This window comes from uncultured Algibacter sp. (assembly GCF_947495675.1).
Classification (GTDB): domain Bacteria; phylum Bacteroidota; class Bacteroidia; order Flavobacteriales; family Flavobacteriaceae; genus Algibacter_B.
In genome coordinates, this window is sequence record NZ_CANLZX010000019.1 from 1 (window position 1) to 57,671 (window position 57,671).

General features: G+C 29.8%; 64 protein-coding genes, 1 other RNA gene and 1 pseudogene (1 of these 66 running past the window's edge). 35 read left to right on the forward strand and 31 right to left on the reverse strand.

The genetic code is table 11. The features are described from left to right. Positions 1–183: 183 nt before the first annotated feature. The 9 genes from raiA to Q0842_RS13060 all read right to left on the reverse strand — a co-directional run bounded on the left by raiA (position 184) and on the right by Q0842_RS13060 (position 8,460). Positions 184–486 carry a ribosome-associated translation inhibitor RaiA gene (gene raiA / locus Q0842_RS13020; protein WP_298498810.1) on the reverse strand — a complete coding sequence of 101 codons (303 nt, stop codon included), beginning with the start codon at positions 484–486 and terminating at the stop codon, positions 184–186. Between the two features lie 36 nt (positions 487–522). After that, a complete protein-coding gene (locus Q0842_RS13025) occupies positions 523–1,413 on the reverse strand; it encodes a tyrosine-type recombinase/integrase (protein ID WP_298498812.1) in 891 nt (296 codons plus the stop codon). A 149-nt stretch (positions 1,414–1,562) separates the two neighbouring features. After that, positions 1,563–1,757: a 30S ribosomal protein S21 gene (gene rpsU, locus Q0842_RS13030; RefSeq protein ID WP_298498815.1), complete on the reverse strand. Its 195-nt coding sequence runs from the start codon at positions 1,755–1,757 to the stop codon at positions 1,563–1,565. A 327-nt stretch (positions 1,758–2,084) separates the two neighbouring features. Then, entirely contained in the window at positions 2,085–3,251 is a 1,167-nt protein-coding gene (locus tag Q0842_RS13035; RefSeq protein ID WP_298498818.1) for an acyl-CoA dehydrogenase family protein, read from the reverse strand. Next, the gene (locus tag Q0842_RS13040) at positions 3,244–4,140 is read right to left on the reverse strand and encodes a helix-hairpin-helix domain-containing protein (RefSeq protein ID WP_298498822.1); all 897 of its coding nucleotides are present in this window, start codon (positions 4,138–4,140) and stop codon (positions 3,244–3,246) included. The genes Q0842_RS13035 and Q0842_RS13040 overlap by 8 nt, the downstream gene beginning before the upstream one ends. Before the next feature lie 7 nt (positions 4,141–4,147). Continuing rightward, the gene (locus tag Q0842_RS13045; protein WP_298498825.1) at positions 4,148–5,752 is read right to left on the reverse strand and encodes a sodium:alanine symporter family protein; all 1,605 of its coding nucleotides are present in this window, start codon (positions 5,750–5,752) and stop codon (positions 4,148–4,150) included. 107 nt (positions 5,753–5,859) lie between these two features. Continuing rightward, the gene (locus Q0842_RS13050; RefSeq protein ID WP_298498828.1) at positions 5,860–6,879 is read right to left on the reverse strand and encodes a TrkA family potassium uptake protein; all 1,020 of its coding nucleotides are present in this window, start codon (positions 6,877–6,879) and stop codon (positions 5,860–5,862) included. Beyond that, positions 6,876–7,103 carry a PspC domain-containing protein gene (locus Q0842_RS13055; RefSeq protein ID WP_298498831.1) on the reverse strand — a complete coding sequence of 76 codons (228 nt, stop codon included), beginning with the start codon at positions 7,101–7,103 and terminating at the stop codon, positions 6,876–6,878. Before Q0842_RS13055 ends, Q0842_RS13050 begins: the two co-directional genes overlap by 4 nt. An 85-nt stretch (positions 7,104–7,188) precedes the next feature. Further along, a complete protein-coding gene (locus Q0842_RS13060; protein WP_298498834.1) occupies positions 7,189–8,460 on the reverse strand; it encodes a DUF2851 family protein in 1,272 nt (423 codons plus the stop codon). A gap of 104 nt (positions 8,461–8,564) precedes the next feature. On the opposite strand from Q0842_RS13060, the gene Q0842_RS13065 reads away from it, so the two are divergent. From Q0842_RS13065 to Q0842_RS13085, 5 genes are all read left to right on the forward strand, one after another. Further along, positions 8,565–9,110 (forward strand): RNA polymerase sigma factor, encoded by a 546-nt coding sequence (locus Q0842_RS13065; protein WP_298498837.1) that lies wholly within the window; start codon positions 8,565–8,567, stop codon positions 9,108–9,110. Positions 9,111–9,162: 52 nt separating this feature from the next. Further along, the gene (locus tag Q0842_RS13070) at positions 9,163–9,663 is read left to right on the forward strand and encodes a hypothetical protein (RefSeq protein ID WP_298498840.1); all 501 of its coding nucleotides are present in this window, start codon (positions 9,163–9,165) and stop codon (positions 9,661–9,663) included. 69 nt (positions 9,664–9,732) lie between these two features. Further along, positions 9,733–10,290, forward strand: coding sequence for a hypothetical protein (locus tag Q0842_RS13075; protein ID WP_298498843.1), 558 nt, complete (start codon positions 9,733–9,735; stop codon positions 10,288–10,290). A 12-nt stretch (positions 10,291–10,302) separates the two neighbouring features. After that, positions 10,303–11,202 (forward strand): hypothetical protein, encoded by a 900-nt coding sequence (locus tag Q0842_RS13080; protein ID WP_298498846.1) that lies wholly within the window; start codon positions 10,303–10,305, stop codon positions 11,200–11,202. Between the two features lie 164 nt (positions 11,203–11,366). Then, on the forward strand, positions 11,367–11,762 hold the full coding sequence (locus Q0842_RS13085; RefSeq protein WP_298498849.1) for a DUF2721 domain-containing protein: 396 nt from the start codon (positions 11,367–11,369) through the stop codon (positions 11,760–11,762). Here the strand turns inward: Q0842_RS13085 and Q0842_RS13090 are convergent. Together Q0842_RS13090 and Q0842_RS13095 are read right to left on the reverse strand one after the other, a co-directional pair. Then, on the reverse strand, positions 11,759–12,598 hold the full coding sequence (locus Q0842_RS13090) for a sterol desaturase family protein (RefSeq protein WP_298498852.1): 840 nt from the start codon (positions 12,596–12,598) through the stop codon (positions 11,759–11,761). The two genes, Q0842_RS13085 and Q0842_RS13090, sit on opposite strands and share 4 nt — an antisense overlap. A gap of 24 nt (positions 12,599–12,622) precedes the next feature. Then, positions 12,623–13,114 carry a YkgJ family cysteine cluster protein gene (locus Q0842_RS13095; RefSeq protein ID WP_298498855.1) on the reverse strand — a complete coding sequence of 164 codons (492 nt, stop codon included), beginning with the start codon at positions 13,112–13,114 and terminating at the stop codon, positions 12,623–12,625. Between the two features lie 103 nt (positions 13,115–13,217). Between Q0842_RS13095 and Q0842_RS13100 the strand changes: the two genes are divergently transcribed. Then, positions 13,218–13,916 (forward strand): methyltransferase domain-containing protein, encoded by a 699-nt coding sequence (locus Q0842_RS13100; RefSeq protein WP_298498858.1) that lies wholly within the window; start codon positions 13,218–13,220, stop codon positions 13,914–13,916. Here Q0842_RS13100 and Q0842_RS13105 read toward each other — a convergent pair. The 3 genes from Q0842_RS13105 to Q0842_RS13115 all read right to left on the reverse strand — a co-directional run bounded on the left by Q0842_RS13105 (position 13,892) and on the right by Q0842_RS13115 (position 19,374). Continuing rightward, entirely contained in the window at positions 13,892–14,539 is a 648-nt protein-coding gene (locus Q0842_RS13105; RefSeq protein WP_298498860.1) for a hypothetical protein, read from the reverse strand. The genes Q0842_RS13100 and Q0842_RS13105 overlap by 25 nt on opposite strands. A gap of 13 nt (positions 14,540–14,552) precedes the next feature. Next, the gene (locus Q0842_RS13110) at positions 14,553–16,277 is read right to left on the reverse strand and encodes a TonB-dependent receptor (protein WP_298498862.1); all 1,725 of its coding nucleotides are present in this window, start codon (positions 16,275–16,277) and stop codon (positions 14,553–14,555) included. A 76-nt stretch (positions 16,278–16,353) separates the two neighbouring features. After that, the gene (locus Q0842_RS13115) at positions 16,354–19,374 is read right to left on the reverse strand and encodes a tetratricopeptide repeat protein (RefSeq protein WP_298498864.1); all 3,021 of its coding nucleotides are present in this window, start codon (positions 19,372–19,374) and stop codon (positions 16,354–16,356) included. 470 nt (positions 19,375–19,844) lie between these two features. Between Q0842_RS13115 and Q0842_RS13120 the strand changes: the two genes are divergently transcribed. Genes Q0842_RS13120 through Q0842_RS13135 form a run of 4 tightly spaced genes read left to right on the forward strand, consistent with a single transcriptional unit; the run spans position 19,845 to position 23,059 of the window. Next, entirely contained in the window at positions 19,845–20,528 is a 684-nt protein-coding gene (locus Q0842_RS13120) for an ATP-binding cassette domain-containing protein (protein WP_298498868.1), read from the forward strand. A 1-nt stretch (position 20,529) separates the two neighbouring features. Then, positions 20,530–21,270, forward strand: coding sequence for a methyltransferase domain-containing protein (locus Q0842_RS13125; protein ID WP_298498870.1), 741 nt, complete (start codon positions 20,530–20,532; stop codon positions 21,268–21,270). Then, positions 21,270–22,121, forward strand: coding sequence for a glycosyltransferase family 2 protein (locus tag Q0842_RS13130; protein ID WP_298498873.1), 852 nt, complete (start codon positions 21,270–21,272; stop codon positions 22,119–22,121). Before Q0842_RS13125 ends, Q0842_RS13130 begins: the two co-directional genes overlap by 1 nt. Further along, positions 22,121–23,059 (forward strand): glycosyltransferase family 2 protein, encoded by a 939-nt coding sequence (locus tag Q0842_RS13135; protein ID WP_298498875.1) that lies wholly within the window; start codon positions 22,121–22,123, stop codon positions 23,057–23,059. Before Q0842_RS13130 ends, Q0842_RS13135 begins: the two co-directional genes overlap by 1 nt. 38 nt (positions 23,060–23,097) lie before the next feature. Here the strand turns inward: Q0842_RS13135 and Q0842_RS13140 are convergent, their stop codons facing one another. From Q0842_RS13140 to typA, 6 genes are all read right to left on the reverse strand, one after another. Then, positions 23,098–24,165, reverse strand: coding sequence for a glycosyltransferase (locus Q0842_RS13140; RefSeq protein WP_298498878.1), 1,068 nt, complete (start codon positions 24,163–24,165; stop codon positions 23,098–23,100). 21 nt (positions 24,166–24,186) lie between these two features. Further along, a complete protein-coding gene (locus tag Q0842_RS13145; RefSeq protein WP_298498881.1) occupies positions 24,187–25,548 on the reverse strand; it encodes a sulfatase-like hydrolase/transferase in 1,362 nt (453 codons plus the stop codon). Between the two features lie 248 nt (positions 25,549–25,796). Further along, the gene (locus tag Q0842_RS13150) at positions 25,797–27,107 is read right to left on the reverse strand and encodes an O-antigen translocase (RefSeq protein ID WP_298498884.1); all 1,311 of its coding nucleotides are present in this window, start codon (positions 27,105–27,107) and stop codon (positions 25,797–25,799) included. A 32-nt stretch (positions 27,108–27,139) separates the two neighbouring features. Beyond that, positions 27,140–28,441: an O-antigen translocase gene (locus Q0842_RS13155; protein WP_298498886.1), complete on the reverse strand. Its 1,302-nt coding sequence runs from the start codon at positions 28,439–28,441 to the stop codon at positions 27,140–27,142. A gap of 179 nt (positions 28,442–28,620) precedes the next feature. After that, positions 28,621–28,854, reverse strand: coding sequence for a uroporphyrinogen decarboxylase (locus Q0842_RS13160; RefSeq protein WP_298498888.1), 234 nt, complete (start codon positions 28,852–28,854; stop codon positions 28,621–28,623). A gap of 1 nt (position 28,855) precedes the next feature. After that, positions 28,856–30,655: a translational GTPase TypA gene (gene typA / locus Q0842_RS13165; protein ID WP_298498891.1), complete on the reverse strand. Its 1,800-nt coding sequence runs from the start codon at positions 30,653–30,655 to the stop codon at positions 28,856–28,858. 177 nt (positions 30,656–30,832) lie between these two features. Between typA and Q0842_RS13170 the strand changes: the two genes are divergently transcribed. Both Q0842_RS13170 and kdsA read left to right on the forward strand, forming a co-directional pair. Beyond that, positions 30,833–31,192 (forward strand): hypothetical protein, encoded by a 360-nt coding sequence (locus Q0842_RS13170; protein WP_298498893.1) that lies wholly within the window; start codon positions 30,833–30,835, stop codon positions 31,190–31,192. Between the two features lie 181 nt (positions 31,193–31,373). Then, positions 31,374–32,192: a 3-deoxy-8-phosphooctulonate synthase gene (gene kdsA / locus Q0842_RS13175; protein ID WP_298498896.1), complete on the forward strand. Its 819-nt coding sequence runs from the start codon at positions 31,374–31,376 to the stop codon at positions 32,190–32,192. A 1-nt stretch (position 32,193) separates the two neighbouring features. Here the strand turns inward: kdsA and Q0842_RS13180 are convergent, their stop codons facing one another. Then, a complete protein-coding gene (locus Q0842_RS13180) occupies positions 32,194–32,562 on the reverse strand; it encodes a DUF1801 domain-containing protein (RefSeq protein ID WP_298498899.1) in 369 nt (122 codons plus the stop codon). A gap of 91 nt (positions 32,563–32,653) precedes the next feature. Here Q0842_RS13180 and Q0842_RS13185 point away from each other — a divergent pair, with 91 nt between their 5' ends. The 6 genes from Q0842_RS13185 to Q0842_RS13210 all read left to right on the forward strand — a co-directional run bounded on the left by Q0842_RS13185 (position 32,654) and on the right by Q0842_RS13210 (position 36,555). Continuing rightward, positions 32,654–33,265 (forward strand): hypothetical protein, encoded by a 612-nt coding sequence (locus Q0842_RS13185; RefSeq protein WP_298498902.1) that lies wholly within the window; start codon positions 32,654–32,656, stop codon positions 33,263–33,265. Between the two features lie 73 nt (positions 33,266–33,338). Beyond that, complete coding sequence (locus tag Q0842_RS13190; protein WP_092851608.1) at positions 33,339–33,632, forward strand: transcriptional regulator; 294 nt, start codon at positions 33,339–33,341, stop codon at positions 33,630–33,632. 54 nt (positions 33,633–33,686) lie between these two features. Then, on the forward strand, positions 33,687–35,057 hold the full coding sequence (gene creD / locus Q0842_RS13195) for a cell envelope integrity protein CreD (protein ID WP_298498907.1): 1,371 nt from the start codon (positions 33,687–33,689) through the stop codon (positions 35,055–35,057). Positions 35,058–35,240: 183 nt separating this feature from the next. Further along, positions 35,241–35,528, forward strand: a complete 288-nt coding sequence (locus Q0842_RS13200) for a hypothetical protein (RefSeq protein WP_298498910.1) — start codon at positions 35,241–35,243, stop codon at positions 35,526–35,528. Beyond that, the gene (locus Q0842_RS13205) at positions 35,525–35,902 is read left to right on the forward strand and encodes a DUF2809 domain-containing protein (RefSeq protein ID WP_298498913.1); all 378 of its coding nucleotides are present in this window, start codon (positions 35,525–35,527) and stop codon (positions 35,900–35,902) included. Before Q0842_RS13200 ends, Q0842_RS13205 begins: the two co-directional genes overlap by 4 nt. An 83-nt stretch (positions 35,903–35,985) precedes the next feature. Further along, positions 35,986–36,555 (forward strand): DUF1361 domain-containing protein, encoded by a 570-nt coding sequence (locus tag Q0842_RS13210; protein WP_298498916.1) that lies wholly within the window; start codon positions 35,986–35,988, stop codon positions 36,553–36,555. On the opposite strand, the gene Q0842_RS13215 is transcribed toward Q0842_RS13210, so the two are convergent. Continuing rightward, positions 36,534–37,742 (reverse strand): NAD(P)-dependent oxidoreductase, encoded by a 1,209-nt coding sequence (locus Q0842_RS13215; RefSeq protein WP_298498919.1) that lies wholly within the window; start codon positions 37,740–37,742, stop codon positions 36,534–36,536. The genes Q0842_RS13210 and Q0842_RS13215 overlap by 22 nt on opposite strands. 231 nt (positions 37,743–37,973) lie before the next feature. Between Q0842_RS13215 and ssrA the strand changes: the two genes are divergently transcribed. The 5 genes from ssrA (at position 37,974) to Q0842_RS13240 (ending at position 41,732) form a co-directional block, all read left to right on the forward strand. Then, positions 37,974–38,368: a transfer-messenger RNA gene (gene ssrA, locus Q0842_RS13220) on the forward strand. A 161-nt stretch (positions 38,369–38,529) separates the two neighbouring features. Beyond that, positions 38,530–38,892, forward strand: a complete 363-nt coding sequence (locus Q0842_RS13225; protein WP_298498922.1) for a fructose 1,6-bisphosphatase — start codon at positions 38,530–38,532, stop codon at positions 38,890–38,892. A gap of 14 nt (positions 38,893–38,906) precedes the next feature. Beyond that, positions 38,907–39,725: a cell envelope biogenesis protein OmpA gene (locus Q0842_RS13230; RefSeq protein WP_298498925.1), complete on the forward strand. Its 819-nt coding sequence runs from the start codon at positions 38,907–38,909 to the stop codon at positions 39,723–39,725. Then, the gene (locus tag Q0842_RS13235) at positions 39,712–40,200 is read left to right on the forward strand and encodes a Rab family GTPase (protein WP_298498928.1); all 489 of its coding nucleotides are present in this window, start codon (positions 39,712–39,714) and stop codon (positions 40,198–40,200) included. Before Q0842_RS13230 ends, Q0842_RS13235 begins: the two co-directional genes overlap by 14 nt. 5 nt (positions 40,201–40,205) lie before the next feature. Next, entirely contained in the window at positions 40,206–41,732 is a 1,527-nt protein-coding gene (locus Q0842_RS13240) for an ATP-binding protein (protein WP_298498931.1), read from the forward strand. Between the two features lie 188 nt (positions 41,733–41,920). On the opposite strand, the gene Q0842_RS13245 is transcribed toward Q0842_RS13240, so the two are convergent. The 5 genes from Q0842_RS13245 to Q0842_RS13265 all read right to left on the reverse strand — a co-directional run bounded on the left by Q0842_RS13245 (position 41,921) and on the right by Q0842_RS13265 (position 44,408). Then, positions 41,921–42,190: a hypothetical protein gene (locus tag Q0842_RS13245; RefSeq protein WP_298498934.1), complete on the reverse strand. Its 270-nt coding sequence runs from the start codon at positions 42,188–42,190 to the stop codon at positions 41,921–41,923. 216 nt (positions 42,191–42,406) lie between these two features. Continuing rightward, the gene (locus Q0842_RS13250; protein ID WP_298498937.1) at positions 42,407–42,802 is read right to left on the reverse strand and encodes a rhodanese-like domain-containing protein; all 396 of its coding nucleotides are present in this window, start codon (positions 42,800–42,802) and stop codon (positions 42,407–42,409) included. A 12-nt stretch (positions 42,803–42,814) separates the two neighbouring features. Further along, positions 42,815–43,129 (reverse strand): rhodanese-like domain-containing protein, encoded by a 315-nt coding sequence (locus Q0842_RS13255; RefSeq protein ID WP_298498940.1) that lies wholly within the window; start codon positions 43,127–43,129, stop codon positions 42,815–42,817. 106 nt (positions 43,130–43,235) lie between these two features. After that, complete coding sequence (locus Q0842_RS13260) at positions 43,236–43,853, reverse strand: thioredoxin family protein (protein WP_298498943.1); 618 nt, start codon at positions 43,851–43,853, stop codon at positions 43,236–43,238. A gap of 9 nt (positions 43,854–43,862) precedes the next feature. Next, the gene (locus Q0842_RS13265) at positions 43,863–44,408 is read right to left on the reverse strand and encodes a TlpA disulfide reductase family protein (protein ID WP_298498946.1); all 546 of its coding nucleotides are present in this window, start codon (positions 44,406–44,408) and stop codon (positions 43,863–43,865) included. A 264-nt stretch (positions 44,409–44,672) separates the two neighbouring features. Between Q0842_RS13265 and Q0842_RS13270 the strand changes: the two genes are divergently transcribed. From Q0842_RS13270 to Q0842_RS13310, 10 genes and pseudogenes are all read left to right on the forward strand, one after another. Then, a complete protein-coding gene (locus tag Q0842_RS13270) occupies positions 44,673–46,079 on the forward strand; it encodes an anthranilate synthase component I family protein (protein ID WP_298498949.1) in 1,407 nt (468 codons plus the stop codon). 1 nt (position 46,080) lies between these two features. Beyond that, on the forward strand, positions 46,081–46,647 hold the full coding sequence (locus tag Q0842_RS13275) for an aminodeoxychorismate/anthranilate synthase component II (RefSeq protein ID WP_298498951.1): 567 nt from the start codon (positions 46,081–46,083) through the stop codon (positions 46,645–46,647). Between the two features lie 12 nt (positions 46,648–46,659). Further along, positions 46,660–47,652: an anthranilate phosphoribosyltransferase gene (trpD, locus tag Q0842_RS13280; protein WP_298498954.1), complete on the forward strand. Its 993-nt coding sequence runs from the start codon at positions 46,660–46,662 to the stop codon at positions 47,650–47,652. Further along, positions 47,652–48,437: an indole-3-glycerol phosphate synthase TrpC gene (trpC, locus tag Q0842_RS13285; protein ID WP_298498957.1), complete on the forward strand. Its 786-nt coding sequence runs from the start codon at positions 47,652–47,654 to the stop codon at positions 48,435–48,437. The genes trpD and trpC overlap by 1 nt, the downstream gene beginning before the upstream one ends. 17 nt (positions 48,438–48,454) lie before the next feature. Continuing rightward, positions 48,455–49,057: pseudogene (locus Q0842_RS16390) on the forward strand (phosphoribosylanthranilate isomerase); the annotation flags it as partial. A 51-nt stretch (positions 49,058–49,108) separates the two neighbouring features. After that, positions 49,109–50,290 carry a tryptophan synthase subunit beta gene (gene trpB / locus Q0842_RS16395; protein WP_366941127.1) on the forward strand — a complete coding sequence of 394 codons (1,182 nt, stop codon included), beginning with the start codon at positions 49,109–49,111 and terminating at the stop codon, positions 50,288–50,290. A gap of 104 nt (positions 50,291–50,394) precedes the next feature. After that, entirely contained in the window at positions 50,395–51,159 is a 765-nt protein-coding gene (gene trpA / locus Q0842_RS13295; RefSeq protein WP_298498965.1) for a tryptophan synthase subunit alpha, read from the forward strand. A gap of 4 nt (positions 51,160–51,163) precedes the next feature. Next, positions 51,164–51,379, forward strand: coding sequence for a hypothetical protein (locus tag Q0842_RS13300; protein WP_298498968.1), 216 nt, complete (start codon positions 51,164–51,166; stop codon positions 51,377–51,379). Continuing rightward, positions 51,379–51,828, forward strand: a complete 450-nt coding sequence (locus tag Q0842_RS13305; RefSeq protein ID WP_298498971.1) for a tRNA (cytidine(34)-2'-O)-methyltransferase — start codon at positions 51,379–51,381, stop codon at positions 51,826–51,828. Before Q0842_RS13300 ends, Q0842_RS13305 begins: the two co-directional genes overlap by 1 nt. A gap of 42 nt (positions 51,829–51,870) precedes the next feature. Next, the gene (locus Q0842_RS13310) at positions 51,871–52,821 is read left to right on the forward strand and encodes a TIM barrel protein (RefSeq protein ID WP_298498975.1); all 951 of its coding nucleotides are present in this window, start codon (positions 51,871–51,873) and stop codon (positions 52,819–52,821) included. A 1-nt stretch (position 52,822) separates the two neighbouring features. On the opposite strand, the gene Q0842_RS13315 is transcribed toward Q0842_RS13310, so the two are convergent. Genes Q0842_RS13315 through Q0842_RS13325 form a run of 3 tightly spaced genes read right to left on the reverse strand, consistent with a single transcriptional unit; the run spans position 52,823 to position 54,543 of the window. Beyond that, positions 52,823–53,047, reverse strand: coding sequence for a VF530 family protein (locus Q0842_RS13315; protein WP_298498978.1), 225 nt, complete (start codon positions 53,045–53,047; stop codon positions 52,823–52,825). Then, positions 53,047–53,262 (reverse strand): DUF6500 family protein, encoded by a 216-nt coding sequence (locus Q0842_RS13320; RefSeq protein WP_298498981.1) that lies wholly within the window; start codon positions 53,260–53,262, stop codon positions 53,047–53,049. Before Q0842_RS13320 ends, Q0842_RS13315 begins: the two co-directional genes overlap by 1 nt. Positions 53,263–53,268: 6 nt before the next feature. Further along, positions 53,269–54,543 carry a DEAD/DEAH box helicase gene (locus Q0842_RS13325; protein ID WP_298498984.1) on the reverse strand — a complete coding sequence of 425 codons (1,275 nt, stop codon included), beginning with the start codon at positions 54,541–54,543 and terminating at the stop codon, positions 53,269–53,271. 201 nt (positions 54,544–54,744) lie between these two features. On the opposite strand from Q0842_RS13325, the gene Q0842_RS13330 reads away from it, so the two are divergent. Then, positions 54,745–56,688 carry a hypothetical protein gene (locus Q0842_RS13330; RefSeq protein WP_298498987.1) on the forward strand — a complete coding sequence of 648 codons (1,944 nt, stop codon included), beginning with the start codon at positions 54,745–54,747 and terminating at the stop codon, positions 56,686–56,688. 82 nt (positions 56,689–56,770) lie between these two features. Here Q0842_RS13330 and Q0842_RS13335 read toward each other — a convergent pair whose 3' ends face one another. Beyond that, positions 56,771–57,451 carry a uracil-DNA glycosylase family protein gene (locus tag Q0842_RS13335; protein WP_298498990.1) on the reverse strand — a complete coding sequence of 227 codons (681 nt, stop codon included), beginning with the start codon at positions 57,449–57,451 and terminating at the stop codon, positions 56,771–56,773. 100 nt (positions 57,452–57,551) lie between these two features. Between Q0842_RS13335 and Q0842_RS13340 the strand changes: the two genes are divergently transcribed. Beyond that, positions 57,552–57,671, forward strand: the 5' portion of a protein-coding gene (locus tag Q0842_RS13340; protein WP_298498993.1) for a 30S ribosomal protein THX. It continues 15 nt past the right edge of the window; only the first 120 of its 135 coding nucleotides appear in the window; its start codon is at positions 57,552–57,554; its stop codon lies off the right edge, out of view.

Sequence of the window (57,671 nt, forward strand, 5' to 3'; positions counted from 1 at the left end):
CCGATGGAGGGACTCGAACCCACGACCTGCTGATTACAAATCAGCTGCTCTAGCCAGCTGAGCTACATCGGCTTTTTTATGAATTTTTTACAAAAAAACCACATAAAAAAAGCCCGCTATTTCTAACGGACTGCAAATGTATAGATTTTTTACTTTATTCAAAACATTTTTTAATAAATTTTATTATAAATGTGCTCTTAATTTTTCTTTTCTCTTTTTTAATTGCCTTTCTAATGATGCGACTGCCATATCTGCACCCTCTTCAAAGGTTTTACATTGCTTTTTTACAACAAAGCTATCTCCAGGCACACTTACTTTTGCCTCAAATATTTTATTTTCTTTATTACTTGTATTCTCAACTTTTAAAAAAACATCAGATTTAATTACTTTATCATAGTACATGTCTAATTTATCCATGCGTTGCTGAATAAAATCTATTAACTTTTGATCTGCATTAAAATTAACCGATTGCGTGTTTACTTTCATACTTCTATTTTTGGTTAGACAATAATTTTATAAATGCTATTTTTTGCTTCTTGGGTGTGCATTTATGTGTACCCTTTTTAGTTCTGATATACTATTATGTGTATAAACTTGTGTAGCAGCTAAACTAGAGTGCCCTAAAAGTTCTTTAACAGCATTTAAATCGGCACCTTGATTTAACAAATGGGTAGCGAAAGAGTGCCTGAGAATGTGCGGGCTCTTTTTTACCTTTGAAGATGCTAAACTAAAATACTCATTTATTATCCTGTAAACAAGTGTTTCGTATATTTTAACGCCTTTTTTAGTTAAAAAGAGTTGTTCTGTGTCTATAATAGCTTCTAGGCTATTTCTTACATTTAAATATTTAACTGCTGTTTGTGTTACTGATTTTAATAACGGAACTATACGCTCTTTATTTCTTTTTCCTAAAACTTTTAAAGTATTGTTGTTTAAATCTAAACTTGATGTAGTTAGCTCAACAAGTTCTATCCTTCTAATACCTGTGGAATAAAACAACTCAATTATGAACTTGTTTCTTAAACTTTCAAAATCGTCTGCAAAATTTAAATCGTCCAAAACACTTTTAATTTCTGCTTCTGAAAATGGAACTTGAATTTTTTTATTTGTTTTTAAAGCTTTATGTTTAGATAATGGGTTCAGATTAATATCGCCTATTTTCAATAAAAATTTATAATAACTATTTAATGCTGATACTTTTCGGTTAACACTTCGGTTTGATAATCCATTTTCTACTAATAAAACTATCCAACTTCTTATTTGTGCATAATTGATATTGTTTATTGAATTGTTTTCGTATTCATCTTTTATGAATTCTGAAAAATCTTCTAAATCATTTTGATATGCATTTACTGTAAGCTTAGAATAGTTTTTTTCTAATAACAGGTAATCTGTAAATGATTTTAGGGACATATATATAAGATGTGTTAAAGTTATAAAGTTAAAAGTTAAAAGTTAATAGAGCAACTTTAAAATCATATTATACAAGTTAAATAACGTATTTACAAAAAAATCCCGCTATAAATAGCGGGATTGTATCTTTAACAAAGAATGGTATTTAACTATACCGCTTCTGCGTCTCTTAAAGTCTGGATATATTGCGCTTTTTTAACTTGCGCTCTACGAGCAATTGAAGGCTTAGTAAACTGTTTGCGCTCTTGCAACTGATTTTTAACCGTTGTTTTAACAAACTTACGTTTGTAACGTTTTAGTGCTCTATCTATATTTTCTCCTTCTTTAATTGGAATTATTAACATAGTATCTTAACCTCCTCTCTTTTAGAATTTTCTGGCTGCAAATATAAAAAGTAATTTAAAGTTAACAATTGTTTTTTTCTTTTATTTAAATCGTGTTTATTATAACACAAAATAAGAAAGCATTTATATATTTAATAAGCAGACAAACAATATTAAGTAAGCTTTCAAAAGAATTAAAACACTATATTTTTGTAATACTATAATAGCCTTAAAGGTAAATTTTTATTTAAAAACCTTAAATAAATGAAATTAAAGAATAAAAACCTTATTAAAACTCTAAACCCAAATTGGGTTAGTTATAATTTAATTCGCACTAAACTAAATAATTTATGTGACTGGTTTATATTCTTTTTTATCAATAATAATTTTTGCTAAAATCTCTTTGAGGATTTCTGAAGTTCCACCTCCAATTGGCCCTAACCTACTATCTCTGAGAAGACGTGCCATGGGATATTCTTCCATATATCCATAACCGCCCAAAAACTGTAGACATTGATAAATAACCTCATCGGCCATTTTTGTAGATTTAAGTTTGGACATGGTTGCTTCTTTAACAACATACTCACCTTTATCTAATCTAGAGGCTATAGCGTAGTTAAATGTTTTATTTATCTCCATATCGGAATAAAGGTCTACTAAACTATGTCTTAAGGCTTGGAATTTATTTATAGTCTTACCAAAAGCTTCACGTTCACTCATATAATTTAATGCATAATCTAGAGCGAATTCTGCACGAGCATGAGCATTGATTCCCATAATTAATCGTTCCAATGAAAAGTGTTGCATTATGTATGAGAAACCTTTGTTTTCTTCACCTAGAAGATTTGTTAAAGGCACCTTAACATTATCAAATGCTATTTCTCCTGTATCTGATGCATTCCAACCTAACTTATTTAGTTTGGTAGCAGAAACACCATCCATTTCTCTATCCAAAACAAATATACTAATCCCTTTATTACCTATTTCTGGTGTTGTTTTGGCAGCTACGATTAAATAGTCGCTTAAAACACCATTAGTTATAAATGTTTTTGAACCATTAATCAAATAATGGTCTCCGTTTTTAACAGCAGTTGTTCGCATTCCTGCAACATCACTTCCACCAAATGGCTCTGTAATACACAGACAACCTATTTTATTACCCGCTATACTAGGCACCAAATATTTTTGCTTAATATCTTCGTTGGCTTCAGCATTTAAATGCGTCATGGCTAAATACACATGCGCCCAAATTGCTGCAGCAAAACCACCTGAGTTTATTTTTTGAAGTTCCTCAAGAAGAATAACGGTATAGAATAAATCTAAATTCATTCCTCCATAAGCTTCTGGGTAGTTTATACCTAAAAAGCCCATATCTCCAAATTTGCTCCAAATAAATCTTTCGATATTACCTGTTTTTTCCCATTTTTCAATATGTGGTACAACCTCTTTTTGTAAAAAATCTTGAAGGCTTTTTCTAAAAAGATTATGCTCTTCGGTGAAGTACATGCTATTCATTTATTTTTTCTTTTTCGAAGTGCAAATATAATTCAATTATCTTGATTTTATTTAAAGGGAAGTCTTTAACTTTTATTAAATCATCAATTGAGTTATAGCCTTCTCTTAATTGGCGCTGCTCTAAAATATCATGTGCTAAATCATAATCAATATGTGGAATGGTAACTAAATCATCTATAGTTGTTGTGTTAATATTTATTTTTTTTATTGCTTTTGGAGTTTTTACAGTGAAATGATCTGTAATTTTTTCAATTACCTCTGGACTTAATCCATATACATCTTGAAGTTGTATATCTGCAATAAAACCTCCTTTAAACTTATTTCTGTATTTTATTATTCGTTCTGATAGCACTTTACCAACACCATTTACTTTTTGAAGTTGTTGAGCTGTTACTTTATTTAAGTCTTGCTTATTTGCATAAGTTCTTGGCTTACTATTATAGACTTGAAATGAATTATTTCTTGGTTTAGGGTTAGTTACCCATTCTGGAAATTTGAAATTTGGTGATAGTACTTTTAATAACGAATCTGAAACCTTAGTGATTTCTTGAAATTGTTTGGTAGAATTTATCCATTTATTCTGTTTTCTAAAAGTTAATAATCTATCTATTTCTTCATTAGACATTCCTAAACTTGAACCTTTATAGTCTGTAATATAATTTGGGTTAAATGGATATATTTTAGGTTTATTTTCTTGTGTTTTATGAAATCTCAAAGAATCTATTTCTTTAGTATATTTTAAGAGTTCTTCTTTATTTACTTGAATATTATTTGATGGATAGTCTATAAAAAAATATACGCATTGAGCTACTATTATAATTATTAATAATAAAAAAATCCCATTTCGTTGTTCTTTTGAAAACGTAAAATGGGATTTGAAATTTTGCATTTAATAATTATTTTTTCATAGTTTTTATTGCATCCATATATTTATTTAATTCACCTTTAACTTTAGGAGCTAACAATACTAATCCTACCATATTTGGAACCATCATGGCAAATACCATGGCATCAGAGAACCCTATTACAGATCCTAAACTAGCTGCTGATCCAACAATTACAAATAAACAAAACAATATTTTATATGAGTATTCTGCTTTTTTAGTTCTTCCAAATAAATAAGACCATCCTTGGAAACCGTAATAAGACCAAGAAATCATAGAACTAAAAGCAAATAACACTACTGCTATAGTTAAAACATAAGGAAACCATGAAATTGCAGATTCAAAAGCTCCAGATGTAAGTAATATAGCTTGTGCATCATTTAAAGACGCATTTTCTGCAGTTACATTTCCAGTAATAATTAACACTAAAGCCGTCATGGTACATACAACTACAGTATCTATAAAAGGTTCTAACAAAGCAACCATTCCTTCACTTGCAGCGTATTTGGTTTTAACTGCAGAATGTGCAATGGAAGCTGATCCAATACCGGCTTCATTTGAAAATGCAGCACGTCTAAACCCTTGAACTAATACACCAACCGCACCACCAGCAATTCCTTCTGGACTAAAAGCGCCATTAAATATTTGAGCAAATGCATCACCAATCATATTAAAGTTAGCAAAAATTACAAACAAAGAAGCTGCCACATAAATAGCTACCATAAATGGCACAATTTTATCGGTTACTTTAGCTATTTTTTTAATACCTCCAATAATTACTATTCCAACTAGAATGGCCATGACAACACCAAAAGCCCATCCATAGCCATGAAGAAAAGAGTTTTCTCCTCCTGTAATATTTTCAACTAATTGAAATGCTTGATTTACTTGAAACATATTACCACCACCAAATGAACCACCAATTACAAAAATGGCAAATAAAACAGCTAAAACTTTACCTAAACCACCAAGACCTTTTGATTTTAAACCTTTAGTTAAGTAGTACATTGGACCTCCATAGACTGTTCCGTCATCTTCAATATCTCTATATTTTACACCTAATGTACATTCAACAAACTTTGAAGCCATGCCTAAAAATCCAGCAATTATCATCCAAAACGTAGCACCTGCACCACCAATAGAAACTGCTATGGCCACACCTGCAATATTACCTAACCCAACAGTTGCAGATAATGCCGCTGTTAATGCTTGAAAATGTGAAACTTCTCCATCATGCCCTTCAACTCTAATAGTATCTGGGTTATCTTCTTCATCAGTAAATTTAGATTTTGAAATTTCTACTTTATGGTTTTTTCGGTCTTCTAAATCATCATATTTTCCTCTTACTATATTTATAGAAGTAAAAAACCCTTTAAAATTTATAAAATTAAAATAGAAAGTAAAGTAAAGGGCTCCCAAAATTAATGGAAATAATACCCAATAAACACTAATAGTATCTGTAAACGGTATTTGATAAAAAACAGCTTCAACAAACCAACCTGTAGCACTTCCAAATTTTTCATCAATAATTTGATCTATGCCTTTTTCGGCTGTTTCTTGTGCAAATGTTAAAAATGGAATAATTAATGTGAAAATTGAAAGAAGATACTTCTTCATAAAGTTTGTGTTAGTTAATTTTTATTTGAAAGACTCTTATTAGAATCTAGCAAGATGCTAAAAAAAAATGATTTTATAAAACAATAGCTGTTAAAATAGCATATTTGCTAGTCGATATCATACTCAGAATTTAACGTTTCTATTTGTTCTGGTCTTCCTAAAACAATGATTTTAGAATGCCTTGCTAATTCCATGTCTGCATCAGGGTTTAAAATATATTCGCCATTTTCGTCTTTATAACCTATAACAGAACAACCAGTCTTTCTTCTAAGATCTAAATCTTTAATAGTTTTAGGTTTCTTTGAATCATAAAATTTCTCTACTGCGACTTCCTCTATATTAATATTTGATTTACCTACAATAGATAAGTTGTCAATAAATTCCATTAAACCAGGTACTACTACTAAAGATGCCATATGATCGCCTCCTATTTTATCTGGAAGTATTACATTATTTGCTCCTGCAAATTTTAGTTTTTCATATGAAGATTCATTTGAAGCCCTGCTAATTATATTAATTTTACTATTTAATTGTCTTGCAGAAAGCACTACAAATAAATTATCTGCATCATTTGGTAATGCTGAAATAAAGCATGAAGCTCTATCTACACCTGCAATTGATAAAACTTCATCTTCATTAGCGTTGCCTATTACATAAGGTACATCGTCTAATTGTAAACGCTCTTCCATGTCTTTATTCTTATCTATAACAACAAACTGTTTATTATAAGCTTTTAACTTTATTGCTGCTTGCTTTCCATTTCTTCCGTATCCGCAAATAACAATGTGATTTTTAAAACTGTCTATCTTTTTCTGCATCTTTTTGTGTTTTAATTCTTCAAGATCATTTTTACTTAAAATATATTCTGTAATTATAGATAAAGCATAACCTACAATAACAACACTTGCTAAAATTAGAAATATTGTAAAGATTTTAGACTGGTTATCTAAAGGCACAACTTCACCAAAACCTACTGTTGTCATGGTTATAACGGTCATATAAAAAGCATCAACCCAAGAATAACCCGATATCATTTTATATCCAGATACACCAATAAGCATAATTACAATCAGTAAAAATACAGCTGTATAAATTTTTGTTCTAAAAAACTTTATTAATGGATTCATAAATCAAAAACCGATGAGCGTTTTGTGTTAACTAAATCTTTTATTCGCATCCAAAAAGCCAAAAACAAATATAGAGCAAAACCAAAACCAACAGTAACAAATGTTAAGTACATGAAAGAGGTTCTTACCACTTTAGCTCTAATACCAAAACGATCGGCTATACGTTGACAAACGTAATATCCGTGCTTTTGAAAAAACAATAAAGGTTTATAAATATTGTTCATGCTGCAATTTAAGGCTTACTTTTTTAGTTTAAAAGCTTAAAACAATAATCATTTAAAATATGCTATAAAAATTTGTATTCTGCGCTTATTTATTAATTAAAGAATTACCTATAGCACATTGTAAACATTTATTTTTATCACAATATTCTGTTTTAAGTTGAATTAACGCTTGAGATTCTAATGAGGATTTAGATATTTTCTTTAAACTATTGTATGCATCAATTATACTATTTTTTTCTGATGCTAAAGCCTCAGCTATTTTAATTATTTCTGATTCTACATCCTTTCCTTTTTGTTTTGAATAACAAAATTTAATTGGTAGTATCGTATTAATCAACAGTAAATCAATAAATGATTTTGAGAGCTTTTTTGTTGATAATTTAGATTCTTTATTAAATGTATAATGTGTTTTCCAAAACGTAGAAGTTGAAACATTGAAAAGCTCATAAAAATCTTCTAATTTATTTATTTCTATGATTTTAGAAAATAAATTTTGATGATTGTAATACAGGCTAGCTAACTGCGATAATCTAATGGTTGGAAAATTTGGTGGTCTTAATCTAAAAAACTGTATTGGTAAAACTTGATGATGTTGAATATTGAATTTTTGTTTTAAAAACTGATACTCTTTATTTAATGTTAAGTAATACGCATCTTCAACTTTTTGCTCTAACAAACCTGCTTGACCTAACAATAGAGCTTCTAAAACTTGCTGATTAGATTGTGTTTTTCTAATTATTGAAAAATCTATAGACTGTGCCAAGCTAAAAAAGGATTCACCATTTACTTTTAATCCAAAATTTTTAGTTAGCATTTTAAATAGTACTGCTTCCCAGTCATTTTTAGACTCTACCAAAAGCATCTCTATGGTTTCCGATTTTCGTTCTAAACGCTCAAAATACAATCGTTCTAACCAATTGGATAAAACAAAACCATCTACCAAAGCAAACTCATTTTCACAATTAATCCATTTGTTTTGTTTAGCAAAAAGCCTTTCATAATTATGTAGCATATCCCTATCAACAAAATCTTTAAGTTGTAATGTAGGTATAGCAGTATTATCTTTTCTAAACACTTCGGTATCATATTCCCAAACAACATGAAGAATAACATTATCATAAGCTTTATCTTGCTCATGATTATGTAGAAACCAATCGGATGATTTTATATGAATTTCCACATTACCAGCCCAAAGCTGCTCTCCTATTTTAACCTTTGCATTAAAAAAATCTGGGCCTGAATTATGGTTATGTTGGCCAACAGAAGTAACAACAATAGGTTCTCCTATAACAGTTTTTAAACTATTGAATTTAATTTTTTTATGTTTCCAAATATAATGTAGGAAGTCTTCTTGCATTTTACTAAACTAATAAAACCTACTCAAATTAAATGCTATTTTTTTTGTATTTTAAAGCAAACTATTTTGCGAATGGAGGGTCTAAGTTATAAAATCTTCTAATTATGAATCAAGAAGTTGAACTCATAAAAAATCTCAAAAATCCAAAGTTTAAAAATAAAGCTTTTAAGGATTTACTTGATTTGTATCAAGAACGTTTGTACTGGCATATTAGAAAGATTGTAATTACACACGATAATGCCAACGATGTACTGCAAAACACTTTTATTAGAATATTTAATGGTATTCAAAAATTTGAAGAAAAAAGCACGTTACACACTTGGATGTATAGGATAGCGTATAATGAATCTTTACGTTTTTTAGAAAAAAGTAAAATTAAAAATACAGTTTCTATTCAAGACAATAGCCTCGAGTATATTAAAAACTTAACAGAGGATAGTTTTTTTAACGGGAATGAGTTACAGCTAAAATTAAATAAAGCTATATCTGAACTTACAGTCAAACAAAAACGTGTTTTTCAAATGAAATACTTTGATGATTTAAGTTTTCGAGACATATCACAAATTCTAAATGTAAGTGAAAGCACCTTAAAATCATCTTATTATAGTGCAGTAAAAATAATTGAAGAAAAAATATTAATGCAATGCTAAACAAACTTTTAAAAGCTTTGAAGGTCTAATAAAAAATCAAGATTAAAATATTATGAATAACCCAAACAAACATAAAAAGAATATCTCAAAACTTCACAAAGAAAAACTTGGAATGGATATTCCCGATGATTTTTTTGCAAGTTCTAAGAAAACCATACTCAATGCAGTTATTCAAGAAGAAAAGCCTAAACAAACTATTTTTTGGTTAACACCAAGATTTGCATATCCAATTGCTGCTAGCATTATTCTTGCTATTGCATTTACTTTTTGGATACAAAATAACAACTCAAATAAATCAAATGAAATCACAAACACAAAATCTATTAAAACTAAAGATTCTAATCTTGATGATGACTTTTTGATTAGATCACTAATAGTTTCGGACTCTGAAATGGAAACTTATTTAGATAATTACCTAATTAATAGTATTGTTATAGAAGCGGAATTATCAGAACAACAATTAGAAAATATTTTTATTAATTCTGTAATTATAGAGGATTCATTAATAGACAGTTATTTAGATAAAAGTTTAATTGAAAATATTGTGTTATAATTTCAAACTTTTTTGATTTTTTAGGTTCTAAGTAGTAGAACAGTTTTAATAACATAAATAGTAGAAATCATGAAAACAATATCGTTAAAAACCGTTATTGCATTATTCAGTTTAATAATGCTTTTAACAACAGGAAGCTCTCTTTTTGCTCAGGAAGATGATTATACACCTATCATGAATAAATTATCCCTACAACAAAGAGAAATGTTGCAAACACAACGCCAATTAATGTTAAAAAACCGAGAACAACTCAGAGCGTCTTTAACAGAAGAACAATTAGCTATTTTGCGAGACAAAACTCAAACTAAAGAACAGATTAGATTACGTTTGAGAAAATCTTTTACCGATGCCCAAAATGACATGGTAAGAACTCAAGAACGCCAATTACGACAAGTAAGAGACCAATTTAGAGAATCTTGCACCCAAGAGCAAAGACAAATGTTGCAAGAACACATGAAACAAACCAGACAACAATCTGGTCAAGGTGAAATGAGAAATGGAGAAGGTTTTGGAGGTAATGGTGATAAAACCAGAAATAATGATGGAACTCGTAATGGAAATGGAGCTGGAAATGGTAATTCTGGTGGAAATAGAAGTGGCGGCGGAAATGGAAATGGTGGAAGTTAAAATCTTATAAAGATGAAAACTCTAACCTTTTTAAACAAACAAATTTTAGTTTTTTGGTTGCTGCTCTTAACGGTAGCAACCACTACTAACTTATATGCACAAGAGCCAATAAAAGATGAAATCGATTTACTTCTTGACGAACTATTTTTTAATGACCAAGAATTTATTAATGATATTTTAAACTCTTTCAACACCAATAATTTTATATACACAAACTTATCATTTAATAGCAATACCTTTTTTACGGGTCGTGAATCTGGTATCAATCAATTTAATTTAGTTCCTCAAATATCCTATTATAGTGCTTCTGGTTTTAACATAAGTGTTTCTGGTATTTACTATGAAACCTTCAGCCCAAACTGGGATTTTACAAATGTTTCAGTTGGCTATTACAACACCTTAGGCAAAAAAAAATCTTTTAATTACAACATTGGTTACACCCGCTATTTTTATGCTAATGGTTGGGATGTTTTTACAAACTCCATTAGTTTAAGTTTAGGTTTAAGAAATAATAAAAGAACTTTAGGAACAAAACTAACTACATCTTACCTATTTGGTACAGATCAATCATTTCAAATTATATCACGTAGTTATGCTAATTTAAATTTAGTAAAAGGGAAAAGCTATTCACTTAAATTTAGACCACAACTAAGTTTCATAATTGCTCAACAAACTACTGCACTAGAACAGTTAAATACTCAAGGCGAAGTCACTACAATTGAATATATTTATAATGACATATTTGATTTATTAAACACGCAGGTAAATATCCCTCTTAGTTTAGCAACCAAATCATGGGATTTTGAATTAGGCTATAATATTAATTTGCCCTCACGTTTAGAAACAGAACCTAAGCTAAGCACAACAGCATTTGTTAATTTATCCATAGGCTATTTAATTGATTTAAAATAAACCAAAGTGATTAAAATTAATAATATAAAATGTATTTAATAATTACATATTGTAATTGAAGTAAAACACAAGTTTTACCAAGTTTAACAACTTTATTTTTTTTAAAGTGAAATATTCAGCTAAAAAAGCATAAAGTTGTTAAATTTGATGAAATATTTAACTTCGTGGAACAACTAACACTTACAACCCCTGCCCTTTTATTTTCTGCAATATCTTTAATCATGCTTGCTTATACTAACAGATTTATAGCTTATGCTTCAATTATTAGAAGTTTACATGACAAATATTTACAACAAAAAGACGAGCATTTAATCAAACAAATAAAAAATTTAAAACAACGTCTTTATTTAACCCGTGCTATGCAAATTACTGGTATAACAAGTTTATTACTTTGTGTATTAACTATGTTTTTAATTTATATACAGCTTCACATAGTGGCGATTTGGGTATTTGGAATAGCGCTTATATTGTTAATTATCTCTTTAGCACTTTTAATAAAAGAAATTCAAATATCTGTAAAAGCTCTAGAGCACCATATTAGTGATATTGAGAATGGTTAATTTTCGCTCTCAAAAGAAGTTGGCTTTTGATATTTTTGAAATGGCTGAAGCAGTAAACTTTTAATCTTACCATTTTCTTCTTCATTTGGAAACACATCAACACCATAAACAATCTTATCGGTATCTAACTCCATGTATGTACCAAAAAGTCTATCCCAAACCGAAAATATATTACCGTAATTAGAATCTGTATATGGCATTTTGTGATGATGATGTACCTTGTGCATGTTAGGAGAAACAATGACATAGCTTAAAAGTTTATCAACTTTTTTAGGTAATTTAATATTTGCATGATTAAACTGCGTTGCTACTACAGATAATGATTGATATAGTAATACAAGAGCAATTGGTGTGCCTACAATAAAAATTCCAGCTAACGTAAACACGTAACGAATTACACTCTCTAGTGGATGATGCCTATTGGCCGTTGTTGTATCTACATTATGATCAGAATGATGTACTAAATGTACCATCCAAAGCGGTTTTACCTTATGCTCAATTAAGTGAGGTAAATACGCCCCAATACAATCAATTAAAAAGACGCCTAGAATTCCGTATAACCAAATAGGCATTTCTGGCAACCAATTTAAAATACCAAAATTATTTGCCATAACCCAATCTGAAGATTTTAAAAATAAAAATGCTAATGGCAAATTAACCAATATGGTTGTTAGTGTAAAAAAAATATTAGGAATGGCATGCTTCCATTTTTTGTAATTAAATCCAATTAAAGGCACAATACCTTCTAATATCCAAAAAAAGGTTAAGCCTCCAACAATAATAAATGCTCTGTGGTGTGTTGGTATGGTCTCAAAATAGTTTAAAATAGTTTCCAAATGATTAGTTTTTCTCTAAATATACTACTTTATTTTTTCCTTCATGGCTTCAACAATATTGAAAGCTGCAGGGCAAATTACTACATTCTTTAAGGTTAGATTAGAAATTTGCTGAAACTTTTTTCTGTCTGTATGCGGAAATTCTCTGCAAGCTTTTGGGCGAACATCATAAATAGAACAATAATTATCTTCTCCTAAAAACGTACATGGTACACTTTGTAACACATAATCATTGTCCTCATCTAAACGTAAAAATTGCGTAATAAATTGCTGTGTTTTCATTTTAAAATGTTTAGCAATTCTATCTACATCTTTATCTGTAAATAAAGGTCCTGTAGTTTTACAACAGTTTGCACATTCTAAACAATCTGTTCGCTCGAATTCTTCTTCATGCAAATCTTGCATGATGTAATCTAAATTTTTTGGCGGCTTCTTTTTTAACTTTGCAAAGAATTTTTTGTTCTCGTTATGTTTATCTTTGGCCAGCTTTGGAAGCTTATTTATAATGTCTTGCATGGTGTAAAATTAGACAATTAGATTTATTTAGACTCTTAGATTAGTTAGATTTTAATATCGCTAAGGTATTAATCTATGAAATTTTAAACTTATAATTTTTATAATGAAAGATCTTTTCGGGAAAGCTTTATTAGATTACCAAAACGGAAATTATTCTGAAGATATTATCACTTCAACAAACATTTCTGATGAAGATGTCTTGCCACTTCCCTATTTATTTAGAGATTTTAAAGATATGCCCGAATTGGAACAAAAAGCCTTAAAACTCTGCAAGGGTTCTGTTTTAGATGTTGGTTGTGGCTCTGGAAGTCATAGTTTATACCTTCAAGAAAAGGGTTTTAATGTTAAAGCTATTGATATTTCCAAAGGTGCCATTAAAGTTTGCAAACAGCGTGGTGTTTTAAATACTGAAGTTTTAAATATTTTAAATGAAAAGGAAATATTTGATACCATTTTACTTTTAATGAATGGTACAGGTATTTTTCAAGAATTGACTCAAGTTTCAAAACACTTATCTCATTTAAAAAGCCTTTTAAAACCTAACGGACAAATTTTAATTGATTCTTCTGATATTAAATATATGTACGAAGATGAAGATGGTGGCTATTGGATGGATATGAACTCTAGTTATTATGGCGAACTAGATTATTTTTTGTCTTATAAAGGTGAAAAAGAATCACCAATGAAATGGTTGTATTTAGATTTTGAAACTTTAAAATTGGCTTGTGAATCGGTTGGATTACAATGCGAATTGGTTATGGAGGGTGAGCATTTTGATTATTTGGCGCAGTTATCATTATAATAATTAACTATAAGTTCTAAATCGTCCTTTTTAAGTTCTTCACTCTCAATTTTAGATATTAAACTTGGGCAATCATAAAAATATTCAATTGTTCTTTTCTTAAAAGATTTACGTTTATATGCATAATTAATTGGAATAGCACTTTCATTTTCTCGGATTAATAATATTTCCTCAGTATAATTACGTGCAACTCCAGCACCAGATATCTTTTTCTTAGCCAATTTAATTTTTCCATCAATAATTAGTTCAGCAAACCCTGTTTTAGTTTTATTTAAACTTTTATATATAGGAATAAAAATCGCCTTTCTTTTTATCCTTTTTCCTTTCTTTTTGTAATCTAAATCAAAAATAACTTTCTTTATTTCTTCTGTATCAAACTTAGTACTTCTTCTTTCATTACCTTCCAAAAATCTTAAGTATTCTTTATTTCCAACTCTTATTGAAAATGAAGTTAATCCCTTTTCATCAGGATATTCTGTTCTATTCATCGACATTGATAGTCTTGCTCTTCCAATTAAAACTTCTCCCGTTTGCAAAAATACTTTAGCTGGTTTCCAATCATTATATTGAGCATTTATAACAATTGAAAATAAAAAAAAGATAATAGTTATAATCTGCTTCATTAAAATATTGATATTAAAAATCAAACTTATAAGTAGCTCCAGCTAAAAACTGAATGCTTTGTACAGGAAAGTTTTGCCATTTCTGGTAAGCATTATTAGCTATGTTATTAGCTTTAGCATAAACTGAGAATTGCTCGTTTACATGATAACCAACATGTGCATTTGCATCAAAATAACTATCTAAAACAACTGTAAAAGGCGATGTAATGGTTCCATTATTCAAGTAAAATTGATCTTTACGCTCACCTATATAATAGAGGTTTGCACCTGCAAACCAATTCTCGTCTATTTGATAATCTAAAAACAGAGATCCTTTAATATCTGGCAAATTCCATGCTTCAGCTTCGTCATCTGTAGAATAGCTAAAATATTCGGCTTTAATACCTAATTTGAAATTTCTATTTACATCCATATTTATTTCTCCAGCTACACCAAAGGTTTCTGTATCATCGTAAACCATGCCGAAAGAATTTCCATAGGTATAATCTTCGCTTGTTAAAGTAATCTCATTATTTCTAAAAAGTGCTTTGTTTCTATCTGCTATGTAACTCCCACTAACATTGTAACTCATATTACTAGATAGTTTTCCTTTTAAACCAACATAAGCGTTGTATAATTGGTCTGTTGGTGCAATAAATAATGTTGGTGAAACAAACGGATTTTCGTTTGCAAATCCATAATAAGAATTCTGTATTAAATCGCCTTTTATACCTCCATAAGCAATCAATACATCATTTACTAATCTGTAAGTAGCAGAAATGTTTGGGTATACATAAAAATTATTATCGCCAGATTCTTTATCGTTTAAATAATATAAAGACACACCTAAGTTAACGGTTAAATCGTCTTGTTTTAATTGGTAAGTTGGTGAGAGTCCTATTTGGAAATTACCATAATTTAACTCATTTGTTGTTTCGTAATTTCTATCAAAAGCACCACCTAAATAGTCTATTTTAAAATCGGTCGATATTTCTACATCATTAATTGGCACATCTACTTTAGCTTTAGCAATAAATCTATTTTCTCCAGAACCTTTATTGTCTGTAAAGCGTCTAAAAAAGAAACTTCCTGAGTTTATATAAGTGTCTTCAAAAGTAATATCACCACCAAAATGTGCATCAAAAAAAGAATGATCTACCTCTATATTATTAGTTTGAGCTTGTGCTATTTGAGATTCTGGCACACCATACCAATTATACATTTGATGCTGAAAACCAGCTTCAACATTCCATGCCAAATCTCTTAACCTACTTGAATAATTAAGGTTAATTTTTGAGTTAGAAAAATTATCATCGAATTCTAAACCTTCAATGCCTCCAGCAGATGAGTGATGACTTACATAGCCACCAATACTTTCGTTTCTACTAATGGCATGGTTTAGGTACACTTCGCCTAAAATGGTAGTGTAGCTACCAACACCTAACGTAGCATAATTATCATATAATTTTGTTGGTGCTCGTTTCTCTACAACAGCTGCTTTGCCCTTTGCAGGTGTAAAGGTTGATGCTACAGGAAATGAAAAAATATTATATTGAATATCCTTTTTTGTTTCTGTAGTTTCATCATCTAAAGAGGGTACTTCTTTAACTTTAAAAGCATCAGATATTGTAGGCACATATGGCTTAATAACATCTATTACGCCTGTATTTATAGTATCATTTTTAGTTCTTTGTGAAAACCCAAATGTAATACTTAACAAAAAAATTCCTGTGAAAATATATTTTATTTGCTTGCGCATATGTATAGTTTTTTGATTATTGATTGATGAAATGCTTATACCTTAATTAGCATAACATTTTTATCTTTTATTAAAATTAATCTTCTGGTACAATTGATGAATTTGTTTTTGCTTCTTCCCTTTTTATTTTACTAAGTTCTGCTTTAGCTTCTGAAACAACATCGTCAAATTCTGGAAAATTTTGGATAACACTTTCTAAAATATAAGTGGCTTGAAAAGCATCGTTTAAAGCGTAATAATTCTTAGCCATTAACACCAAACCTTTTGCACTAAAGTATTTATATCCAGAAAAATCTTTAGCTAATCTTTGCACAGATATATTTGATGCTTCATGCTTACCTTCTTTATTTTTAAAATAGGCATTATAATATAAAGCTTCGGCTGCTGTTTCTCCTGTTGCAACACGCTCAACATTAGCATATGCTGTTTTTGCTTTAGTCTCATCGCCTGTTTTTATTGCAGATCGGGCAATAATTATATGGGCATCACTCTTAATTTTATTGTCAATTGTAGAGCTTGTTAAAACTTTTTCAGCATAAGCAACCGCTTCGTTATAGTTTTCTAATTGATAATTTGCTTTCATTAAATTAGATTGTGCAAATACAATATTTTGCGGATAGTTTGCTTCTGCTTCTAAACGTTTTAAAATTGGTATGGCTTTATTCCAGCTTTTGCTTTCTAAATAAAATTGAGATAAACGCGATAAAGCTTCTTCTGTAAATTCATTATTACTGGCATCTGCAACATACTTATAATGTGGTGCAGCGTTTTCTAACAAATCTTTTTTGTAATATAATTGTGCTACATAAAAATGCGATTGCAAAGCATGTATACCATTTGGGAATTGATTTAAATATCCATTAAACTGTTTTATTGCCTTATCTGTATTGTTATCTAAATATTGTTTTTCTGCTGCTTCGTAAGTAGCATTATCCAAATCGGCATCTGTTACTTCTACATAATCTAATTGCTTTACCCAATTAGCATAATCGTCTACACGACCTAAGTCTATATATATTAGCCTAGCAGTTGATACAGCTTGAACAGCTTCTGGTGTTCCTGGATAATCGCCTGCTACTTTTTTAAATTTGGTTAAAGCAAGCTCGTTTTCACTTCCGTTGTAATACACTAAACCTTGGCGCAATAATGCTTTTGGTACGAACGAACTCATTCTATACTCACTACTTAACTGATTGTAGGCCTTCATGGCTTTATCTGTTTTATTAGCTTTCACATAAGAGTTACCTAATTCATAAAGCGCATCATCTCTTAATTTTGATTTATTATACTCTGAAATAAATTGCTCTAATTCTGTTATTTTCTTAGATGTATTACCTGCATAACCAATACTAATTGCTTTTTGAAATGCCGGATAATCTGAGTCTATTTCATTTAATTGAATGGCTTTTTCGTAAGCTGATATAGCACTTTGATATTGGCTAGAAACAAAATGGCCATCGCCTAAACGCAAATAAGCATCATTTAACCTTACCTTATCATTTCCATTATTTGCTATAAATTGATTAAAGTGTTCTGTAGCTTTTCCATAATTTTTTAATTTGAAATATGTGTAAGCTAAATTATAATCTAGGTTTTCTATTTCTGGAGTAATTAAACCTCCTGTTTGTTGCTTAAATTGTTTAAAACCAATTAAAGCATCGTCGTAATTAGTTAAATTATAATCTGCTTCGGCCTTCCAAAAGGTTGCTCTAGCTGTATATTTTTGGTCTTGAGATTCTTTTAAAGAGGCATCAAAAAGGGATTCGGCTTCTTGATAGCTACCTTCATTATACAACTCTAACCCTCTATAAAATGCTACTTTTTGATAAGCTACCTTATTTTCAAAACTATTTTTATTTTCTAATAAGTTTAAAGCTTCTTTGTAATTTTTTGAAGTAATGTAAGAATCAATTAAAAGCGTTTCAATTTCTTCTTTGTAACTAGTATCTGGATATTTATCTAAATAACCTGCTAAAACTTGGGGTGCCGATTGGTATGGGTTACCAATTTCATAACTAATTTTTGCATAATTTAACCAGGCATCTTCTTGAATTTTTAAATCAAAATTCATTTGTGATGCATTTCTAAACGCATTTAAAGCTTCTTGTTTTTTATCTAATTTAATATAACTTTCTCCTAAATGATAATAGGCATTTTGAGCTATACTGTTTTTGCCTCCTACAATTTTATTGAATTCTGAAATAGCGTTTTCGTAATCCTTTTGTTTGTAATACGCATAACCTAATTGATAAAAATCGGTATTATTCCACTTTCCCCTTTTACCTTTATAAGCTGTTAAATACGGGATAGCTTCGGCATATTTCTCTAAATTAAAGTAACTTTCACCTATAATTTTAGAAAGCTCAGAAACTTCATTTTCATCACTATTTTCTATGCGTTCTTTAGCCAACTCAATAGCCTTATCAAACTTTCCTAATTTAAAGTTTAAATCGGCTTGATAGTAAGATAGTTTTTCTTTGTAACGCTCTTGGTCGCTTACTTGTTCGAAATACTCGTTGGCTCTATCATAATCATCGCCTTCATAAGCCATAAAACCAATGTAATATTTAGCTTGTGATCCATACTCTTGCGAAGTCTCTACTTTACTTAAATACTTTTTAGCATCTTTATATTGTTTGGTTGTAAAAGCCGTATAGCCATTATTAAAATAGAATTTTTCACGCTCTTTTTTGCCTAAAGCTTCTTCATCAACTTTATTGTACCATTTTCTAGCATAAGCATATTTTGAGTTCTCAAAGTAATAGTCGGCAACATCAACAAAAGCAGTATTTTTTTTTGTACTTGTTGGATATTCTTTTACAAAATCTTCAATTAATTGATCGGCATTTTGCTGGTTTAATCTTACTGCACAATTTGCAATATAATAGGCGCAATTTGATTGCAAAATAACTTCATCTGCTGTTTTTTTTATCGTACTAAACAATGACTGCGCAGCTTGATATTGCTGGTTATTATAAAGCGTTAATGCTTTTTGATAATCAACTAAACTACTTGTATAAGTAGCAGATTGCTGTGCTATAATTTGGAGACTAAAACTTATGGCAACTAATAATGAAACAATACTTTTCTTAGTCATTTAGGATTAATTTTTAAATTAATAATCAAAGATAAATAAAGGATATTGGTTTTAATTAAAAGTTAAAAAACAAATATCTTTTATTTTAGATTTCCGTTTAAACGGAATAACAAATTTGGTTAAAACCCCAAATAAATCATCTGGAGGTTACTTTTTAATTAAACTAAATGCTATAACGTAATAATCGTGCCATAATTATAAAACAAGTAATAAAATGTTAAAAAAAAATATACCAAATGCAAGAAAACTACAAATGGAAAATAGAGGATTAGATTAAAGTTAAATGTCATTTTTAGTTGTTATTTTTTATTAGTTTAAGAATTGAGTGTATAACAATTTCTTAAAGCTATTGTGTAATGACTAAAAACGGATTAGTTACAACTATTTTAAACTTTTTGCGTTTAACTTTTACATTCAATTATTAAATAATACATTTACAACAATCAATAAAAATTTTCGTTTATCTTATTATGTCAAATCCAATTTTACAATTTAAGAATGCTTCTATATTTCAAGGCGACAGCCTAGTACTATCAAATGTTAATGTAGAAATTAACAAAGGTGATTTTGTGTATTTAATTGGTAAAACCGGAACTGGTAAAAGTAGTTTTATGAAAACCCTTTATGGCGATTTACCTCTTAGAGAAGGAGAAGGCCACATTGTAGATTTCGATTTAAAAAATCTAAAAGAAAAAGACATACCATTTTTACGACGTAAATTAGGTGTTGTTTTTCAAGATTTTAAATTACTTACAGATAGAACTATTAACAACAATTTACTTTTTGTTTTAAAAGCTACAGGATGGAAAGACAAAGATAAAATGAAAACGCGCGTTGAAGAAGTTTTAACCAAAGTCGATATGAAAACTAAAGGCTTTAAATTTCCGCACGAGCTTTCTGGTGGCGAACAACAACGTGTTGCTATTGCAAGAGCTTTACTAAACAACCCAGAGCTAATTCTTGCCGATGAACCTACCGGAAATTTAGACCCACAAACTAGTGTGGAAGTTATGGAAGTATTACAAGACATTAACAAAAACGGCAATACTATTTTAATGGCTACACACGATTATGCTTTGCTACTTAAATACCCAAGTAAAACTTTAAAATGTGATGAGAATCAGGTTTATGAGGTAGTACAACGTAAAGGATAATATGTATAATTCTATAAAAAAAAGTTTAAAATCTTTACTTCCTAAAAAATTCATAATTAAAAATGAGTTGTTTTTTAGGTACTTTTATGGTGTTTTCTTTTTAGGAAAAAAACATAAATGTAACATATGTGAAAAAAAGTTACGAGCTTTTATTGAGTTGGAAAACAAGGATTTACTATGTCCTTTTTGTGGTAGCTTATCAAGAAACAGAAGACTTTGGGAAATAGTTAATAACAATAATTCATTAAAAGGAAACATACTACACTTTTCGCCATCAAGAAACCTTTACAGAAAGTTAAAAAAGCATAAAAGCATAAATTATTTTAGTAGCGATTTTGAAAATGAGTTTCTAGCAAATTACAAATTTAACATTACCAATATTACTCAAAAGGATGAAACTTTTGATACCATTATTTGTTATCATATCTTAGAGCATATTACCGATGACAAAAAAGCAATGAGAGAACTGTATCGAGTTTTAAAACCTAATGGCCAATTATATATTCAAACACCATTTAAATCAGGTGATATTTATGAAGATGACTCTATAACTTTACCAGAAAAACGATTGAAACATTTTGGACAGGAAGACCATGTTAGAATATATTCAGCAAATGGACTTAAAAACAGGTTAAATGATTGTGGTTTTAAAACAAGCATAATACATTTCAACAAAACATCTGATACTGATTTTTATTTGGGTTTAATAGCTCCTGAAACCATTTTAAAGGCAAGCAAGTAATGCTTTCTATACTTATACCAACATATAACTGTAACATTACACATTTAGTTAATGAGTTATATAAACAATCAAAAGCATGTGGTATTGAATTTGAAATTTTGGTTTTTGATGATGCTTCAAAACCTAATTTAAACACTACAAATTCTGAGATAAACGATTTAGATTTTTGCACATTTAAACCTCTAACTAAAAATATTGGAAGAAGTGCTATAAGAAATTTGTTAGCTAAAAATGCAAAGTATAACACTTTACTATTTATTGATGCGGGTACGTTTCCAAAACACAAAGACTTCATAGACAACTACTTATCAGTTAAAAACAAGCATGTTTTAAGTGGCGGAATGACACATCTTAATACACCTCCAAAAAAGCCTTATAAATTAAGGTGGCTTTTTACCAAAAAACGTGAATACAAAACCCTATGCTCATCAAATTTCATGATAGATAAAAATCTTTTCTTATCAAACCTTTTTGATGAAACATTAAAAAAATATGGATATGAAGATGTATTGTTTTTTGAAAAACTATCTAATCAAAATATTGAAGCCTATTTTTTTAACAACCCTGTAATTCATAGTGCAGATGATGACGCCAATACATTTATAAAAAAAACAGAATATGCTATTGAAAACTTAATTGACTTAATAGAAACCAAGAAAATAAATGCTGATAGTCAAAAAATGTATCGGCTATATTACAAACTTAAAAAGATGAAATTGGTTTCCTTAACTCATAATATCTTTAAAATACTAAGACCATTATTATTAAAAAACTTTAACTCATCCTCCCCTTCTATATTACTTTTTGATATTTATAGAATTGGGTATTTTTGTTCAATAAAAGCTAAATAATGAAACCATTTTTTTCAGTTATAATTCCATTATACAATAAAGAAAAGTTCATTGAAGCTACTCTAAAAAGTGTTTTAAATCAAAATTTTAAAAACTTTGAGGTTATTATTGTTGATGATGGTAGTAGTGATAGTAGCTTTAAGGTAGTATCTCAAATTAAAGATTCTAAAACATCCATATTTAAGCAAGAAAACAAAGGCGTTTCATTTGCTAGAAATTTAGGAATTGAAAAAGCAAAAGGTAAATATATTGCTTTATTAGATGCAGACGATTATTGGCACACTAATCATCTATTAGAATTAAAAAAGCTTATTGACACGTTTCCTAAAGCAGGATTGTTTTGCAATAATTATGAGGTTTACTACACAGATACAATTTATAAACCAGCTAAATTTAATTTTGATTTTAAAGAAGATTGCTTAATTGTTAAAGATTTTTTTAAGGCGAGTGTAACCAATTCTGTTGCATGGACATCGGGTGTTGCTTTTACAAAAGAGAAATTCAATGCTGTAGGTGGTTTTAATACTATTTTAAAAACAGCTCAAGATTTAGATTTATGGATAAAATTGGCATTAAAATATGATGTTGCTTTTAACCCTATAATAACCATGTCTTATAAAATTCATGTTGATAACAGCTTGTCTAAAAGTAAATACAACGATATTAGGTATGAATTTATTAATAATTTTACAGAAGAAGAAAAAACTAATCCTTCATTAAAATTATATTTAGATATTAACCGTTTTGCAGTAGCATTACGATGCAAAATGAATGATGAAGAAGTGCTTTATAAAAAATTAAAATCTGAAATTGATTTTAACAACTTAAATTATAAGCAAAAGTTTCTTTTAAACTGCCCTAAATGGATTTTAAAATTAGCCAAAGGAGTCCATGGTTTACTAATTAAAAATGGGGTTTATTTTTCGGCTAATAAATAGATTTACATTTTAAAGATTTCTTAAAAAGAATGCACTATCTACTCAAGTAATTCTTTCCATTGTGCAGTTATATTATCAATTGAAAATCTTTGCACACTATATCTAGCATTGCTTTTGCAAGTATTATAAAGTGAATCATCTTCAATAAATTGATTAAATGCATTTGCTAATTCAATAACGTTATGATTTTCGACTAAAAGTCCATTAAAGCCATGTTCAATAATTTCATTAGGTCCAGATTTACAGTCAACAGAAACAACAGGTGTGTTACAACTTAAAGATTCAATTAACACCATTGGAAAACCTTCATGTCTGCTTGTTAATGTTGTAAAAAAAGCCTTTTTAACATAAGGAAAAGGGTTTTCTATATATGGTATATGATTTACATAAGGTTCTAATTGTAATTCTTTAACCGTTTTTATTAATAAAGGAATATCACTTCCATCACCAATAATAAAAAACTTAAAACCCTTTTTTGGTAACAGGGAAGTTTTATAAGCCTTTAAAGCTAAGGTTAAATTTTTCACACGCTCCTCAATACGTCCATAAAATAGAATATATTTATCGTTAATTAAAACTTCTTCATTTACTTTTTTAGAGATGTTTTTTATATCTGCTGGATTATAAATTTGCTTACAATCATTAAACTTATATTTAGTTTTGAGAGCTTGCTGAATAGCTTTACTCACGGCAACAATTCTTACTTTGTTATATAATAATCGAGCTAAAAAAACCGAACTAGGTAAATATTTTTTCAAATAATAACTATGAACTATTGATATTACTTTTTTTGCTTTAAACACATAATTGTAAACAATAAATTCTTTAAAAAATTTAGGTCTGGTACGATTGTCTATAATAACATCAAAATCATGCCTCTTAAAATAAGATTTTAAAATTTTTATTTTTTTAAAATTTGATTTACTGTTTTTCAATTGAGCCTCCAAATTAAATAGTTTACCAGAGTACTCATAATTTACTTCATTTTTAGTAGTTACAATATGGACATCATATCCAAATTTAGTTATCATTTGAGATAGTATCGCACTAAAACGTTCTGCTCCTCCTTTTCCCATTGATGTTGTTACGATACAAATTTTTTTCATTGTAATAAAACGGTAATTATATTATTTGAAAAAATCATCAAAATCAATAGTATCAGCAATGAATCTCTTTCGTTCTTTAAAATGATTATTAAAAAGACTTCTAGTGCTATCTACTTCAGCTGATTCGATATTAGTTAAATCGGCAATACTGTGAAATAAATCATCGGTCATATATTTCAATTCTATATCAGAATTCAAGATATTATTTTTTTTATATTTTTCTGAAACCCAAAGTAACATTGGCACTTTATAAATATTCTCTGTAATTACCTGATCTGTAGAATGACCCATAAACTCTAAGCTATCATAAACCTCTTCTCCATGATCAGAAAAATACAAGACAAAACTATTTACATTTAATTTTTTTACTGAATCAATTACCTCTCTAATAATATAATCTAAATACTTAACAGCATTGTCATAAGCATTAATAGTATTATGAGCATCTTCACTTTTAAATTTAGAGAATATAGGAGTATCAACAAAAGTCTTAAAATTATCTGGATATCTTTTTTGATAATCCATATGAGTACCAAGCATATGTAAAAAAATCACTTTCTTTTTAGCTTTTTCCAATAATATATCTTCAAGTTTCTCAACTAAAATCTCATCATAATTAGTACTTTCATCTGGATGTTTTATATTTAAAAAATATGTTTTATCAGCTCCTAAACCTATTTTACTAATTTGAGAATCGTGCAACCCCATAGGTTTTTGATTAGACACCCAGTAAGTTTGGTACTCTGCTTGATTTAATAGTTGAATTATTGACCCATCAAATTTTGCATTAGGATTTTCATAATTACCTAAAGTTAAAGCTTTAGATAGGCTGGCAACCGTATAGCTATTTGGACTTACAACATTATTATATACAATTAAATCATCTTTTATTTCACAAAGTAAAGGTGTTGTATTTCTATAATAATCATAGATACCCATGTGCTTACTTGATGTAGATTCCCCTATTAATATAACATAAACCTGTTGTTCATCTTCATCAAAAGAAGTTGTTTTAACATTATTAAAATTCCCTCTTTTTTTACTGCTATACTTCTCCATTTTTTCAGATTCAACATAGTATTCCATACTAGATTTTACAATCAAATAAGGTAAATTATAGACTACCAATAGTGAGAACTTCAAAAAAATCAGAATACTCACAAATAAAATTGAGGCCTTAATTTTTGAAGGTTTTGACGTTTTAAAAACAAAAGATTTGTTTTTAATGAAGTTAAATAAAACAATAAGTACTAAAATAAACATTACTACTCCAAAAACAATAACTACCTCTTTAACATAAACGTTAATAAACTCTTTAGATTCACCAAGGTTAGAATCTAAGGCCACAAAAATTGCTGATGAACTAAAATTTGTTTTGAACAAGTAATAATAAATGGTTTCAAAACAAATACTAACAGAAAAAATAATATAAGAAACAATAAAAACTAATTTATTTAATCTCTTATTAGAAATTATTAGATTTGGGCAAATCAATAATGTAGCAAATAATAAGTTCTCAATAAGGTTATAAATTATACCATATGAAATCTCATTAAAATAGCAATCGAAAAGAAACGCTAGAATAATGATTATTAAATACCTAAAAAAAATCTTTACAAAAATTTTCATATTTACCCACTAGTATTTTTTTTGTTTTTTTCAAAGTATTCTATAAAATTATGCCTCAAAATAAAAAGCACCACAAACAAAAACAAAATATACCTAACAAAATGTGCTATAACCACACCTTCGGTTCCATAAATATCTATAAAATAAACAGAAAAAAAATAAAATAATAGAACGGATAATGCTTCTGTAAAAATAAAATTACCAATTTGTTTTTTTGCAATAAATTGATAAGATAAAACAAAAGCTATAAACTTAACCAAATCGCCTAATAATTGCCATTTGAATAAGCCAGACATGCCCAAAAACTCACTAGTATACAATGCTTCTATAATAAATTTTCTAAAAATAAATACTAATAGCATTCCAGAAACTAATAAAGGCAATAAGATTTTATAAATCTTGAACACTTCTTTTCTAAAATCGATAGCATTGGAAATTTTTGCATATGCAGGCAAAATATACAACGGAAAAATAGCAGCAGTAAATTGCATATATACTTTTGAAACAGAATTCATAGCTGTCCAATTACCTGCATCTATAATACTTACTTTATCTTCTATTAAATGCCTTATAGCAACATCTGTAATATTAATACAAAAAATAACAACCAATGCCATAACGCTATAAGTAAGAAGTTGCTTTTTAAAGCTTAAACTACATGTTAAAGCTTTTAAATCTATAAAGTTGTAATAGGTTTTAGAGCTAAAAACAATATAAATTAAAAATTGCAATAAAGGTATAATGCTAAAGGCAATAAGGCTTCCCACAAGACCTAGTTTATATGTTAAAAGCACAATTAAAACAGTACTTGTAGCAACGACTAGCAAACCTATTTTAGAGAATAATTTATAGGCAGACACGCCATTTAACAGCGCATACAAAATACCATTAACTCCTATAAAAGGCATTATAAATGCTATAATTTTAAAAATAAAACCATACTCTTTATCTACACCAAAAATGGTGTTATTTAAAGTATCAGACCAGAAAAATAAAACAACAAAAGAAATTACAGAAGCTATAATAGATAAAACAAAAACTGTAGAAAATAGTTGGTTTAGTTGTTTTTTATCATCTTTAAATTCTGAGATATACTTAACCAAACCATTAGAAGTCCCTAAGATTGAAAACTGCTCAAAAAAGCTAATTACATTTTTTAAATTCCCTACTAACGCAATACCTTCTGCTCCAACTAATACTGCCAAAACCTTTTGTGAGATTAAAGAACAAAACATCCTCACTAAAACTAACCCTGTATTAGCAGAAGCTACTTTTAATAATAAATTGCTTTTTATGAAATTTGGTATTTTCAATAATTTAACTTAATAAATTAATTAAAGGTGGTTTATTTCTCTTGGCTTTCTACACCAAAAAGAGAGCTTCCAAAAATGAGTAAAATAATGCCATAATACATAACATAACTAACAAAGTGAGCAATTACAGCCCCTTCTATGTCATCTAATAAATCTATAAAATATACACTTGTGGTATATAGAATTATAACAAGAAAAGCTTCGGTTAAAATATAATGCCAAAACATTTTTTTAGCTAAGAATTGGTAGGCTATTATTATGGATAATATTTTAACAAAATCGCCTAATAATTGCCATAAAAACAAGTCTTCAACAGGTTCAAATTCTTCAGAAAATATAACTAGTACAATATAATGTCTCAATAAATATATTAACAATAAACCTACAACTAAAATGGGTATAATTGTTTTATAAAAACTTAGCACTTCTTTTCTAAATGCTTTTACTCCATCTATCTCAGAAAATCTTGGTAATAAATATAATACTATTAAAGAGCTAACAAACATTAAATAGTAGCTAGATATTCTTGTCATAGCCTCCCAAAAACCCGCATCTTTGTATCCTATATTGTCAATTATATAAGATCTAATTGCAATTGCAACAAAAGGCAACAACACAGCCGTAAATAAGGCCATAAGTGAGTAAGGACTCAATTTTTTAAAAATATCATAACTTACATTACTAATCTTAATTTGATTAACTAGACTCTTTCTATTAATTATACCAACTAGTGTTATTAAAAATATTAATGATTCTGCAATAACAACAGATATTAAAGCACCATCAATTTTGTTTTGATATATTAGAAGTAATGCAATTGATACGCTTAAAATCTGACCAATTATATTTATGATTATAAGGATTTTATACTTTGAAAAACCATTCATTATTGAAAATGAAAACATGTTTAAAGCATAAAAAGGAATAACTATGGCAAATATTCTAATAACATAGGCATAGTCATTATAAGTAGGGAAAATTATATTATTAATCCATTCTGCATTAAAATAGCAAAAAAATGAAACCACAATAGTAGATATAAAACCAGCATAATAAATTGTAGATAGTGTTTTACTTAGCTGTAATGCATCGTCTTTAAAATCTGAAACATATTTAACAACACCTTTGTAAAAGCCAAATGTAGCTATAGTTTGAAAAGCACTAACAAAGTTTCTTAAATTACCTATTAGAGCCAAACCTTCTGCCCCAATAAATATAGCAATAGCTTTTGAAGTAAATATACCGGCTAATATTCTGGTTAAAACTGAGGCCGTTTGCAATGAGGCTATTTTTACTAAAACCTTATTGTTTATATATTGTATTAATTTTTTCAATTAATATACATTTTCCATATTCATATAGTTCTTTACATAGGTTTATGTTATACAAACGCTTTAAAGAACTTATTATTTTCTACAATTTAATGTAGTAACCAAATATACAAAATCATTTTACGTTTATAAGATTTCCTTTATAAAACCGTATGAATTCAATGTAATAAAAAATGATTAGTTTATTTTTTATTTTGTAGTAAGTAATAAATATTAATACCCAATATCGCTAGGTTAGTAATTATTATTGGCTTGGATATGGGTTGAAGTAAAATACCATAAAACACAAATAGTAAACACCCAAAGGAGTTTACTATTCGTAATTTATTTACAGATTTCATTAAGAATGAGACTAATACGGTTGCCATTGCAGCATAACCTACCCACTCTACCCAAGAAATCCCTAAGAATTCCATGTTATATAGATTTGTTTCGTTTACGCTCTACTTCTGTTAAGTAAATTTTACGTAAACGTAAAAAGTTTGGTGTAACCTCTACGTATTCATCTTTCTGAATATATTCTAAAGCTTCTTCTAAAGAAAATTTAATTGCAGGTACAATTTTAGCTTTATCATCTGCTCCAGAAGAACGTACGTTACTTAACTTTTTGGTTTTTGTTACGTTAACTGTCATGTCATCTCCACGAGAGTTTTCTCCAATAACTTGACCTTCGTAAATATCTTCACCCGGATCAACAAAAAACTTACCTCTGTCTTGTAATTTATCAATAGAATAAGGTATTGCTTGCCCTTTCTCCATAGATACTAAACTTCCGTTTTGTCGTTCAGGAATACCTCCTTTTAAAGGCTGATATTCTTTAAAACGGTGAGCCATAATTGCCTCACCAGCAGTAGCCGTTAGTAATTGATTACGTAACCCAATAATACCTCTAGATGGCACTATAAATTCGCAAACCATTCTATCACCTTTAGCTTCCATACTTAACATTTCACCTTTACGTAAGGTTACCATTTCTATAGCTTTACCCGAAACTGTTTCTGGTAAATCAATAGTCATTTCCTCAACAGGCTCACATTTTACGCCATCAATTGTTTTGATAATAACTTGAGGTTGTCCAATTTGTAATTCGTAACCTTCACGACGCATTGTTTCAATTAAAACCGATAAGTGTAATACCCCACGGCCAAAAACCATAAATTTATCTGCACTATCAGTTTCTTCAACTCTAAGAGCTAGGTTTTTTTCTAGTTCTTTACTTAATCTATCTTTTATATGTCTAGATGTTACAAACTTACCGTCTTTACCAAAGAAAGGCGAATCGTTAATAGTAAACAACATACTCATTGTTGGCTCATCTATAGCAATAGTTTTTAAACCTTCAGGATTTTCAAAATCGGCAACAGTATCTCCAATTTCAAAACCTTCAAGACCTACTATTGCACAAATATCTCCCGTTTGTACCTCGTCTACTTTAAGTCTACCTAAACCTTCAAAAACATGTAGTTCTTTAATTTTAGACTTTACAATACTTTTATCTCTTTTTACTAAAGATATGTTTTGCCCTACTTTTAACTCACCACGAGTTAAACGACCAATTGCAATTCTACCTGTAAAAGATGAAAAATCTAAAGATGTAATTAACATCTGCGTTGTTCCCTCTTCAATTTTAGGCTCAGGTATATGCTCAATAACCATATCTAATAATGGCTCAATGTTTTCAGTTTCATTTTTCCAATCGTCACTCATCCAATTATTCTTAGCCGAACCATAAACTGTCGGAAAATCTAATTGCCACTCTTCTGCACCTAACTCAAACATTAAATCGAAAACTTTTTCGTGTACCTCATCTGGTGTACAGTTTTCTTTATCAACTTTATTTACAACCACACAAGGTTTTAAACCTAAATCAATCGCTTTTTGCAAAACAAAACGCGTTTGTGGCATAGGCCCTTCAAAAGCATCAACTAATAACAAAACACCATCTGCCATATTCAATACACGCTCTACCTCTCCACCAAAATCGGCGTGACCAGGAGTATCAATAATATTGATTTTTGTGTCCTTATAAATTACAGATACGTTTTTAGAAGTAATAGTAATACCTCTTTCACGTTCTAAATCGTTATTATCAAGAATTAAATCACCTGTATTTTCGTTTTCACGAAATAACTGGCAGTGATACATAATTTTATCAACCAAGGTAGTTTTACCATGATCTACGTGTGCAATAATTGCAATGTTTTTAATATTAGCCATAATAGTGCCTTATTTTAAGCGCGTGCAAAGGTACGCTATATTTAATTTTAAATCTATTTAATTTAACAAATTACTAAGTAAAAAAGTTAATTATATGTTATAATCATAGTTTTAAAAAACTTTTTTACTGGTTTTAACGTTAAAAACATAAACCTAATCTAATTAATAAATCATATTATGAAACATATATCAAATTACACAAAATTCATCCCATACCTTTATTTTATTGCTATTTCAGCCTACTGGTTTACAATAGTTAATAGAAGTGAAGGCTTAACAGCATATCCCATTTTATTATTTGGAATTCCTTTTTTATGGCAAATTATCAAGCCAAATAAAAACTTAAATTTAACATTAGGAATTTCGTTTGTATGTGTATCATCATATCTAATTCTGGCATATTTATCAGATATACTGCATATTATATCACTTTCTTATCCAATAAAACAACTTATGGTATATGGTGGGCTATTTGTATTTGCCAACTTTATTATGGCATTATGGATTATAAAAAATAGTTTACGCAAAAGATTATAATTTACAATTTGGGCGTTACCACAAGGGTCGGGCTTTCTGTTACAAGTCCTCGCTCGTACCTCGCTGTGGGCTTTCCTCTGCAATCCCTAACGCAAACACATCGGCAAATAGTAATTCTATAGCGCAAGTGTTAAGTTATATTATCTCTTTTCGTAACTTTACAGCTTAAATTTTATAGCACATGCAACTTAGCGAAGTACCTAACATAAAACATACAAATTCCAACAACTTTTTTCTATTATGTGGCCCCTGTGCTATTGAAGGCGAAGATATGGCAATGCGTATCGCCGAAAAAGTAATTACCATTACCAATAAATTAGAAATCCCTTATGTATTTAAAGGAAGTTTTAAAAAAGCAAACCGTAGTAGAATTGATAGTTTTACAGGCATTGGAGATGAAAAAGCATTAAAAATTTTAAGAAAAGTATCTGAAACTTTTAATGTCCCTACAGTAACAGATATTCATGAAGTTTCAGATGCTATAAAGGCTGCCGAATATGTTGATGTTTTACAAATCCCAGCTTTTTTAGTACGCCAAACCGATCTTGTAGTTGCAGCAGCAAAAACAGGAAAAGTTGTCAACTTAAAAAAAGGACAATTTATGAGTCCAGAAGCCATGAAACACGCTGTACAAAAAGTTAAAGATGCTGGCAGCAACAAAGCATGGATAACAGATAGGGGCACCATGTTTGGCTACCAAGATATGATTGTAGATTTTAGAGGCATTCCTACCATGCGTAAAATGGCACCAACTGTTTTAGATGTTACTCATTCATTACAACAACCTAATCAATCTGCTGGGGTAACAGGCGGCAGACCAGATATGATTGAAACTATAGCCAGAGCTGGTATTGTTAACAATGTTGATGGATTATTTATCGAAACACATTTCGATCCTGCAAATGCCAAAAGTGATGGAGCTAATATGCTACATTTGGATAATCTAGAAAGTCTCCTTACTAATTTAGTGGCGATTAGGAAAACGGTTAATAATCTTTAGTTTACTTATTATAAAACGATTTTCCCTTTTGTTTTTCTGCTTCTTTAAGTATTGAAATAAAAATATCCTCATCAATATCTTCTAAAGATGTATAACGCAGCGATTTAACCACTTTACGGTTTTCGCTAACCAAATACGCATCAAATTTATTGAGATATGCCGAATGCCAAAACCCAACATCGACAAATTGTTTTTTATGACTCGCATTTAAGTAACACATAGGCGTTTCTCCTATATAGTAACAAGGTATTCGCCATTTATATTTTAACTCAACTTCAGGAATCGTGTGCTCAATTAACACCTGTATGTGCATTAAAATAGTACGATAAGGCTCTGGTTGATTAAGAATGTATGCTTCAGCTGGATTCATAAACCCTTTTTTTTGTATTTATAAAATTAACTAAAATTTATATAGCAACATTCAAAAATTATTGTTTACTTTGCATTTCAAAGTACTTTATATGGAATCAAAAGATTATCTAAAAGACATAAGCGAAATTAAAAACATGATGAATAAATCATCTCGTTTTATTTCTCTTAGTGGGTTGTCGGGCATACTTGCAGGTATTTATGCTTTAATTGGAGCGGCCATTGCGTATTGGCTAGTAACTACATCGGTTAGAGGTTACTTAATTTTAGATGGAACTATATTTAGAATATGCTTATTTATATTACTCATGGTAGCGTTTTTAAGTATCGTTACAGGAATTATATTAACTACCAAAAAAGCTAAAAAACACGGAGCCAAAATTTGGGATGCCACCTCAAAAAGGCTGGTATATAACTTTTTAATCCCTATGGTTGCTGGTGGGCTTTATATTATAATTATACTTAGCCAAGGCAAATATGGTCATACAGGTGGTTTAATGCTTATTTTTTATGGCTTAGCACTTATAAATGCATCAAAATATAGCATTGGCGATATCCAATATTTAGGGCTTATTCAAATAGCTTTAGGCCTAATTGCTGCGCTGTATCCGGGTTATGGCTTTTGGCTTTGGGTATTAGGCTTTGGAGTTATGCATATTGTTTATGGCACATGGATGCATTTTAAGTATGATGTTAATAAGTAAGTGGTTTACAGTAGCAGTATTCAGTAACTTTGAACTTTAAATTAATTAGATTCCTGCCTACGCAGGAAATAATATGAGTATTATAACCAACATAAATAAAGCATTCGATCATCGTATTAGATTAGGCATCATGTCTATTTTAATGGTAAACGAATATGCCGATTTTAAAATGCTAAAAGAACTTTTAGAAGCTACCGATGGTAATTTGGCTAGCCACACCAAAGCTCTAGAAAAAGCCGAATACATTAAAGTAGAAAAACAATTTATTGGCAGAAAACCAAACACCCGCTACTCTACCACAAATTTAGGCAGAGCAGAATTTAAAAAGCATATTAGCGCACTAGAAAAATTAATAAACAAACAATAACAATTTTTTTTATCATTTTACTTTGAATTTCAAAGTACTTTAAAACAAAATCAAATGGAAACACAAAACAACAATCTGCAGCAAAACAAATTTGGGCATTGGCTTAAAACTTCAATAACAGCAAGAATGCTCATGGTCGGGTTTCTGGTTATCATCTTATTAGTCCCATTATCATATATTAATAGTTTAATAAACGATAGAGCCTTTAGGCAAAAAGATGTGGTAAACGAAATAAATAAAAAATGGGGAAACGATGTTTTAGTTTACGGTCCCATTTTAAAACTTCCCTATAAAACATACAGCGAAACAAAAACCTTTAATGAGAAAACTAAAACCTATTTTAAAGAAACACAAACGCATATTAAGTATGCTTATATATTTCCAGAACACCTCAACGCTATAGTAAATGTAAATTCAAAAACCTTAAAACGAGGTAACTTTGAGTCGGCTGTATTTACTACAACAATGGACTTTACAGGAAACTACATTCCTGTAGATTTAACGGCAAAAGGCATAAAACAGGAAGATATTGTTTGGAACGACGCTTCCATAATTATTAAAACCTCTAACTTAAAAGGCATAAAAAGCGAAGTACAAATAAAACTAGAAGACAAAGCATACAGTTTCGAAACTAATTTTAATCAAAACACTAACAGCCGTCTCGATGTATTAGAATCTGCGCTAATTAAAAACGAAGATATATTCCAAACAAAAAACACGCCTTTTAGCTTCTCTATGACCTTTAATGGCAGCCGCCAAATAGAGTTAATTCCTATTGGAAAAACCACAACCATGCATATGAATTCCAATTGGGCAGACCCAAGTTTTATGGGTAATTACCTACCCAACGACGAAACAAAAAGCATTACAAAAGATGGCTTTAAAGCCGATTGGAAAATACTACATATAAACAGAGCCTTCTCGCAGCAACACCTAAAAAGCATTCCTAAACTAAGTCAGTTTGCTTTCGGAACAAAATTTATGGTCATGGTAGACGAATACCAAAAAAGCGAACGCTCTGCCAAATACGGTTTTCTAGTTATTGGGCTTACCTTTTTAGTATTCTTTCTAATCCAAACGCTAAGTAAAATACACATTCACCCTTTCCAGTATTTAATGATTGGGCTGGCACTAACTATGTTTTACACGCTATTAGTATCCATATCGGAGCACAGTAATTTCCTAAAAGCCTACGTAATTGCCGGCACATCGGTAATTGTACTAATCACTTTATATTCAAAATCCATATTAAAAACATTCAAGTTTCCACTATTTATTGGGCAATCGTTAACAGGACTGTATGCCTTTATTTACGTTATTATTCAGTTGGAAAACTACGCCTTATTAGTTGGCAGCATTGGCTTATTCCTAATACTTGCCATCGTTATGTTTGTATCTCGAAAAATAGATTGGCACAACGGTTAATTGATATAAATTAGTATGTGGGCGTTACCCCGATCCCGATAGCTATCGGGAGGGGTCGCGCTTTATTCGTCATTTTCTATTTTAAATTAATGAACTCATGAATATAAATATTTCACTACTCGCTCCCTCCTACGTCGGGGAGCTCAAACAGACCGTTCAATCGCTAACGCAAAACCCAACAACATGAAAAACTTGATAACAACCAGTAAAACCATTGCTGTTTTAAGCTTTGCCATAGGCACGATTTTGTTTGCTTTACAACTCTACTTTTCAAATTCATACAAGCTAATTTATCCTGGTATTATATTCATTTTTGTTGCTGTAATAATTAATACAATAGCTCTACTTGGTCTATTATTTGGACTAATTGAAAATAAAAACAGGAGCGCGTTATTGCAAGCCATAGGACTAGTATTAACCAACATTCCAATAGCCTTTTTGTATTTCTATATTTTAATTGAAACCTTATGAAACTCAACAAAACATATTTACTACTAACTATACTCTTGTTTACAATAGAAACGCTTATAGCCATTTACCTAAAAACAGGTTTTATTAGGCATACCTTTGGCGATTTTTTATGCGTTATCTTACTTTACTGTTTTTTTAAAACCTTTATAGAAGGCCATCATTTTAAAATTGCAGTAATAGTTTTAGTAATAGCATTTACCGTCGAGTTTTTGCAACTCACCAATTTTCTCGAGCTATTTAATTTGCATAACAACCAACTAGCAAAACTCATTTTAGGCAGTACGTTTCAAATTTCAGATTTAGTGGCTTATACACTTGGTATTATAAGCGTAATAATTTTAGAATATAAAATTTACAAACTATGGATTACATAAAACAGCTCTTTTTGTCCCGATTTAAAACATTTGCTTTAGTTAGTATTTCCATACTATTTAGCATTTTTTTACTCATGATTAGAATGAAGTTAACCTACTCTTTTTTCTACTTGTTTTTAGTATGGAATTTATTTTTAGCCGTTATACCATTTGCCATAACCACATATTTAGTAAGCCTTCCCAAGCTTAATAAATATGTGTTTATACTTTGGTTTTGTATATGGCTGCTTTTTTTACCCAACGCGCCATACATAATAACCGATTTACTACATTTAAAAGTAAGTACCACCCATTTGCTATGGTTGGATATTTTGGTAATTGTGGCCTTTGCATTAACCGGTATTATGCTTTTCTATTTGTCTATTAACGACATGAAAACCATGCTACTAAACCTAACAAATAAAAAGACGGCAAACTACATAAGCTCAACAACCATTTTCCTCTCAGGATTTGGCGTGTATTTAGGTCGGTTTTTACGCTATAATTCTTGGGAAATTATAAGTAACCCTAAAGTTTTGTTTATTGATATTTTAAATATTGCCGTACAACCATTTGACCACCAAGAAGCCTGGTTATTTACTATACTTTTTGGTACTTTTTTATGGATCGGGAATTGGGCTTTTAAAACGTTTTACTCCAACCCATCAACATAATCTTGTAAATATGAAAAACGCTCGGTTAATTTTCCGTTTTCGGTAATTTTGGCACGTTTAAGAATGCCATCGGCATCGTTATTAAAAAAGGCTGGAATAACGTGTTTTAAAAACATCTCGCCAAAACCTTCGCTGGCATCTTGCGGAAGTTCGCATGGTAAATTATCGACTGCCATTACGGTTATGGCATTGTCGTTTTTAAAATCTATTTCGGTTTCGGTGTCTGGATCGTAGCCATAAATAGGATCTGCAATGGTTGATGCTTTTAGTGTTGTTGCTACTGGCCCATCGACATCGCAACTTATATCGGCTACTACTTTTATGTTAAAATCTGCCGATTTTATATCGCTTCTAGTATACAGATATGGTGCACCATCGCCATAAAAGTGTCCAGCTATATAATAATGGGTTACTTTAGCAAATCGCATAAAATCTGACTCATATTTTTCTGGGTGATTAAAAAAATCGAAAACATCCGTTACAGCAGTTTCATCTATTCGTTTATTATAATCTAAGACATCGATTTTACAGTATACAGGCTCGTTAAAGGTCTTATTTAAATAGTCTTGCACAGAAACACGTTTAATGTGCATGGCGTCTAGCATTTCTTGAGCGCCGTTTGCTACTTTTCCGCTTCCGGTTAATAGTATTTTTATGTTTGGTATTTGTAAATTATTGAGCTCGTTTATTAATGCGGCTTGATTTGGTAATGGGCCTGCTTTAGGTAAATTCCAGGTATTGTATTTTAAACCCCAAGCTCGAAACCCGTTGTAAGCACCAACAATTCCTGCATAACGCCCAAAACCTATTAAGCGAAAGCCTTTATTGCTAACTATAGTTTCGTGGTCGTAGAGTTCTATATTTTTTTCTAATACGGCTTTTAATAGCTTACGGTTATAGGGTTGCTTTTTTATGGTATGCGAGAAGAAAAAGTATTTTTTTTTTGGTATTAAGGCATCGATTGGAACTTCTTTTACGCCTAGCATGACATCGCAATCTGAAACATTAGTGCTTACCTCGAACCCGGCATTTTTATACTCTTGATCTGAAAACACACGAATATCTGAGCTTTCCACCTTAAAAGTAGCGTTGGGAAATTGGGTTTTAGCTTGTACTAATTTAGTTGGTGAAAACACCACACGACGATCTGGCGGGTTTTTACGTTCTTTTATGATAGCGAATTTCATAGACTAGTTATTTACTGACACAAATTTATTTTGGTATAAATTTTGAACTAAATGTACTAGTTTTGAAGTGGTATACAAAGTTTTTTGATAACTTTGCTGCCCGCGTTAGGGATGGAGGCTTTGTTGAAGCTCTTTTTGTGTTGTTGCACCTATGCAACACAAAAAAGCGACTGCCGAGAGCCCGACCCTTTTGGGTAACGCCATAATAATTATTACTATTTCATTTAAATTGGGGTCGACTGGTTTTGACAGCGAGATTAATTGAACGGTAAGCACGTCGTGTAATGGCATTGATACACGTTAAAGGCTAGACCAAATTTTAAACGGCGAGAATAACTACGCTTTAGCTGCATAATTCGAATTATAGTAGAATTAGCCTAGGTACACAAGGTGTACAAGCTTTATGTCTCCGGAAAGCCTTGATTGACGGCGTTCCATTTTGAGGCATCGTAAATGTCAATATAGTTTAAGTAGTGCTTTGATGCTTTTACGAAACTTAAGAAGCTAAGTTATAAGTGGGTTGTCTGTAACCAGCTTATAATCGAAAACCCAAGAATAGAATAAACGTGTAGAAAGCTCTTTGGTTACTTGTTTGGACGAGAGTTCGATTCTCTCCGACTCCACAATAAAAAGAGAACAATTTTCAAATTACTTGAAAAACTGTTCTCTTTTTATTTAAAACGCCCATTATTTAAACCTGTAACGGGTTAATTCTAAAAAAATTAAAAATCCATTTAATTTTGTGTTTTTTAGACTACATTTGTATTAATAGCTAATAACCCTGATCATGAAAGAACAAGTAAAAGAAGAAACTAAGGAACCTTTGAATGGCAATTCTAATAATGCTAATTCAAAAATTGACGCCATTAAAGAATTGATTTTTGGTGAGAATATTCAAGCTTATAATTCTGAATTTGAAGCTTTAAAAGCAGATATTTTATCTAAAAAAGAAGAGTTACAAAATTTAATAAGTACAGTTGAATCTGAGCTTTTACAAAATATTGATACTTTAAGTACAGATATAAATATTAGAATTTCTGATCTTGAAAATTCTTTGAATGATAAGATGGACAATCTTGATGATAAAAAAGTAAACCGTAAATTACTTAGCGAACTTTTTATTAAGTTGGGAGAAAAAATTAGTGATTAAACCCTACGACACTAATGAATCAAGATGAAAAACTAAGTATCATTAAAGATATTCTGCTTACTGATGAGCGGGAGTTTGCTTCATCTATTGAAAAAAAAATAAAAATTCTAGAGAAAACCATTAATGAAAAGAAAAACCTATCTACAAAGGTTGATCCTATAATTGATGAAAAGTTAAAAGAATTTATTGAAGAAATCCCAAAATCACTTGGTCCTACAATTACAGAAGCTTTAAAGAAAGAAATTACAAACTCGAAAGATGCTGTAGTAGAAGCACTTTTCCCTATCCTTGGAAAAATGGTGAAAAGGTATGTACAACATGAGATGAAATTGTTGTCTGAAAGAATAAACAATCAAGTAAATAACACTTTTTCTTTTAAACGCTTTTTTAGAAAAGCAAAATCGAAAACTACTGGTATAAATGAATCTGATTTAATCATTCAAGAACAAACCAATACCAAAATTGAACAGGTTATAATTATTGAAAAAGGCTCAGGACTATTATTAGCTGAAATTTCAAAAAACAAAATGGCTGATGAAGATATGGTAGCTGGAATGTTAACCGCTATAAAAAGTTTTGTTGAAGATGCTTTTAAAGAAGAAAGTCAAGATTTACAATATATTGAATATGACCATTATCATATACATCTACAAAACTTCTCTTCTTTTTATATAGCTGTAGTAGTATCTGGTGCATATAATGTTATTTTTAAAGATAAATTAGAAGATAAAATACTGGATTTTACCAGCAAACAAAAAGTATTTGACATCTTAAAAAACAAAAATATACTAAATCAAAAATTAGAAGAATTCTTTAATAATGGCAATATCTAAAAAAATTGTTTTAATAGGGCATTTTGGAGTTGGCAAAACTTCATTAATTAGACGCTTTGTTGAAAATGCTTTTACAGAAGATTACAAAGTTACCATTGGGGTACATATTTCCAAAAAAAACATTGAAATACCTGAAGAAGAAACTGTTTCGTTAATTATTTGGGATTTAGAAGGTCAAGATGATATAAAAAACACCAGACCATCATATCTACTAGGAACTAATGGATTTATTTATGTGTTTGATTTATCTAGACCTGTTACCTTCGAAAATCTAGATTCTGAAGTAACGTATTTAAAAGAAAACTTCCCGAATACGCCAGTTAAAGTTGTTGGAAACAAAATGGATCTAGTAAATAAAGTATATTTATCTGATTACAACGATGTTTTTAAACCACTTGTCGATTTTTATGTAAGTGCTAAAACTGGTAGTAGAGTTGAATTACTTTTTTCTAAATTAGCTAAAGAGTTAATTTAAAAGCCATGCTAGAAGCATATAAAAAGAAATATTATAAAAATAATTTTCAATACATTTTAGTTGACAATTCAGGTAAAATTATAGAAACTGACGATGCTATTTTTCATATAGATGCTAATATACAACTACAAAGCATTCACCCATTTTTTGAAATTTTAAATAATCTATTACAAATTGAAAATGAAAGTTTCGATTTTACTTGTATTAATTTAGATTTTGAAGACAAACTTTTTGTAGTTGACATTACAATACATTCTCATAAAAACAATGAAAACCTCATCATTCTAGAGAATTTAACAAACCACTATAATAACTACCAACTTACTGCCCAAACAAGAAATGAATCCATAATAAATTCTCAGATATTAGAATTAAAAAATGAGTACTTACTAGAAAAGGAAACATTTAAAAACAATTTTATTGCTAATTTTAGTCATCAATTAAGAAACCCAATTACGGCTTCAATAATATTTAGTGATTTATTAATAAATAGTGATTTAAGCTCTGAACAGAAAAACTACCTTGATATAATTCAGTCTGCAAATAAAGATTTAAAAAGCAGGATAGAAGACATTTTAGATATTTCTAAAATTGAATCTGGTAAGTTAATTTTAATTGAAAAAGATTTTAATTTAAAAAAACTTTTAAAAGAGATTAATGATGGCTACAAAATATTAGCTGTAAAAAAAGGCTTAGAATTTAATTTTAATATAGATGATGCTCTCCCTGAATTTATTAAAGGAGACCAATATAGATTAAAACAAATTATTGGCAACCTTCTTAACAACGCTATATCTTTTACAGATAAAGGGTTCATTAATTTTAATATATCCCTAAACTATATTCGTGCAAAAAAAGCAAGTATTCGCATTGAAGTTTGTGATACAGGTTGTGGTATAGAAAAACAAAATATTGATTCCATTTTTGAAAGGTTTACAAAAATTGAATCTGAAACTCAAATTGATAATGGTAATGGACTTGGGCTAGCAATAGTAAAATATTTAATTACTGAAATGAATGGCAGTATTAACGTTGAAAGTGAAATTAATAAAGGTTCAAATTTTACTTGTAACCTTAGTTTTAAACTTTCTTATGAAAGCCATAGTATAAATAAAGTTTTACTAAAAAAGCAATTACCTAGTCTAGAAAAAAAATACCATATCCTATTAGTTGAAGACTCAGATTTAATACAACTCACTATTTTAAAAACATTGGCTGCTACAAATAATTTTTACTTAAATATTATTTCAAAAGGAGAAGAGTTAATAACAAATATTATTAATGAAGATGTAGATTTAATACTTTTAGCAAATACTATTCAAGGTTTTTCTGCAATGAATTTAGCTGCCTCAGTTCGTAGCCTTTCAAAAGAATATAAAAAAACACCCATTATTGTATTGTCTACAAGAGCTTACAAAGATGATATAAAGTTATTTAAACAATCTGGTGTAAATGATGTTATCGCTAAACCTTTTGATGACAAAAAACTTTTAGATACAATATATAAACACCTAAATAAGAAGCGTAAATAAAAACTTGCTTTCAATTTAGTTAGTGACTTATTTAACTGAAGCTTATCTAAATACAAATAAGTCTGCAATTATAATATAATTAATACTAATAAAAGTATAACTTTAGGGCTTTTAGCCTAAATTAAAAAAATAAAAAGAAGCTCCTACAATATATATTATAGGAGCTTCTTTTTTTAAAAAAGATAAAATTAACCAACTTTTTGCTTTTCTTTCATCTTTTTTAACAACATTAATTCATGTTGTATTTCTTCTTTTCTTTCATTAAACTTTCTTACTCTTTCATCAATAAATTCTTGATTTCTAATACGAGCTTGACGTCTTAATTCTGCTTTTTCTAGTTCTTGTTGCTGATACTTTTTTTGCTTCATTTTCTCTCTGGCAACAGAAAGATAAGAAAACCCGTATATGCTCAAAAACAAAAGGCCAATGATACTTAATATGATGATACCGTTATCCATATTATAAATAATTTAAAATGCTATTAATCAATTATTTCTAAAAAATAAACCAAAAAATTAAGATTTTGATAATTTAATGATCTATTTCAATACAAAAAAAAGAAAACTATTTCTGTGTAGAAAATAAAAAAGGTGAAGTACTTAAAAAGTAGTTAAAAGAGCAAAAACAGCTCTATTAAATATAATTTATTGGATCCTTAATTTTTAATTTAAAAATTAGTTAGATTCTACTTTTAATCCTGCTTTTCTCCAATTTATAATTCCACCCTCTAATTCATAGATTTCATTAAAACCTAATTCTTTAAAAATAGAAATACTTCTAGCACTTCGCTTACCGGAACGGCAATAAATATAAACAGGTTTTTTAGTATCTAATAACTCTAAACTATCGGTAAATTTTTCTGAGTTGTAATTGATATTTAGTGCATTACTTATATAACCACTACGAAACTCCTTAAGTGTCCTTACATCTATTAGTTGAATATTTGCATTACTTAAAGAGTCTTTAAATACTTCTGGACTTAACTTTATAGAATTATCATTTGAAATTGACTGGCAACTCGCAATAAAAATTGTAAAAATAAAACAGCTTAAAAAAAATAATCGATTCATAATATTTAATTATTATAAATCTACAACATCACCAGTCCACTCTAACATACCTCCTTCTAGGTTGTAAGCATTTTCAAAGCCTAATTGTTCCATAATTTCACATGCTTTTCCGCTTCTATTTCCAGAACGACAATACACATAGTAATTTTTACTTTTATCAAGCTCTTCAATTTCATTAATAAATTCTTGACCTTTGTAAATATCTAAATGAATGGCATTTTTAATAATTCCTTCTGCAACTTCAGCATCTGTTCTTACATCCAGTATTACAGCATTATCATCTTTAGCTAGCTGCTCTACCCATTCTTCTTGTGTTAAATCTTCCATGTTATTTTTTAAATATTGATGTTGCACAAAATTAATACAACTAAACTTATAGACGAAAAAAAATCCGAAGTATTACACCTCGGATTCATATTAAATTTATAATTGATTAAACTTTAATAGAACAACCAATAGCTTTTGTTTCCTTTTGTTGAACTTCTTCTCCTTTTAATAAGGCATCTACAGCGTTTTCTACAAACTTAACTTTAACTGCAGATGCATCTTTATGGTTATCATCAATAGCTCCAATATACTTAACAATATTTCCTTTATTTGTTTTTTCAAGTATATAAATATGAGGTGTTTTTGTTGCCCCAAATTTTGGGTAAACTTTTTGACCTTCGTCAATTAAATAAGGAAAAGTAAAACCTTTTTCTTCTGCTCTTTTTTTCATTTCTGGCAAAGCATCTCCTGGTTTAACATCTGTATTGTTTGGCATAATAGCAATTACAGGGTAGCCTTTTGCAGCATATTTTTCATTTAATGCTTGTACTCTGTCTTCATACATTACCGCAAACGGACATGTATTACAAGTAAATGTTACAATAAAACCTTTAGCGTCTTTATAATCTGCTAAAGAAACCATATTACCATCTATATTTTTTAAAGAAAAATCTTCGGCAACATCTCCAATTTCATACCCATTGTGTGTGGTTTTGTTAAGAGTAAAAGCACTAATAAAAAGCAAAAGAATTGCGACTGGCACTAATTTGACAAACTTTTTCATATCTCATTTTTAATTTAAAAATTGTTTAACTTCTTTTTCTAATTCTTCATAATTGAATGATTGTTCATAAAACTGTTTTTTATCATTCTTATATATTATGGTAGCTGGTATTGAACCAGACCAATTTTCATCAACTTTAGGAATCCATGTATTCATATCGGCATCATCCAATACAATTACTTTTGATGCTAGTTTATTCTCTTTTATAAAAGGTTTTAGTTTTTTATCATACAAATGCGGAAAATCTAAACTTACTAATATCACTTCAACATTTTTGTTTTTATAATCTGCATTCAACTTTTCAAAAAAAGGAAGCTCCTTTACGCACGGTGCACACCAAGTGGCCCAAAAATTAATGACATAAGTTTTATCATCTTTCTTATTTAAAAAATCTTCAAAGCCTAAATAATCATATATTTCAAGTTCTATATCACCTGAAACATCTTCATTCTTGGCAACTTTTTCTGTAGTTTGATTATCTACTTTAGCTGTTTTATTTTTTTCTTTACAGCCTACCATTAAAAGAATGGCAACAATTAATACATTTAACTTCATAAGCATAAAATTAATTAATACTTCTTTGCATTTCCTATAGTTTAACAAACTTTTATGTAAAAAATGTTTCAAAGTTTTGTGTATAACTATTTTCATTTCTATATTTGAACCAGTTAAAACAATAAAATGAACACAATTTTAAATAATACTTGGTGGTGGTGCTTTCGAAACTAATATTCGTGAAGTAAAACCCTAGTATATTTAAAACTTAAAATATTCAAAAGGCTTGTCATTCACGACAAGCCTTTTTTTATATAAAACAAAATGAAAAAATTTAGTCTTTATACACATCACAAACGTATTTTAACAGATACCATTACACCTGTAACTGTTTATTATAAAATACGCGATAAATATCCTAATAGTATCTTATTAGAAAGTGGCGATTATCATAGAAGTCACAAAAACTTCTCATATATATGCTTTAACCCTATTGCTACAATTAAGGTAGAAAACGAAGTGATTACGGAAACCTTTCCTGATGGAAGCACAACCTCTTTAGATATTACAGAAGATATTAATGTAGCTGATGAAATTCATAAATTCACAAAGCGCTTTGATACTAAATCTGAAGAAAATTTTAAATTCATTAATAATGGTATTTTTGGATATACAGCTTATGATGCTGTAAGATATTTTGAAGATGTAGAAATTAGTAAAAAGGATGATTCTGTAGTCATTCCAGACATGTATTATGCAGTTTATCAAAACATAATAGCGATTAATCACTTTAAAAACGAAGCGTATATTTTTGCTCATTGTTTTGAAGACACACCCAACAACATTGATACTATTGACAAATTAATTAATGTTCAAAATTTTGCATCATATAAATTCAACTCTAAAGGTAATATTAAATCTAATTTAACTGATGATGAGTTTAGAGAACATGTTGAAGTAGCAAGAAAGCATTGCCAACGTGGAGATGTATTTCAATTAGTTTTATCTAGACGTTTTTCTCAAGAATTTACGGGCGACGAATTTAATATTTATCGTGCTTTAAGAAGTATAAACCCTTCGCCTTACTTATTCTATTTTGATTATGGCGATTTTAAGATATTTGGAAGCTCGCCTGAGGCACAACTTATTGTTGATGATGGTTTAGCTGAAATTCATCCAATAGCTGGAACTTTTAAAAGAACCGGAGATGAACAAAAAGACGAAATTTTAGCAGAAAAGCTAAAAAAAGATGACAAAGAAAATGCCGAACACGTCATGCTTGTTGATTTGGCCCGAAATGATTTAAGCAGGCATGGTAGTGGTGTAAAAGTTGTAACGTATCGTGAAGTTCAGTTTTTCTCTCACGTTATACATTTAGTAAGTAAAGTTACAGGACAAAAGCACGACAAAACCTCAACTATGCAAGTAGTAGCAGACACGTTTCCTGCTGGTACATTAAGTGGCGCACCAAAACATAGAGCCATGCAATTAATTGAGCAATATGAAAAAACAAGCCGTAGTTTTTACGGTGGTGCCATTGGTTTTATGGATTTTGATGGTAATTTTAATCATGCCATTATGATTCGTACGTTTTTAAGTAAAGATTACAAACTAAATTGGCAAGCAGGTGCTGGATTAGTTTCAAAATCTAATCAAGAAAATGAGTTACAGGAAGTTTATAATAAACTAGGAGCATTAACTAAAGCTATTAAATTAGCAGAAGATATTTAACATGAAAAAAGTATTAGTTATAGATAATTACGACAGTTTTACATACAATCTTGTACATTATTTAGAAGATTTAAATTGTGATGTAACGGTGGTAAGAAACGACAAATTAGCATTAGAAGATATTAAGCCTTTTGATAAAATTGTATTATCACCAGGACCTGGAATACCTGATGAAGCTGGGTTATTAAAACCTATTATTGAAAGATATGCTTCATCAAAAAGTATATTAGGTGTTTGTCTTGGGCAACAAGCTATAGGCGAAGTTTTTGGAGGTTCACTTATCAATTTAGACGAAGTTTATCATGGTGTAGCTACCAATGTTACTATTAGTGTTGATGACGAATATATTTTTAAAGATTTAGATAAAAACATTGAGGTTGGTCGTTACCATTCTTGGGTAGTAAATCCAAATTTACCAGATAGTTTGGAAGCTACTTCTTTTGATGCCAACGGACAAGTAATGTCTTTAAGACATAAAATCTATGATGTAAGAGGTGTACAATACCATCCAGAATCTGTTTTAACACCAGATGGTAAAAAGATATTAGAAAACTGGATTAATAATTAGTTATTAGTTAGAATGAAAGATATACTTAATAGATTAATAAATCATGAAACCATTTCAAGCGAAGAGGCTAAACAGGTTATCGTAAACATATCTAACGATATGTATAACCCAAGTCAAATAACATGCTTTTTATCGGTTTTCATGATGCGAAGTATTACAATAGAAGAATTAAAAGGCTTTAGAGATGCCCTACTTGAACTTTGTGTATCAATAAACCTTGACGAATTCAATGCTATAGATATTGTTGGAACTGGCGGCGATGGTAAAAACACATTTAATATCTCAACCCTATCTTCTTTTATTACTGCAGGTGCTGGAGTAAACGTTTCCAAACATGGTAATTATGGTGTGTCATCAACATCTGGCTCATCAAATGTTATGGAGCATTTAGGTGTAAAGTTTTCAAACAACCAAGATTTTTTAAAACGCTGTTTAGACCAAGCAGGCATATGTATTTTACATGCACCATTGTTTCATCCTGCTATGAAAAACGTAGCTCCTATAAGAAGAGAATTAGGAGTTAAAACCTTTTTTAATATGTTAGGCCCATTGGTTAATCCTTCGTTTCCTAAAAATCATGTACTTGGCGTTTTTAGTCTAGAGGTTTTACGACTTTATAGTTTTTTATTTCAAAACACAGCTAATAATTATAACATTGTTTATGCTTTAGATGGTTATGATGAAATATCATTAACAGGAAAAGCAAAAATTATTTCAAATCATACAGAAAAACTTTTTTCACCAGAAGATTTAGGCGTTTCAAAAATTAAACAAGAAGCTATTTTTGGTGGAAATACCGTAAAAGATGCTGCAACTATTTTTGTTGATATAATTAGTGGGAAAGGAACCGAAGCCCAAAATAACGTGGTTTGTGCTAATGCAGGATTAGCTATTGCCACTTCAAAACAAATTTCACACCAAGAAGGCTTTGAAATAGCAAAAAAATCTTTGTTTTCGGGCAAAGCAAAAATGAGCTTAGATAAATTGATTGAGTTAAGTAAATAATGAATATACTAGACAAAATAACAATAGATAAACGCAAAGAAGTCGCGCTTCGTAAAAGTTTAATACCTGTTTCGCAACTAGAAAAATCTGTTTTATTTGAAAGACAAACTGTTTCGCTTGCTAACAATTTGCGTAACAGTAAATCAGGAATTATTGCAGAACACAAACGTCGTTCACCATCAAAATCTGTAATAAACAACAGTTTAAATGTGCAAGACGTAGCAAAAGGATACCAAGATGCAGGTGTTTGCGGCATGTCTGTTTTAACAGACGGCAAATACTTTGGTGGTTCACTAGATGATTTACTTACCGCAAGAGCTAGTTGTAATCTACCTCTATTAAGAAAGGAGTTTATTATTGACGAATATCAAATGTTAGAAGCTAAAGCTTACGGTGCAGATGTTATTCTGCTTATTGCAGCTATTCTATCAAGAGATGAAATAAAACAATTTTCTGAGTTTGCTAAAAGCTTAAAACTTGATGTGTTATTAGAAGTACATAATGAAGAAGAATTACATAAATCTGTAATGCCAAGTCTAGACATGCTAGGTGTAAATAATAGGAATTTAAAAACCTTTAATGTTAGTTTAGAAACCAGTAAAAACTTAAGCAAATTAATTCCAAATGATTTTGTAAAAGTATCAGAAAGCGGCATCAGTAGTATAGAAGCTATAAAAGAATTACAGCCCTTTGGTTATCAAGGTTTTTTAATAGGAGAAAACTTTATGAAAACTGATAACCCAGGAGCTAGTGCCACTACATTCATTAAAACTTTAGAGCAATGAGACTAAAAGTTTGCGGCATGAAATACCAAGAAAATATAGAACAAGTTGCAACATTGCAACCAGATTATCTTGGTTTTATATTTTATGAAAATTCCGCTCGTAACTTTGATTCTAAAAACATTCCTAAAGTAAATAAATCTATAAAAAAAACTGGAGTTTTTGTTGATGCATCAATTGATTTTGTGATTGAAAAAATAAACAACCACAACTTACAAGCTGTACAATTACACGGCAAAGAATCACCAGAAAATTGTAACGATTTAAAACATCGTCATGCTGAACTTGATTCAGCCCCGTATCCTTTAGAAATCATTAAAGTATTTTCAATAAAAGATGAATTTGATTTTAGTGTTTTAAAACCTTATGAAAAATCTGCAGATTATTTCCTATTCGACACAAAAGGTAAACTACCTGGTGGTAATGGCTATACCTTTAATTGGAATGTATTAAATAACTACCCTTCAACGAAACCTTATTTTTTAAGCGGTGGTATAGGAATTAATGAAATTGAAGACATTAAAAGATTTGCAAAAAATAAAGCATCAAAATATTGTTATGCTTTAGATGTAAATAGCAAATTTGAAATAGAACCTGGTTTAAAAAACATTTCAATTTTAAAAGAATTTAAAAAGAACCTCAGCGAGGTCTTAGAAAATAAAAAAGAAAAAGCTATGAATTATAATGTAAACGAAAAAGGCTATTATGGCGAATTTGGAGGTGCATTCATTCCAGAAATGCTATATCCAAATGTAGAAGAGTTACGCCAAAACTATTTAAAAGTAATGGACGAACCAGAATTTAAAAAAGAGTTCGATAAACTTTTAAAAGACTATGTTGGCCGCCCTTCTCCACTCTATTTCGCTAAACGTCTTTCAGAAAAATATAATACAAAAATATATTTAAAACGTGAGGATTTAAACCATACGGGGGCACACAAAATAAACAATACAATTGGCCAGATTTTAATGGCACAACGTTTAGGAAAAACTAGAATTATTGCAGAAACTGGTGCAGGACAACATGGCGTTGCTACAGCAACAGTTTGTGCCTTAATGGGTCTTGAATGTATTGTCTATATGGGAGAAATTGATATAGCACGTCAAGCACCAAACGTAGCTAGAATGAAAATGCTAGGCGCAAAAGTAGTACCGGCACTATCAGGAAGTCGCACTTTAAAAGATGCTACCAACGAAGCTATTCGCGATTGGATTAATAATCCTGTAAACACGCATTATATTATTGGTTCTGCAATTGGTCCGCATCCATACCCAGATATGGTAACAAGATTTCAATCGGTTATTTCAGAAGAAATTAAATGGCAATTAAAAGAGCAAGAAGGCAGAGAAAACCCCGATTATGTAGTAGCTTGTATTGGTGGCGGTAGTAACGCTGCAGGAACCTATTACCACTATTTGCACGAACCAGATGTTGGTATTGTAGCAGTAGAAGCTGCTGGTTTAGGTATAGATTCTGGTGAGAGCGCAGCAACTTCTGTTTTAGGAAAAGAAGGTATTATTCATGGTTGTAAAACCCTATTAATGCAAACTACAGATGGACAAATTACCGAACCATATTCTATTTCAGCAGGGCTTGATTACCCTGGCGTAGGCCCAATGCATGCCCATTTATCTAAAACAGGCAGAGCCGAATTTATGTCCATTACAGATAGTGATGCTATGGAAGCTGGCTTAGAACTTTCAAAACTAGAAGGCATAATTCCTGCCATTGAAACATCGCATGCATTAGCAATATTTAAGCATAAAACATTTAAACCCGATGATGTTGTGGTTATGAGTTTGTCTGGTCGAGGCGATAAAGATTTACAAAACTATATAGAGTATTTTAAAATATAAATTATGGGCGTTACCACAAGGGTCGGGCTTTACGCTATATCTTTTTTGCTTTTTATTGCAAAAAAGGATGCCGCTTCAATCCCTAACGCAAAAAACGTTTCACAATGAACAGAATAAATAAAAAATTAAAAGAAGACAAAAAATTACTGTCTATATATTTTACAGCTGGGTATCCAAAAATTAACGATACTGTTTCCATCATTCAAAACTTAGAAAAAAATGGTGTCGACATGATTGAAATTGGCTTGCCATTTAGCGACCCTTTAGCAGATGGTCCAACTATTCAAGATAGCTCAACAAAAGCTTTAAAAAATGGCATGACAACCGAGGTGCTTTTTAATCAATTGCAAGACATCAGAAAAACTGTGAATATTCCATTAATTATAATGGGCTATTTTAATCCAATGCTTCAATATGGTGTAGAAGCTTTTTGTAAAAAATGTCAAGAAATAGGTATTGATGGTTTAATAATACCTGATTTACCAGTTGATGTATATCATGAAGAATATCAAACTATTTTTGAGAAATACGGGTTAATAAATGTGTTTCTCATTACACCACAAACTAGTGATAAACGGATACATTATATTGATTCAATATCAAATGGGTTTATATACATGGTAAGTAGCGCAAGTACAACAGGTGCACAATCTGGATTTGGTAAAGAACAAACAAGTTATTTTGAGCGCATAGGTAAAATGAATTTAAAAAACCCTCAAATTATAGGGTTTGGAATTAGCAATAATGAAACCTTTACACAAGCAACTCAATATGCTAAAGGTGCTATTATTGGAAGTGCTTTTGTAAAGCATATAACCAACAAGGGAATTAATAGTATTAAAGAGTTTGTTAATTCAATTCTTAATTAATTAAATGAAATTACTTAACGATTGGAAACTTATAATATTATTATGCCTTACTTTAGGTTTAGCTCCTTTTTTTCCAGAACCTCATCTTTGGGGTAAACTAAAATGGATTGCTGGTGGTGCTAACAATATGCAACTTATGGATTGGTTTGATGTGATTATGCATGGTTTCCCTTTCTTACTTTTAATACGATTAATAATTATTAAATCAATTAAAAAATAATGTGCCTTAACATTGTTCTAATAGAACCAGAAATCCCTAATAACACAGGAAACATAGGCCGCTTAGCTTTAGCATCTGGATCGCATTTACATTTAGTAAAACCTTTTGGGTTTGAAATTAATGACACGCGATTAAAACGTGCAGGACTTGATTATTGGCAACATTTATCAATTACCTATTATGAGAATATTGATGAATTCTTTTCAATAAATAAAAATAAAAACATGGCTTTTCTTTCCAGTCATGGAACAAAAAACCATTGGGATATTCCTTTTAAAGATAATATGTTTTTAATTTTTGGTAAAGAATCTGTTGGCTTACCTAAGCAGCTAATTGAAAAATATAAAGACACCCTTTTTAAAATTCCCCTTTACAGCGAGCATATTAGAAGTTTAAATCTAGCCAATGCTGTAAGTATTACTGTTTATGAAGGGCTAAAACATATATAAAATTAGTAAATTGCTTTATAATTTTTTTTTAAACTAAAGCTTATGAAATCTATTTCAAGAAGAGCATTTACAAAAAAATCGGCACTAGCGTTAGGTGCCATTCCTTTTGCGACTTTACCCAGTAATTTTATCGAACTAAATGAAACAGTAGAAAAACTAAATATCAATATATTTTCTAAACACCTTCAGTTTTTAGATTTTAAAGAGTTAGGAGCACGTACTGTTGAAATGGGGTTTAATGGTGTAGATTTAACAGTAAGGCCAAAAGGGCATGTACTACCAGAAAATGTTTTCAATATTTTACCAAAGGCTATAGAAGACATTAAACTAAGTGGTGCAAAATGCATTATGATGACTACAGCTGTTAATAATGTAAATAATCCAATTGATATTAATGTGCTTAAAGCAGCATCAGAGTGTGGTATAAAATATTATAGAACAAATTGGTTTAAGTACTCTAAAAACAAATCAATGATTGATAGTTTAAATGACTATCAAACAATTATTAAAGACATAAGTATTTTTAATAAAAAACATGGCTTGATTGGTTGTTATCAAAATCATGCAGGTACATCAGTAGGAGCATCGATCTGGGAAATAAAAAAAATTATTGAATTAGCTAATTTAGATACATTTGGTGCACAATATGATATTAGACATGCAGTTGTAGAAGGTGGTTTATCTTGGAGCAATGGCTTAAAATTGATTAAAGACAATATTAATAGTATTGTTTTAAAAGACTTTAAATGGGGGCAAGTAAATGGTATTTGGAAACCTATAAATGTACCTATTGGCGAAGGTATGGTAGATTTTATTAGCTATTTTAAACTTCTAAAAAAATATAAAATTAATGTACCAGTATCTTTGCATTGCGAATATGACTTAGGAGGTGCAGAGCGTGGAAGCACATCCCCTACTATTAGCAAAAAAGACATTTATAAAGCTATTTCTAAAGATCTAAAAACACTTCAGCAATTTTGGGAAGAAGCCTAAATTAGCGTTTGTTTTTTAACATCTTTAAATATAAATTCTCAACTTTTGTTCTAGCCCAAGGTGTACGTCGTAAAAATTTCAAACTCGATTTTACAGAAGGGTTATCAGTAAAACATTTAATTTTAATAGTATAACCCATATATTCCCAACCATAGTGAGCAACCAAATCATTTATAATTTGTTCTAGCTTAATGCCATGTAATGGGTTATTAGGCTGAGATTCCATTATAAATTATTTACCAGTTTTTTAATTTTTACTGCTTTCTCAAAATGATCTAGTTTATGAGTTTTAATCCACCAAGTAGCTGCCTCCATAAGTAAATCTGGGTTATCATTTTTATTCTTAAAAAATGCATAAAAAGACACCCCTACATGTTCACCTTTAGTAGCAATTTTTTTATCACAAACTTCAATGATTTTATCTTTTAGAATCTTTTGCATAATATATTAATTACGTCTGTCGCTATTTCGTTTAGGACGTCTAGAATTATTCTTCTTATTAGAATTTCTATTAGAATTATTTGAATTATTTCTAGGGCTACGTTGTTGCCTACCTTGCCCTTGCTTTATTGGTGCTGTTGATGCATTAGGATCAGGCTCAAAACCTTCAATTATCTGAACAGGAAGTTTCATTTCTATCAACTTTTCAATACCTCTTAAAAAGCTAGTTTCATCTGCACTTACTAATGATAATGCTTCACCACTTGCCCCTGCTCTACCTGTTCTACCAATTCTATGAACATAATCTTCAGAAATATTTGGTAATTCAAAATTAATAACATGTGGAAGTAATGGAATATCTAATCCACGGGCTGCAATATCTGTAGCTACCAATACTCTAACACGGCCACTTTTAAAACCAGATAAGGCCTTTGTTCTTGCACCTTGGCTTTTATTACCATGAATAGCTGCTGCAGTTATCCCCGATTTCATCATTTTTTCTGTAAGCCTATTTGCACCATGTTTGGTTCTTGTAAATACTAATACTTGTTTCCAGTTACCTTCAGAAATTAATTTAATAATCAATCCTGTTTTCAAGCCTTTAGCAACACGGTAAACTTTTTGTGTAATAGCATCAACTGTTGTGTTTTCTGGTGTGGCTTCAACTTGTACAGGATGGTTTAAAATACCATGTGCTAGTTTCTTTATGTCTTTTGAAAAGGTTGCTGAAAACATCAAATTCTGACGTTTTTCTGGCATGGATTTAATAACACGTTCAATATCTCTTAAAAAACCCATATCAAGCATTCTATCTGCTTCATCAAGCACAAAAATCTCAACTCGTTTAAGTGATACAATACCCTGATTTTGTAAATCTAATAAACGCCCTGGAGTTGCTACTAAAACATCAATACCTTGACGTAAGGTAGCTGCTTGTGGTTTTTGATTAACACCACCAAAAATCACAGCACTTCTTAAATTTAAAAACTCGCTATATTCTCTAACATTTGCATACACTTGTGCAGCCAATTCTCTTGTTGGAGTTAGTATTAAAGCTCGAATAGGTCTATATTTAGCTTTAGGGTTTTCAGAAAGTAAATGTAAAAGAGGTAATGTAAAACCAGCTGTTTTACCTGTTCCTGTTTGTGCCGATGCTAATACATCCTTACCTTCTAAAACTGGCGGAATGGCTTTTTCTTGAATCGGACTTGGAGTTGTGTATCCTTTCTTGCTAATTGCTTTTAACAAGGCATCAGATAAGCCTAAAGATTGAAATGACATATATGTTGTTTATGAAGCCCCTTAATGGGTAATTGAGATAATAAAACATAATGCATTCTACCTCCATCCTTCTAATTAAAGCGCAAAGGTACATCTAATTTTATCATTCTGTTTTTTCTTGGGTTGACTTTGTTATAAAAAAACACGAACTTCGTTCAAATCTTAACAAAAAACATTGAAGATTATCAAAAACCATATATTATGAAAATACTCAGTAACACTATTACACTCTTAATTTTTTTAATATATGTAAACATAAACAGTCAAAACTTCCCAATAGAAGGATCTGAAATAAGCATTTCTGAATACCTATCAAATTCAAATCCACAATTTGATGATGATTTTAACTTTAGCATGCTTCTAGGTGATTTAAACATTAGTAACAAAAGAGTTACAATTGTAATTGACCAATCTTTTATAATTAATAAGAAATTATCCAACCCTGTAAACAAAAATGTTACCCTTAAATTTATTAATGGTAATGTTATAGAATTCGGGGATACAAAAGAACAAGATGTCTATGGAAATGAAGTAATAGTAAATTCTGGTGAAATAACTATAAATGGGCAAATTGACGCTGGTCTTTTTGAAATATTTAGACTTCCAAAAGCCGATATATTAAAAGATAATTATTTAGTTAAAAGGGTGGTTAGTTCATATTTAGATAATGCTAAAATTAAATATGCATATCCTCAATGGTTTGGTGCTATTGTTAATGATAAGATAGACGATTATTTAGCTATTCAACAAGCATTAAACTTTCATAAAGATATTTTTTTACCAACTGGAATTTATCATATTTCGAAGCACTTAGAAGTCTCAAAAAACGATGCTAGTATTATAGGTTCGGGGCTAAGAACAAGAATTACTACATTGGAAAGTTTTAATGACTATAATATGCTTCAAAATTTCAAATATGATTTGCCTCAAGCAGATAATTATAAAGATGATGATTATGGAGTATACCATGTTAAAATTGAAAATTTACACTTCTTAACGAAGCAAATAGCTGACTATACAAAAAATGTAACATGTATCAATTTAGTTCACCCAAATGAAGGAGGTGTAATTAGAGACACCTACTTTTCAAGTACACACTTTAAATGGGAAGAGGATAAATATCCAACTGAAATCGCTGGTAAAACCGCAATAAAACTTCATACTAAAGAAACTGGACCTTATTCAAGCATAAACGTTTTCTTAATTGAAAATTGTATTAATTATGGCTTATGGAAAGGCAAACAATTAATTGCAGGAGATTATGGCAATGGACTTAATATTAACAAATATACTTTTGGACAGAGTGAGGATAGTATTCTAGATATAAGTGGTTTAAGCGGGGTTATTATTAATGATAGCCATTTTGAATATGCGGGATGGATTAAAGGAGAAAAAGATGTGATAAGAATAAATAAATGTGATATTGTTAAACTTTCAAATCTAAAAATCTGGAATGATGGAGGATGGAAAAAAGAAAATAACCCTATTAATAACCAGTTAACTGCAATACATTTTTCTAAGGAAGGAGACGACTCAAAGATTGCAAATAGAAATAATCATATTGTGGAGAATACTTCTTTTCTTGTAGCGGGTTATCAATTAGGTTTTGATACTTATATTCAAGATGACTTACATGATAAAAAGTTAAAAACTCAAAATGGGATTCGAACAATACATCAATATTCTAAATTTGATATAAGTTATATTGATCGTGAGGGAGAAATATTTAGTATTGAAAATCACAATAATTATAAAACAGTTTCAATAAATAGACCTTTTACTATTAATGAATCATTAAAAACAATTGAAATTCCTTATAAATTGGATAAGGGTAATCATTCTGCTGAAGTTTTGATTACAGCAAGAAATAATGATAATGGATTACCCGTGTTTTTAAAACTTATATTAGCAAATGCTGATAATACTGGAGGGTATCACCCTAGTTTACCAACTCCAAATGTTACAGATGGAACTCATAATGCTGCAATAGTAAATAAACTAGCTCCCGATTTGGGTTTTACCCTTGTTTATGATGAATCTACTAAATTCTATTCTTTGAATGTTGAAAATGCTAATGGATTATCTTATGTTAAAATTAGTTTAATGGGACATCTAATTTACGATGGCCAACAATTTGGAAAATAAAAAACTATGTATAATATAAATATAAGAAGTCATTATTTAAGGGGAAATTAAAACGGATTTATCAACTGTTAAACAAAGCTCACTAAAAAAACTCACGATACTGCATCACTCGAAAATCGAACGTATTAAAATCGGGATTTTTAGATTTCAGTTGTTTGTACAAAGGCAATCTGCTAATAGATATATTAGCGGCTCCAGAACCTGAAGTTAAAGATACTGTTTTGATAGTTCGATTTGATTCAACAAGTTTTGAAACCTCATTTGGGATAACAAATTTATGTATTCGTGGCACCTCATTACAAACCAACTCCAATTTTAAGTTATAGGTTTTTAAATGTTTTCTAAAAAAATACTCTGGTCCATTTTTACTATTACCTCCAGTAAATAATAGCGTATCAATTTTTGGAAACTGTTTTAAATAATTAATAATATCTCTAAGTTTTATATTTTGCATTCCTAAATCTGAGGCATCAATTTTTTCTCTGTCTGCACAATCAACAATATCACAAACCCCTATTCTATTTTTAATTAAAAAAGTTTTTCTTTCTTCTATCGCTTCATTTGAATTATCATAACGTAAACCCAAATTATGAATTTTATCTATAAATAACCAAAGTGAATTGTAATAACTTCCGTAGCAAAAATCAACATCTTTTTCTAAAAGTTGGCCGGTTGTAAATCTTGGTGGTGGCAACGTTCCTACAATAAGTTTTGTAGTATCTTTTTTAATAAATGGTTTATATGGATGTTTGTGTTTAAACATGAAAAAACTTGCCTTTTTACTTTAAAAATGTTATCTTATTAAGATATAAAGATAATGAGATTATTGTCTTAATTAAGAATCTTAAAAAGTAAATTCAATTATGGGAAAAGGAGATAAAAAAACTAAGAGAGGCAAAATAAACCGAGGCACTTTTGGAGCTAGACGACCTAGGATTAAAAAAAAACGATCTATCGAAAACAAAATTAGTATTGAGAATAAG

Coding starts and splice junctions, on each gene's coding strand:
- raiA (WP_298498810.1), bottom strand. CDS start 486: ATGAAAGTAAACACGCAATCGGTTAATTTTAATGCAGATCAAAAGTTA.
- Q0842_RS13025 (WP_298498812.1), bottom strand. CDS start 1,413: ATGTCCCTAAAATCATTTACAGATTACCTGTTATTAGAAAAAAACTAT.
- rpsU (WP_298498815.1), bottom strand. CDS start 1,757: ATGTTAATAATTCCAATTAAAGAAGGAGAAAATATAGATAGAGCACTA.
- Q0842_RS13035 (WP_298498818.1), bottom strand. CDS start 3,251: ATGAATAGCATGTACTTCACCGAAGAGCATAATCTTTTTAGAAAAAGC.
- Q0842_RS13040 (WP_298498822.1), bottom strand. CDS start 4,140: ATGCAAAATTTCAAATCCCATTTTACGTTTTCAAAAGAACAACGAAAT.
- Q0842_RS13045 (WP_298498825.1), bottom strand. CDS start 5,752: ATGAAGAAGTATCTTCTTTCAATTTTCACATTAATTATTCCATTTTTA.
- Q0842_RS13050 (WP_298498828.1), bottom strand. CDS start 6,879: ATGAATCCATTAATAAAGTTTTTTAGAACAAAAATTTATACAGCTGTA.
- Q0842_RS13055 (WP_298498831.1), bottom strand. CDS start 7,103: ATGAACAATATTTATAAACCTTTATTGTTTTTTCAAAAGCACGGATAT.
- Q0842_RS13060 (WP_298498834.1), bottom strand. CDS start 8,460: ATGCAAGAAGACTTCCTACATTATATTTGGAAACATAAAAAAATTAAA.
- Q0842_RS13065 (WP_298498837.1), top strand. CDS start 8,565: ATGAATCAAGAAGTTGAACTCATAAAAAATCTCAAAAATCCAAAGTTT.
- Q0842_RS13070 (WP_298498840.1), top strand. CDS start 9,163: ATGAATAACCCAAACAAACATAAAAAGAATATCTCAAAACTTCACAAA.
- Q0842_RS13075 (WP_298498843.1), top strand. CDS start 9,733: ATGAAAACAATATCGTTAAAAACCGTTATTGCATTATTCAGTTTAATA.
- Q0842_RS13080 (WP_298498846.1), top strand. CDS start 10,303: ATGAAAACTCTAACCTTTTTAAACAAACAAATTTTAGTTTTTTGGTTG.
- Q0842_RS13095 (WP_298498855.1), bottom strand. CDS start 13,114: ATGCAAGACATTATAAATAAGCTTCCAAAGCTGGCCAAAGATAAACAT.
- Q0842_RS13100 (WP_298498858.1), top strand. CDS start 13,218: ATGAAAGATCTTTTCGGGAAAGCTTTATTAGATTACCAAAACGGAAAT.
- Q0842_RS13105 (WP_298498860.1), bottom strand. CDS start 14,539: ATGAAGCAGATTATAACTATTATCTTTTTTTTATTTTCAATTGTTATA.
- Q0842_RS13110 (WP_298498862.1), bottom strand. CDS start 16,277: ATGCGCAAGCAAATAAAATATATTTTCACAGGAATTTTTTTGTTAAGT.
- Q0842_RS13115 (WP_298498864.1), bottom strand. CDS start 19,374: ATGACTAAGAAAAGTATTGTTTCATTATTAGTTGCCATAAGTTTTAGT.
- Q0842_RS13120 (WP_298498868.1), top strand. CDS start 19,845: ATGTCAAATCCAATTTTACAATTTAAGAATGCTTCTATATTTCAAGGC.
- Q0842_RS13125 (WP_298498870.1), top strand. CDS start 20,530: ATGTATAATTCTATAAAAAAAAGTTTAAAATCTTTACTTCCTAAAAAA.
- Q0842_RS13130 (WP_298498873.1), top strand. CDS start 21,270: ATGCTTTCTATACTTATACCAACATATAACTGTAACATTACACATTTA.
- Q0842_RS13135 (WP_298498875.1), top strand. CDS start 22,121: ATGAAACCATTTTTTTCAGTTATAATTCCATTATACAATAAAGAAAAG.
- Q0842_RS13140 (WP_298498878.1), bottom strand. CDS start 24,165: ATGAAAAAAATTTGTATCGTAACAACATCAATGGGAAAAGGAGGAGCA.
- Q0842_RS13160 (WP_298498888.1), bottom strand. CDS start 28,854: ATGGAATTCTTAGGGATTTCTTGGGTAGAGTGGGTAGGTTATGCTGCA.
- typA (WP_298498891.1), bottom strand. CDS start 30,655: ATGGCTAATATTAAAAACATTGCAATTATTGCACACGTAGATCATGGT.
- Q0842_RS13170 (WP_298498893.1), top strand. CDS start 30,833: ATGAAACATATATCAAATTACACAAAATTCATCCCATACCTTTATTTT.
- kdsA (WP_298498896.1), top strand. CDS start 31,374: ATGCAACTTAGCGAAGTACCTAACATAAAACATACAAATTCCAACAAC.
- Q0842_RS13180 (WP_298498899.1), bottom strand. CDS start 32,562: ATGAATCCAGCTGAAGCATACATTCTTAATCAACCAGAGCCTTATCGT.
- Q0842_RS13185 (WP_298498902.1), top strand. CDS start 32,654: ATGGAATCAAAAGATTATCTAAAAGACATAAGCGAAATTAAAAACATG.
- Q0842_RS13190 (WP_092851608.1), top strand. CDS start 33,339: ATGAGTATTATAACCAACATAAATAAAGCATTCGATCATCGTATTAGA.
- creD (WP_298498907.1), top strand. CDS start 33,687: ATGGAAACACAAAACAACAATCTGCAGCAAAACAAATTTGGGCATTGG.
- Q0842_RS13200 (WP_298498910.1), top strand. CDS start 35,241: ATGAAAAACTTGATAACAACCAGTAAAACCATTGCTGTTTTAAGCTTT.
- Q0842_RS13205 (WP_298498913.1), top strand. CDS start 35,525: ATGAAACTCAACAAAACATATTTACTACTAACTATACTCTTGTTTACA.
- Q0842_RS13210 (WP_298498916.1), top strand. CDS start 35,986: ATGAAGTTAACCTACTCTTTTTTCTACTTGTTTTTAGTATGGAATTTA.
- Q0842_RS13215 (WP_298498919.1), bottom strand. CDS start 37,742: ATGAAATTCGCTATCATAAAAGAACGTAAAAACCCGCCAGATCGTCGT.
- Q0842_RS13225 (WP_298498922.1), top strand. CDS start 38,530: ATGAAAGAACAAGTAAAAGAAGAAACTAAGGAACCTTTGAATGGCAAT.
- Q0842_RS13230 (WP_298498925.1), top strand. CDS start 38,907: ATGAATCAAGATGAAAAACTAAGTATCATTAAAGATATTCTGCTTACT.
- Q0842_RS13235 (WP_298498928.1), top strand. CDS start 39,712: ATGGCAATATCTAAAAAAATTGTTTTAATAGGGCATTTTGGAGTTGGC.
- Q0842_RS13240 (WP_298498931.1), top strand. CDS start 40,206: ATGCTAGAAGCATATAAAAAGAAATATTATAAAAATAATTTTCAATAC.
- Q0842_RS13245 (WP_298498934.1), bottom strand. CDS start 42,190: ATGGATAACGGTATCATCATATTAAGTATCATTGGCCTTTTGTTTTTG.
- Q0842_RS13250 (WP_298498937.1), bottom strand. CDS start 42,802: ATGAATCGATTATTTTTTTTAAGCTGTTTTATTTTTACAATTTTTATT.
- Q0842_RS13255 (WP_298498940.1), bottom strand. CDS start 43,129: ATGGAAGATTTAACACAAGAAGAATGGGTAGAGCAGCTAGCTAAAGAT.
- Q0842_RS13260 (WP_298498943.1), bottom strand. CDS start 43,853: ATGAAAAAGTTTGTCAAATTAGTGCCAGTCGCAATTCTTTTGCTTTTT.
- Q0842_RS13265 (WP_298498946.1), bottom strand. CDS start 44,408: ATGAAGTTAAATGTATTAATTGTTGCCATTCTTTTAATGGTAGGCTGT.
- Q0842_RS13270 (WP_298498949.1), top strand. CDS start 44,673: ATGAAAAAATTTAGTCTTTATACACATCACAAACGTATTTTAACAGAT.
- Q0842_RS13275 (WP_298498951.1), top strand. CDS start 46,081: ATGAAAAAAGTATTAGTTATAGATAATTACGACAGTTTTACATACAAT.
- trpD (WP_298498954.1), top strand. CDS start 46,660: ATGAAAGATATACTTAATAGATTAATAAATCATGAAACCATTTCAAGC.
- trpC (WP_298498957.1), top strand. CDS start 47,652: ATGAATATACTAGACAAAATAACAATAGATAAACGCAAAGAAGTCGCG.
- trpB (WP_366941127.1), top strand. CDS start 49,109: ATGAATTATAATGTAAACGAAAAAGGCTATTATGGCGAATTTGGAGGT.
- trpA (WP_298498965.1), top strand. CDS start 50,395: ATGAACAGAATAAATAAAAAATTAAAAGAAGACAAAAAATTACTGTCT.
- Q0842_RS13300 (WP_298498968.1), top strand. CDS start 51,164: ATGAAATTACTTAACGATTGGAAACTTATAATATTATTATGCCTTACT.
- Q0842_RS13305 (WP_298498971.1), top strand. CDS start 51,379: ATGTGCCTTAACATTGTTCTAATAGAACCAGAAATCCCTAATAACACA.
- Q0842_RS13310 (WP_298498975.1), top strand. CDS start 51,871: ATGAAATCTATTTCAAGAAGAGCATTTACAAAAAAATCGGCACTAGCG.
- Q0842_RS13315 (WP_298498978.1), bottom strand. CDS start 53,047: ATGGAATCTCAGCCTAATAACCCATTACATGGCATTAAGCTAGAACAA.
- Q0842_RS13320 (WP_298498981.1), bottom strand. CDS start 53,262: ATGCAAAAGATTCTAAAAGATAAAATCATTGAAGTTTGTGATAAAAAA.
- Q0842_RS13325 (WP_298498984.1), bottom strand. CDS start 54,543: ATGTCATTTCAATCTTTAGGCTTATCTGATGCCTTGTTAAAAGCAATT.
- Q0842_RS13330 (WP_298498987.1), top strand. CDS start 54,745: ATGAAAATACTCAGTAACACTATTACACTCTTAATTTTTTTAATATAT.
- Q0842_RS13335 (WP_298498990.1), bottom strand. CDS start 57,451: ATGTTTAAACACAAACATCCATATAAACCATTTATTAAAAAAGATACT.